The following is a 57671-nucleotide window of genomic DNA, read 5'->3' as shown; positions in this document are numbered from 1 at the left end:
ATACCACCCTCTATTACTCCACACTAAAAACTTACTGGATCGTTTTCCTTCGAAAAATCTCCGCTTGTCAGGTAGTTGAAAAGACGCTCTCCCGTAGACTGTGGTGTAAAGAAGAATTCTTTTGGGTACTTTCGACCCATAATTGAATAAACGAGCATATCTCTTAACGTTCGAGTAACGTACCTTGGCCCCAAACGCACTAGCATTTTGCAATAATCACTGCCCAGAACTGGCTGACCAAACCAATGATTCACCGATATTGAGGGTGTGCAAGACCTTAGGTAATGCCACCACCCCTTTGGAATGAACATCATATCCCCAGGAGAAACCGTAACCCTGTACACTCTCGCCTTCATAAACTGGGGAAAATCAGAAGGTAAGAAGCTCTCACAATCTATGCGACTGTTTACAATATTATCTACATATGGATACACATAGGGCGTATCTTCAAACGGCACTAAGTAAACTGTCTTGAACCCATGTACCTGTAAAAATAAATTATCTTTTAGATCGGAATGAAGTCCTGAGCAGGTTCCTTTCGACCCAATCCAAAACCTCGTATCAGAACCACCAGAATACTGATCAGTTATTTTTCCAAATAAAAAAAATGAATCAATATCATCAAAAAGCTCATTCGAGCGGACATACCCTAAATAGCAAGGCTTAGCGTGTTCATCATGCGCCAGGTCGACAAAACTTTCGAAACTCATTATTCTCTCGTAACGTTCATGTCCGCCATCTAATTCTCCGCCTGTGGCAGGTAAGTTAGTCAAAGCCTTGACTTCTTTATCCCCGATGCGCTCTTTGAGGGAATCAAAATTCCATTTAACTCCCGCCCAGTTTTCAGCAAGACCATTTATGACGACGGGAACACCTAAGTCTATGAATTTAGTCAACACCGTTTTATCCGAGGTGTGTACCACTTCCAAGCATCTTATATTCATGCGCTAGCTAAACCTCCGACCGTTTCTCCACCGTCAACTACAAAGTTATGACCAGTGGCAAACTTTGCATTTGGCGATGATAAAAAAAGCGCTAGATCAGCAATTTCTTGCGGTTCACCCAGCCGCCTAAGTGGGATCTTGTCAGCACAAGCTGAAATCTGCTCTTCTGTATACTCTGACCTCTGCATCGGCGTTAATATATAACCTGGACTTATTGCATTCACTCTAATCTGTGGCGCCAACTCTAGAGCGAGGCATTTGGTCATTTCGATAACGCCGGCCTTGCTTATGTTGTAGCTTATGTAGTTTGGCATGGCAACCATTCCGCTCACTGATGCGGTATTTATGATTACAGAATCAGTACTTTGACTCAGCATAACCAAAGCACACTCTTGGGCCATAAAAAAAGCAGCTTTAATATTGACCTCCATTACCGCATCCCAACTAGCAGAGGTTACCGCGAGAGCAGGCTCACGGAGGCTCACACCAGCATTATTCAACAGCACGTCCATGCCGTTGAACTGTCCAAGAATTTCTGTTAACGCCAACCTTCGGTCAGACTCTACCGTAATGTCAGCAGTCACAAAAACCTCTATATCCCTAAACTCGGTTCGCCTTACATCTTCAGGTATTAAAACCTTATCAATTATCGCTACGCGACAGCCCGCTTTTGCGAACGTCTTGGCCATTGCTAGACCGATACCCGAAGCCCCCCCGGTCACAACCACTCTTTTGTTGAGATCTGGTTTATTCATAAAAGCCTCTTAATCCTATTTGATGTTTTCATCCATGAAAGAACACCATGTTTTCTGAAAATGCTTCACTCCTAATTCATGCTCACCCGCAACAGCATTGATTGAGAATTGACTAGACTTAGTATTGACTTGCAAGTCCCTGCAAACGACAAAATCCTCTTCCATATCATTAAAAATATCACGCTTCAAAACTTCCGCATCAACTGGGAAGTTTTTCTGCTGAAATGCTGTCTGAAAAACAGGAATCTCAATAATCGTGCGAGTCGCACTTATCGGCTTGAAGATAAATAACGACATATGGTTTCGAGCGGGCTGAACCGTTAGAAGTGGAAAAATATAACCTTGACGTGAGACACCACCAGGCTCCCATAGGTACTTTGAATGTTCAGTCGGAGGCGTGTCTCTGTATGGCATGGGAATCTGAATATGGGGCCCACACGGGATTGTCCTAACACCACTAAAGTCAAACGCGCCCAGAGTCTTAGGATGAACGTACGCAAAATGATAGTCCTCGACGTAGTTCTCTACTAGGATCTTCCAGTTCACATTCTCGTCAAACGTAAAATGAGCGACTTGTCGCATCTCCTCGTAAGCAAATTCATAGCCTTCTAAGTACTCGGTATAGCCCTCAAGCCAATGGTTAAGAGGTTCTGCATTTTCAACCCCGCTGGCAAATACCAACCCCCTCCATACTTCTACGGAAGCGGATTTCAAATGAAGGCCCTCAATGTCCAGATGCTCAAACCATTGTTTCTTAGGGATATGATTCACAGCGCCACTCTCCGTAAAGCTCCAAGAGTGGTAAGGGCAGACTATCCCCTTACAAGTTCCACTGCCGCTTAGCATTCGAGCGCCACGATGTGGGCAGACATTATGAAAGGAGCGAAGGCTGCCGTCGGAGGCCCTTAAAATCAAAATTGGCTCGGTGCCCAGCGTGGCCGTGACATAGCTACCGGGTGCCAGTAATTGGCTCTCATGACAAACATACTGCCAAGTCTTATTGAAAATATTTTTAATTTCTTTGTCGAAAGTACACGGATCGCTATAGTGCGAACCTGAAATTTGGCATCTGAATAATTCCATTTCGCCGCCTATTAGTTTAGAACAATTAACTCACCAGAAGCTTCCCACTCTCGAATTTTTCTATAATCAGTCTCCAGCTGAGACAAATCTTTATGTAGCAGATAGATATGCCCAACCTTTGACGGCAAATCCACCGTTTTCTTAACACAGTCGCCCACACTAGGAGTTCGAGCTATCACATAAAAGGACGGCAGCGTCGCCAGAAGTTTTCTGCAATTATTTTCTTTGACAACACCCGATCGCCCCATGATCAAATTTACAACACGTGGTATTTTTTTCATACGATAGGGTGCGTCTATATTTTTTACAAACCACGATGGATCAAGGTACTTTTTCAAGGTCATGGTCATATGACTATCACCAATGGCTTTGATTATAGGTTCAGAAATTATCCCGCCCTGCATCCGTGCGCCTGTTTCAACCAGGACTGGTCCACAGGCAGTAAATATGATTTCCGTATGACTAGGCCCCTCTTCAATCCCCAACGCCGTCAGCACTTTTTTCGTATAACCAATAAGCTTCTCTTGAATTTCGCCTTCGTAAGGGATCATCGTTTCATAATCGTATAGGTTGCCCCTACCCCGCACATTCAACCTTTTTTCTCGCCACATCTCGGTAATTCGATGCTTGCCTTCGATGCTAACCGCATTTACAACATACTGCTCACCTTCCAAAAACTCTTGAATAAGAACAGCCTCATTCACAATTCCGATCACATTCTTTTTTCCGAGAATAGCGCCGAATGCGTCTAAGGCTTCGTGCTCATCGAAACAAACGCTGACATCCTCACTTCCCATAGCGTCGACCGGTTTGATGACGACCGGCAGCGTATTTATTCTTCTGAACCCATCTAATAGTTCAGGCTCGGTGGACACCATGTATTGCTTTGCGCTATCTAATCCATGTTCGGAAATCGCCTTCGCCATCAGGTATTTATTTCGACGTCTCAGGCTACTCTCAGGATCATTTCCTTTCAGCCCCAAAGAAGACGACAGCAAGTCTGCTAACTCAACCCCCGGCTCACTTCCTGAGATTACAAACTCAGGATTGTATTTCCTAACCACCTGAACCAAATCCAAATAATTTACTTCAGCCGCTCGAAGCAATACGTCAAATATTGCAGGATCGAAGCTTTTGACATAGCTACTTGAGATTTCCTCTCTTGCTTGAACATGAACTAAGAACCAACCTAACTCCTTGAGAGCTCTTGCCAGTTCGGCGCCGGTGCTATGGCCGTCTACGATACAAGCTACGCGTGAATTAGACATTTATTAGATACCCTATAAATTAAGGACTAATCATTAGGCTACGCCGCCCCGAGCTCAAGTATTCACTCAGCCTAGCGGCAACCAGCATTACTCCCTCTGCATAAGAGAGATAGAGTCAAAGGCAGCAGCCTTATTATTCACGCTACTTTTCAGAAAAATTATCGAATAAACGACAATCAGTCCATCGGGCAGCATAAGTGTGCTCACGCCCAGCCAATCTGATTCGGCACGACTAGATATTCGACATCACAGCAACTGCTGCACGAAGATTAATCGTGTGTTCGGGGTACGACGAAATTAATAATGCACCGTACATCTAGCGTCAACCTGATTTCTCCAGACTCATTCGAACTCAAACAAAATGTTTAATCCTTGGACACGCCGACTTGAGACCGCACAGCCGAACCAAAAAACATCTAAGCGTTTGATATAACGAACGAAATTACCTCACACAGAGGACATCTAAGAGGCGACTCATCGAACCACCCTCCGCAGAACGGCCGTGACAATTTCAGAACATTCCCACTCTGAATGGTGCTGACACGAAGACCTAAGCTGAAGATGCTATGGAACGGGTTACCGCTAAAAAGCTCGTGCAGGAACAACAGGACCGAGCAGGAAGCGGGTTCCCACCCGCCGTACTCTCACACCACAATGCCCACGGTTCCGACACGGTGTTTCCTTGAGTGGACGCTTGCTCTGGCCGAGCTGGAAGTTGCTCGCCAAGCCTCACTGCACAGTGGCAAACGTGTAGATCTCCCAGGGTGATTAGCGCGACCTTCCTGCTATGCCTGTCTGATTTACGTCGCAGCGTTCCGTGCAAGTATTGGGCTTCGACGATTTGGGCCGCCCCACCCCGCTGTGCCGCCTCTATCCGCTTCCTGTTCGTCAGGCCAGCAGTTTGCCTCGGGCTTCCTTCAGATTCGCAGTCACCCGCGACACTCTTGCCTCTGGCTAACACTTCCCCTTGCCGGGTGTGTAGAGGACTTTCACCTCCAAGTCACCCCGCTCGGCCACCGTAGCCAAGCGGGTTGCGCTTACGCGCAACGCGCCATGCCTGGCGCACCCATAAAAAAACCCCGGCACATGGCCGGGGTTTTCGTGTAACAGGCGACTGTATCAGCGTGCGTAGGTCATCAGCACGTCCGCAGCGGTCTGGCTGTCCACACCCATCATCACGCTCAGGGCGGTAACGGTGAGGATGGAGAAGCCGAACACCTTGCGGGCCCACTTGCTGTCGTCCTCGGCCTTGTAACCACCCCAGGCCATGTACAGCCAGTACAGGCCCATGGCAGCTGCCACGGCCAGGTAGCCGAGGCCGGCGTAACCGCCGAGGGTGAGCATCAGGGTAGCGAGCACGAAGGCCAGCACGTACAGCACGATCTGCTTCTTGGCCGCAAGAATACCGCGTGCCACCGGCAGGACCGGAATGTTGGCGGCGCTGTAATCCTTGAAGCGGAAGATTGCGATTGCGAAGCTGTGCGGCATCTGCCACAGGCTGAACATCACCAACAGGGTCACTGCCGCCAGGTCGAAGCTATTGCTGACGGCGCAGTAGCCGATCACTGGAGGCATGGCACCGGACAGGCTGCCAACCAAAGTGCCGTGCACCGATTTGCGCTTCAGCCAGAGGCTGTAGAAACCGACGTAGACGATGAACCCGATCAGCGCACAGAACGCCGACAGCGGGTTGGCCTGGACATACAGCAGGCTGAAGCCCGCCACCCCGAGGAGGGTGGCGTAGACCAGCGCGAGGGTCAGCGACATGCCGCCCTGGACCATGACGCGGTTCTTGGTACGTTCCATCTTGATATCGATGTCGCGGTCGATGCAGTTGTTGAACACACAACCGGACGCAACCACCAGGGACGTACCTATGACCACCGCCAGGAACAGGGCGAAGTCTACATGGCCCTTCGAGGCAAGGAAGAAACCGCCTGCCACGGAAAGCACGTTACCGAAAATGATCCCCGGTTTGGTGATTTGGATAAAGTGCTTAACGGACATGCAGTCTTACCTCACTTGGCCATCATTTCGTAGTGGATGCTGAACATGATCCACAGCGACAGGCCGACCAGCAGTGCAATCACCATGGTGGTGAACAGGAACGTCGACACGTTGGAACGCTGCTCTTTCGAGCGGTCCATGTGCAGGAAGTACACGAGGTGCACTACCACCTGGATGACGGCCATGGCCACCACGATCAGGACGGTCAGGTTCTTCGGCAGGCTCGGGTACATCACCAGGCCGAACGGGATCGCGGTCAGGATGATCGACAGTACAAAGCCGATCATGTAGGACTTCACGCTGCCGTGGTTACCTTCGTGATGAGTGTCGTGTGCGTTAGCCATTACAGAACCCCCAGCAGGTAAACGACGGTGAATACGCAGATCCAGACCACGTCCAGGAAGTGCCAGAACAGGCTCAGGCAGCTCATGCGGGTCTTGGCGGTCGGCGTGATGCCGTGCTTGTTGATCTGGTACATCATGATTGCCATCCAGATCAGGCCGGCGGTCACGTGCAGGCCGTGGGTACCTACCAGGGCGAAGAAGCCCGACAGGAAGCCACTGCGCTGCGGGCCGTAGCCCTCAGCGATCAGGTGATGGAACTCGTAGATTTCCATCGCGATGAACGCAGCACCGAACAGGAAGGTCACTGCCAACCAGCCCAGCACGCCTGCTTTCTTGCCGTCGAACATCTTCAGCATGGCGAAGCCGAAGGTGATCGAGGACAGCAGCAGGAACAGCGTTTCTACAGCTACGAAATCGAGCTGGAAGATGTCATGACCCGACGGGCCGCCGGCAAAACTGCCGGACAGCACCGCGTAGGTGGCGAAGAGCGACGCAAACAGGATGCAGTCGGTCATCAGGTACAGCCAGAAACCGAGTACGGTCATCTGGCCCGAGTCGTGGTGGTGATCGTCGTGCCCATGGTCGTGACCATGAGCAGCGCCGTGGATTACTTGACTGGACATTGATTACACCCGCTCAAACGATTCGACACGTGCGCCGGCAGGCAGAGCACCTGCTTTGGCCAGCGCTTTCATGCGCTCGCCTTCGATGCGCGCCACTTCTTCGGCCGGAACCATGTAGCCCTGGTCGTCACGCGCAGCGTGGCGAACGAAGACAGCGATGGTCGCAACCAGGCTCGCGCCCACCAGCCACCAGATGTGCCAGATGAAGGCGAAGCCGAAGACGGTCAGGAACAGGCCCATGAACAAGCCGGTAGCAGTGTTGCTCGGCATGTGGATCGGCTCGTACTTGCCCGGTGCCTTGTAGGCAACACCGGCTTCTTTGGCTTCGTGCCAGCAGTCCAGGCCAACTTTCTCAGGCATGTGGGCGAAGTTGTAGAACGGAGGTGGCGACGAAGTCGACCATTCCAGGGTACGGCCGCCCCATGGGTCGCCGGTCACGTCCAGGTTCTGGTTGCGGTCGCGGACCGAAACGTAGATCTGGATCAGCTGGCAAGCGATACCGAACAGGATCAGCACGGCGCCGACGACGGCAACGTACAGGTAGGGTTCCCACAGCGGGTTGTCGGAGTGGTTCAGACGACGGGTCATGCCCATGAAGCCCAGGGCATACAGCGGCATGAACGCAACGTAGAAGCCCGAGATCCAGAACCAGAAGGCAGCTTTGCCCCACTTCTCGTTCAGGGTGAAGCCGAAGGCTTTCGGGAACCAGAAGGCGAAGCCGGCAATGTAGCCGAATACCGCACCACCGATGATCACGTTGTGGAAGTGAGCGATAACGAACAGGCTGTTGTGCAGCACGAAGTCAGCACCTGGAACAGCCAGCAGAACGCCGGTCATGCCACCAATGGAGAAGGTGATCATGAAGCCCAGGGTCCACATCATCGGTGCGGTGAAGCGCACACGGCCCTGGTACATGGTGAACAGCCAGTTGAACAGCTTCACACCCGTCGGAATGGAGATCAGCATCGTCGCCAGGCCGAAGAAGGTGTTGACGCTGGCGCCGGCACCCATGGTGAAGAAGTGGTGCAGCCATACGGCAAAGCCCAGGATGGCGATCGCGCCCGATGCATAGATCATCGAGTGGTGGCCGAACAGACGCTTGCCGGAGAAGGTCGAAGTCACTTCCGAGAACACGCCGAAGGCCGGCAGGATCAGGATGTAAACCTCAGGGTGACCCCACGCCCAGAACAGGTTGACGTACATCATCGGGTTCCCACCAAGCTCGTTGGTGAAAATGTGGAAGTCCAGATAACGGTCAACAGTCAGCAGTGCGAGTGCAGCGGTCAGGATCGGGAAGGAAGCGACGATCAGCACGTTGGCCCAGGTGCAGGTCCAGGTGAAGATCGGCATGTCCATCAGTTTCATGCCTGGTGCGCGCATCTTCATCACGGTGACGAGGAAGTTCACACCGGTTAGCGTCGTACCCAATCCGGATAGCTGTAGCGCCCAGATGTAGTAGTCGACACCCACCCCAGGGCTGTACTGAATGCCCGCGAGCGGCGGATAGGCAACCCAGCCGGTCTTGGCGAATTCACCAACGCCCAGCGAGATGTTGACCAGCAGCACGCCTGCCAGCAGCAGGTAGAAGCTCAGGGAGTTCAGGAACGGGAAGGCAACGTCACGTGCACCGATCTGCAGAGGAACCGCAAGGTTCATCAGGCCGGTGAAGAACGGCATCGCCATGAAGATGATCATGATCACACCGTGAGCGGTGAAGATCTGGTCATAGTGTTCAGGCGGCAGGTAGCCTTCGGAGCCGCCGGTAGCAGCAGCCAGCTGGGTACGCATCATGATGGCGTCGGCAAAGCCGCGCAGCAGCATGACCATCGCGACGATGATGTACATCACCCCGATTTTCTTGTGGTCGACCGTGGTCAGCCACTCGGTCCACAAGTAGGTCCACTTGCGGAAATAGGTGATAAGGCCGACGACAGCGATACCGCCGAGCGCGATCATGGCAAGCGTCACCATGACTATCGGCTCGTGATAGGGTATCGCCTCCAGGCTTAATTTACCGAACATCTCTTACTCCTCTGCACCGGCAGCTGGTTGCGTACTCGATTCCACACCCGTGGTGGTGGCCAGATCTTTGCTGCCTGCTTCTTCGTGGACCGGCTTGCCGCGGTTCATGCCTTCGTACTTGTCGACGATGGTCTGGAACAGCTCCGCTGGCGCCTCGCTGTACAGCGCGACTGGGTTGTATTCGCTAGGTTTGGCCAGTGCTTCGTACTCGGCCTTGCCCAGTTTCAGAGGCGACTGCTTCACTTCGGCGACCCACTTGTCGAAGTCTTCCTGGGAAGTGGCAGTAGCCTTGAATTTCATGCCGGTGAAGCCAGCACCGCTGTAGTTGGCGCTGATACCGTCAAACACGCCGTTTTCGTTGGCGATCAGGTGCAACTTGGTGGTCATGCCGGCCATGGCGTAGATCTGGCCGCCCAGGCCCGGGATGAAGAACGAGTTCATCACGGCGTCGGAGGTGACGCGGAAGTTGACCGGGGTGTTAGCCGGGAAGTTGATCTTGTTGACCGTCGCGATGCCCTGCTCCGGGTAGATGAACAGCCACTTCCAGTCCAGTGCGACCACGTCGATCTGGATCGGCTTCACGTCCGAATCCAGCGGACGGTATGGGTCCAGCTTGTGGGTGGACTTGTAGGTGACATAACCCAGGGCAATGATGATCAGGATCGGGATGATCCACACCGCAGCCTCGATCTTGGTCGAGTGCGACCAGTCCGGGGTGTAGGTGGCAGCCTTGTTGGAAGCACGGTACTTCCAGGCGAAGGCCACGGTCATGATGATGACCGGGATCACCACCAGCAACATCAGGCCGGTAGCGATGAGGATGAGGTTCTTTTGCTCAATGCCGACCTGACCTTTCGGGTCGAGCAGGGTCCAGTTGCACCCGCTGAGTAAAAGCATGCCTAAAAAGGGCAATATGCCAAACAGTCTGGGGTAACGCTTTTTACTCATCTCACGACCTCTAGATCAGCTTGCTTCAATGCAATTTGTGTTTTGGTAGCCAACACTTCGTCCTGCCAAGTGAGGCATTTCGCGCCCGAATACGCTCCTGCCTGGGGTCCGACTGCAGGACCTTGGCTCAAGCGTGTTAGCGGTGCTTATGGTTTCGTAGGCAACAGGCCTGTACTTCAGACCAAGTCCATTTGGTGCGGGAAAACGCGGAGGGGTATCCGCCCGGTATCGCCGCTGGGCGAAACTTGACGAAGTCAGCAAAAGAAAGCGCTGGGGCTTCCTTCAATCCTGCGACTCGCAAGCAGTGCCGAACGGAAATTGGGGGCGATTGTAGTGAGGTCGCCAACCCTTGACTATGACTTATTGAGCAACAGTCTTTTACAGAATACGTAACAATACTGGTCAAAAATTCAACTTCGCGACAGTTTGTCGCACCCCGCTTGATAGGCCTCAAACCCGCATTGCGCAAGGCTTTGTGGTTGATCTGGATCAAGCGGTAGGCGACTTTTCCCTCTTCTCTGTGGGTGCAAAAGACCACAGCAAATTCGGGACTTATGTCTAAGGCTGGCGCCGATTGCGGTAGATGCCCAGCGGAACCAGGATGGCGGTCAGCACGAACGCCATCAGTGCCCATTGCGCCAGGGACAAACCGAGGATCGGCGGGTATGGCGTGCTGCAGAAACCGTCGACCTGGAATGCGAGCGGCCAGAGCTTGGCCAGCGGCAGGTCGTCGACGATCGGCTGCAGGGTATCGATACCGCAACTGACCATGGGGTTGGCGAGTATATACACATGGTTGCCGGCCGCAACGATTCCGCCAATTGCGCTCAGCACCACCAGCCCTTCGAACAACGTCAGGCTGCGCCGCCCGGGCATCGCGGCGGCGATGAAGGCAAACACGGCGATGAACAGCAGGGCATAACGTTGCAGGATGCACAGTGGGCAGGGGGCTTCGCCGAGCACCACCTGCATGTACAAAGCGCCACCGATCAGGGCGAGACAGATCACCCCCAGCAGCACCAGAAAGCGCCGTTCCCGATTCAGGCGCGATGTTTGTTCGTTCATTGCCGGTTCCTTCGATGGATAGGGGCAGCGTGGTCCACCTGCCTGGCGCAAGTCTACACGCAGGTCTGACCGTTAGCGTGTCGAGGAAGCGGCAAGACAGCACTGCGAGGGCTATCCGGAGTGGGCTTGAGACCGGCAGGCGTGACATCGGTTCAACGCCGGCCGGTAAAAAAGCGGCTGCCCGGGCGCCGCGCAGGGGCGAGCCCCTCGACACCCGGGAGTGAAGGATACAGTGATTAAAGGACGATTAACGATGAAAGATGGCTGGCGCGGTTCATCTTTCCTTTATATGCAAAGCAGCCCAGAAACCACAGGTACGCCAGCGTACCTGTGGGGGCAGGCTTGCCGGCGATGGGGTCCGAACAGTCAGCACATCACTCCAGAGCTGTCGCCGGCCCGAAGAACTCGTAGCGGCTCTGCTGCTGGGGCACACCCAGCTCTTTAAGGTAACGCTTGATCACCGCCATGAAGCTCTTGGGCCCGAGGAAGTACGCATCCACGTCACGCTCACCCGGCATCCATTCACCCAAAAGCTCCTGGCTCAACAGCCCCACCGCATTGGCGTCGTGCGAACCATCATCCTCGGCATAGCAATAAAAGCGCTTGAGCTGCGGGTGACGCTCGGCCAACCCATCGACCCAGTCACGGAACGCATGCACCCCTGCATTGCGCGCACAGTGGATGAAATGCACCGGTCGCTTGGTTTCAAGGGCCGCCTCGAGCATGGCCAGGGTCGGTGTGATGCCGACACCACCGCTGATCAGCACCAGCGGCCTGTCACTGGCGGCAAGGGTGAAGTCACCAGACGGCGGGAACAGTTGCACGGTACTGCCGACCATCATTTCATGATGCAGGTAGTTGGACACCTTGCCGCCCGCCTCACGCTTGACGCTGATGCGGTATTGCTTGCCATCGCACAAGGCCGACAGCGAATAGTTGCGACGGTGCTCGGCGCCGTCGATGAACAGCTGCAAGCCGATGTACTGGCCCGGTTCAGCCTTGAGCACCGGTTTGCCGTCGACAGGAGCGAAGTAGAACGAAACGATCTCGCTGCTTTCCTGCTCGCGGCGTACCAGGCGGAATTCGCGGGTACCGCGCCAGCCACCGGCAGCCTCTTCCTTCTGTTTGTAGAGGCCTTCCTCGGCGCCAATGAGGATCTCGGCCAACTGCCCATAGGCCGCGCCCCAGGCAGCGATCACCTCTGCAGTGGCGATCGCCTTGCCGAGCACCTCCTCGATGGCACGCAGCAGGCAGCTGCCGACGATCGGATAATGCTCCGGCAGGATCTGCAAGGCGACATGCTTGTTGATGATCTGGCCGACCAGGCCGCCGAGCTGTTCCAGCTGGTCGATGTGCCGGGCGTACATCAGCACGCCGTTGGCCAGGGCGCGCGGCTGGTCGCCACTGGCCTGATGCGCCTGGTTGAACAGTGGGCGCACTTGCGGATACTCGCTGAGCATCAATTTGTAGAAGTGGGTGGTCAGCGCCTCTCCACCGGTTTCCAGCAGCGGGACAGTGGCTTTGATGATTGCACGTTGGTCGGCATTGAGCATTGCAACAACTCCTGAGCCAGAGGCTTCGAATGGTTGCATGTGCAGTATCAGTATTCGTGCCAACCTTAAATATCAATAAAATCAGTATGTTGGCTAAGTACATGTCAAAACGACCAGGCACGGCGTATAGTCATTTGGACCAATAGGAGTCCTTATGACTGCAAAGCCGCTGCTCACCGCCCTGCTCCCCTTGGTCAGCGACCTGTCCCGTGACCTGCCCGACCAGGAACGCTACCGCCGCCTGCTACAAGCCATGCGCGGCTTGCTGCCCTGCGATGCCGCTGCACTGCTGCGGCTCGATGGCGAATGGCTGGTGCCACTGGCTGTCGACGGTTTGTCTGCCGATACCCTGGGCCGGCGCTTCAAAGTCAGCGAGCATCCGCGCTTCCAGGTTTTGCTCAGCCGCGCCGAGCCCACCCGCTTTCCCAGCGACTCCCAGTTGCCCGACCCCTATGACGGCCTGGTCAATGCCCACGACGTCGACCTTCACGTGCATGACTGCATGGGCTGCCCGCTGATGGTCGACGAGCGCCCATGGGGCCTGGTAACCCTCGATGCCCTCACCCCGGGCCAGTTCCAAAGCCTGGAGCTCGATGCCCTGCAGGCCTTCGCCAGCCTGGCAGCCGCCACGGTCACGGTGGCCGAACGCATCGAGCACCTGGCACTGCGCGCCGAGGATGAGCACCAGCGCGCCGAAATCTATCGCCAGGCCAGCGGCCAGGACAAAGAGCTGATTGGCCAAAGCCCGGCGCACAAGCGCCTGCTGGATGAAATACGCCTGGTTGGCGGTAGCGACTTGACCGTGCTGATCACCGGCGAAACTGGCGTGGGCAAGGAACTGGTGGCCCAGGCCCTGCACCAGGCCAGCCACCGTGCCAACAAGCCCCTGATCAGCCTCAACTGCGCCGCGCTGCCCGACACGCTGGTGGAAAGCGAACTGTTCGGCCATGTGCGCGGGGCCTTTACCGGCGCCCACGGTGAGCGTCGCGGCAAGTTCGAACTGGCCAACGGCGGCACGCTGTTTCTCGACGAAGTGGGCGAACTGCCGCTGGCGGTGCAGGCAAAGCTGCTGCGGGTATTGCAAAGCGGGCAACTGCAGCGCCTGGGCTCAGACCGCGAACACACAGTGGATGTGCGCCTGATCGCAGCAACCAATCGCGACCTTGCCGCCGAGGTGCGCAACGGCAACTACCGCGCCGACTTCTATCACCGCCTGAGCGTGTACCCGCTGCAGGTTCCGCCGCTACGCGAGCGTGGGCGCGATGTGCTGCTATTGGCGGGCTACTTCCTCGAACAGAATCGATCACGTCTGGGCCTGAACAGCCTGCGCCTGAGCAACGAAGCGCAATCGGCGCTTCTGGCTTACGACTGGCCCGGCAACGTGCGCGAACTGGAACACCTGATCGGTCGCTCAGCCCTCAAGGCGCTGGGCCAGCACCCGGACCGGCCACGCATCCTTACCCTGCAAGCCAGTGACCTGGACCTGCGTACCGTGGCGGGCGGGGTACAGGCACCCTCCCCTGCGCCCCTGCCGGCGCCGTCGCTGGCCGAAGGTGGCTTGCGCAAAGCTGTCGACGGCTACCAACGCCAGATCATCGATGCCTGCCTGCAGCGCCATCAGGACAACTGGGCCGCCGCCGCCCGCGAACTGGGCCTGGATCGCGCCAATTTAAACCGCTTGGCTCGGCGCCTGGGCCTGCGCTAGACGCGTTTCCTACCAAAGGATTAACCCAGAAAGCCTCTGGTTGCTTTCCGTTGGGCTGCTATATCTCCCTTACCACCGGTAACAGGGCCGTTATGCGACCGGGCTGCGTGCTACTGCACAAGCGGTTGCGCCAGCAGGATCGCCAACGGTGTCCCTGTGTGCCGCACACCAGCAGGGAGCATCCATGGACAACATCGTCGTCGCCGACAAGCAAACCACCGTCGCCACCCAGAATGCCTGGGGCAATATCACGCTCAACAGCCCAGGCGTGGTGCAAATGCCCGTTGCGCCTGACCAGGTGGCAACCGTGACCCGTCGGGGTCAGGACCTGATCGTCACACTCAAGTCAGGGGAAAAGGTTACCGTCGGCAACTTCTTTGCCGTGGACCAGGCGGGTGTCGGCAGTGACATGGTCTTCGTCGGCGAAGATGGCACCCTGTGGCACGCCAACTACGATGCCGAAGCCTTCAGCGGTTTCACCTTCGAGGAAGTCGCCTCGCTCGATGAACTGGTCGCAGGCATCGGCGGCGCTGGCAGCGAAACCCCGACCTGGGCGATTGCCGGGCTGAGCCTGCTGGGCGTTGGCGGCGCAGCCGCCGCCGCAGGCAGCGGTGGTGGAGGCGGTAGCAGCGGCGACGGCTCTGCGCCAGGCGACACCACGCCACCCGCCACGCCCATAGACCTGCTGGTTTCGCCCGATGGCCTGCGCCTGACTGGCCGCGGCGAGGTCGGTGCCACGGTGAATGTACGCGATGGCGCCGGCAACCTGATCGGCAGCGGCACGGTGGGCGCCGACGGTACGTTCGACATCAGCTTGAACTCGCCCCAGGTCAATGGCGAAAGCCTCAATGTCACCCTGACCGGTCCGTCGGGCAACACATCGCAGGCCGGCAACGTGGTCGCGCCAGACACCACCGTGCCGCAGGCCGCCACGGAATTGGCGATCAATGCGCAAGGCACGGCCGTGACCGGTCGTGGCGAAGCCGGCAGTACTGTGCAAGTCCGGGATGGCGCAGGCAATGTAATTGGCACCGGCACCGTAGGCGCCGACGGCACCTTCAACATCCCCCTGAGCCCGCCCCAGATCAACGGCGAAAACCTGGGGGTCACACTCACCGATGCTGCGGGCAATGCCTCGCAGCCCGCAGCACTGACCGCGCCGGACGCGACGGCGCCTGCATCCCCCTCCGAATTGGCCGTCAACCCGCAAGGCACTACCGTTACCGGCCGCGCCGAGCCAGGGGCCACCGTGCAAGTGCGAGCCCCCGACGGTACCTTGCTCGGCACCGCGGTAGCGGGTGCCGACGGGCTGTTCAGCGTTGCCCTGCAACCCCCGCAAACCGATGGCCAGGCGCTGCAAGTCAGCGCCCGGGACGCCGCCGGCAATACCTCGCCAGCCACCGCCATCAACGCACCGGATGATGGTGTTGGCAACCCGCCCGACACCACAGCCCCCAATGCCCCCACCAACCTGGTGATCGGCTTGGCGGGCCGGCAACTCAGCGGCCGCGGCGAAGCCGGCACAACCGTGCAGGTGCGCGATGCACAAGGCAACATTCTGGCCACCGGCGCGGTCGGCGCAGACGGCACCTTCCAGCTCACCCTGACACCACCGGTGAACGACGGCAGCCCCCTGCAAGTGGTGCTTACCGATGCAGCCGGCAACGTGTCCCAGCCGGGCACTGTGACCTCGGCGGACCTGCAGCCACCCGCACAACCGTCCGACCTGGCCTTGGCTGACGGCGTGACCCTGACCGGCCGTGGCGAGCCTGGCGCTACCGTGCAGGTCCGCGACGCCAACGGCGCGGTGATCGGCACCGGCCAGGTTGGCCCTGACGGCAATTTCAGTCTCACCCTCTCACCCGCCCAGGCCAACGGCCAGGCGCTGGACGTACGCCTGGTCGATGCGGCGGGCAACGGCTCAGCGCCGCTTCAATTCGATGCACCGGACGTGACCCCGCCTGCTGAAGTCAGCACGATCGTCGTGGGCAATGGTGGCCTGACCCTGAGCGGCCGTGGCGAAGCCGGCGCCACCGTAGAGGTGCGCGATGCCAATGGCAACTTGATCGGTACCGCCGTGGTCGGCGCCAACGGCACCTTCCTGATCGACCTCGACCCGGCCGCACAACCCGGCGCGCAACTGAGCCTGGTGCAGACCGACCCTAGCGGCAATGCGTCCGAAGCGCTGCCGTTCGAGGTACCGCTGACACCGGCACCGGACAGCCCCAGCGACCTGGTGATCGCCGCCGATGGCACCACCCTCACCGGCAATGCCCCGGCCGGCAGCCGTGTCGAAGTGCGCGACGCCACCGGCGCGCTGGTCGGCAGCGTCGTGGTCGGCGCCGAAGGCACCTTCACCGTTGTACTCGCCCCGGCACAAGCCAACGGCGGGCTGCTTGACGTGAGTGCCATCGATGGCAGCGGGGCGTCCTCCTTGCCTGCGCAGGTCACGGCGCCCGATATCACAGCGCCAGCGATCCCGAGCGAACTGGCTGTCAGCCCTGAGGGCAGCGTCGTTACCGGGCGCGCCGAACCGGGCAGCACCGTGCGTGTACTCGCCGCCGATGGCATCACGGTACTGGGCAGCGCCGTGGTCGGTGCGACCGGCGCCTTCAGCATCACCCTCGACCCGCCCCAGGTGGATGGCGAGCAGCTGCAAGTCACCGCCACCGATGCCACAGGCAACGCCTCGACAGCAGGCAACGTCACAGCTCCGGACATTGACACCGGTGGCGGCGATACCACGCCACCGGCGCCGGCCAGCAACCTGGCCATCAGCGCCGATGGCCGTATGGTCTCAGGCCGTGGCGAAGCTGGCGCAACGGTAGAGGTACGGGATGATCAGGGCCAGGTGATAGGTACCGCTACTGTGCTGCCAGACGGCACCTTCACCCTGCAACTGACCTCGCCAGTGATTGACGGCTCGTCACTGCAGGTGACCCTGACTGATGCTGCGGGCAATACCTCGCCCCCAAGCCCACTGACAGCCCCAGACCTGGTGGCTCCGGAACAACCCACCGGTCTGACCCTGAGCGCGGGGGAAACCTTGGTCGGCAGCGCCGAACCCGGCGCCCGTATAGAAGTGCGCGACGCTGACGGCATCCTCATCGGCAGCGGTATCGCCGGGCCTGACGGCAGTTTCAGCCTCACCCTCGACCCGTTGCAAGCCAATGGCGAAGCCTTGGCCATCAGCGTCATCGATGCCGCAGGCAACAGCTCTGCGCCCCTGGGCTTCACCGCCCCGGACATCACTGCCCCGGCAATCATCACCGGCGTGGTGGTGGGGGCTGGCAGCCAAGTGATAGCAGGTCGGGGTGAAGCCGGCGCCACGGTGCAAGTGCGCGACGCCGACGGTAATGTGATCGGCACCGGTACGGTGGCCTCCAATGGCACCTTCCTGGTTGAGCTGGACGCCCCGCTGAACGCGGGCGAAACCATCGTGCTGCTGCAGAGCGATGCAGCCGGTAACCCATCGGCCGACCTGAACGTCATCGTGCCGCAGACGCCGGTACCAGAAAGCCCGGCCGGGCTGGTAGTGGCCGCCGATGGTTCCTCCGTCAGCGGCACCGCTCCGGCAGGCAGCCTGGTGGAGGTGCGCGACGCCCAAGGCAATGTGCTGGGCAGCGTGCAAGTGGGCAATGATGGCAACTTCACCGTCGGCCTCGACCCCGCTCAGGCCAATGGTGAGCTGCTCGATGTGGTGGCCCTGGACGCCGACGGCAACAGCTCACTGCCGACCCAGGTCGGTGCACCGGATATCACCCCGCCAAACCCGGCCAGTGACCTGCAACTGAGCGCCGATGGCGCTACCCTCACTGGCCGCGGTGAGCCTGGGGCCAACGTGCAAGTCAGCGATGCCCAGGGCACGGTGCTGGGCACTGCCGTGGTCGGCGCGAACGGCGTCTTCACCCTCACACTGACACCGGCCCAGTCCGATGGCCAGATGCTCGACGTGGTACTGCGTGACGCTGCGGGCAACACCTCGACCGCAACCCTGACCGCGCCGGACCTGGACGGGCCTCTGCAGCCTTCCGGGCTGGCCGTCGACAGCGCTGGCCTGCACCTGACCGGCCAGGGCCAGAGTGGCTCGATCGTCACGGTACGTGCGGCGGACGGTACCGTGCTGGGCACCGCGACAGTCGGCGCCGACGGGCGCTTCGATGTCACTCTCGACCCGCCACAGCGCAACGGCGAAAGCCTCACCGTGGAGGCCACCGACAATCTCGGCAACAGTGCCGGCCCGGTCGACTTCACCGCCCCCGACAGCACCCCACCGCAAGTTGTCGGCAACCCGAGCATCGACGACAGCGGCACCACCGTTACCGGCACTGGCGAACCAGGTGCCACGGTGATCGTGCGCAGCCCCGACGGCGCGGTGCTGGGCAGCGTCGAGGTGGCCGGCGACGGCACCTTCGAACTCACCCTGGCCCCTCCACAGACCAATGGCCAGGCCTTGACCGTTGAACAACGCGACCCGACCGGTAACGTGTCAGCAGCGGTCGACCTGCCTGCTCCGGACAACGAGGCGCCCGACACCCCCATCGGCCTGGCCCTTTCCGCCGATGGCACCGTGGTTACCGGTAGCGGCGAACCCGGCGCGCAAGTGCGCGTCACCGGCACTGGCGGCGCAGTATTGGGCACCGCCGTGGTGGAGGCCGACGGTAGCTTCCGGGTAACCATCGACCCACCGCAACTCAACGGTCAGACGCTGTCCGTCACCCAGGCGGACGCGGCGGGCAACACTTCCGCTGCCGACACTGTCACTGCCGACGACCTCGAAGCACCGCAACCAGCACAAGGCCTGGGGCTGAACGCAGATGGCAGTGTGCTGAGCGGGCAAGGTGAGCCAGGCGCCACCGTAGAAGTGCGCGATGCCGGCGGGCAACTGCTGGGCGATGCCCAAGTGCAGCCCGACGGCAGCTTCACCGTGACCCTCGCCCCACCCCAGACCAACGGCGAAGTACTGTCGGTGGTGCTTGTCGACGGCGAGGGCAATACATCGCCATCTGCCACCTTAACCGCTGACGATACAACCGGCCCCGCCGCCCCTACCGGTCTGCAAGTCAGTGCCGATGGCACAGCGCTGCAAGGCAACGGCGAGGTGGGCTCCACCGTAGAAGTGCGCAATGCCAACGGCGACCTGCTGGGCACGGTCGTGGTCCCGGTGGGTGGCAACTTCAGCGTGCCGCTGTCACCGGCCCAACTGGATGGCCAGAGCCTCGACGTCACCCTCACAGATGCCGCCGGCAACACCTCCACCGCAGCCCAGGCCACTGCGCCGGACCTTACACCCCCTGCACTGCCGACCGATGTCAGCGTCAGCCCGGATGGCACCACTGTGACCGGCAACGCCCCCGGGGCCAGCTCGGTCACGGTGACCGACCCCAATGGCACTGTCGTCACCGTTGCAGTGAACGGCGATGGCAGCTTCAGCGTGCCGCTGGATACCCCGCTCACCAATGGCGAGACCCTGACCGTGGTGGTCAGCGACGCAGCCGGCAACGACTCTGGCGCATCGAGCGTCACCGCGCCGGATACCACCCCGCCCGCTGCGGCGACCGACATCACGGTCAGCCCGGATGGCGGCTTTATCGGTGGTACGGCCGAACCCGGCACCACCATCATCGTTCGCGACGGCACCACTGACCTGGGCACCGCAACCGCCGGGCCGGACGGCACCTTCGTTGTCGAAGTCGACCCACCCCTGGTTTCCGGCGACACCGTGCAGGTAGTGGTCCGAGACGACGGTGGCAACGAGACCACGGTCGACGTGGCCGGGCCAGACGGCACCGAAGTCGCTACACCAACCGCCCTGACCATCAGTGCCGACGGCTTCCTCCTGACGGGCGAAGGCACCGTGGGCTCGCTTATCACCGTGACCTCCGGCGGCACCACACTGGGCACCGCGACGGTCGGCAGCGACGGCATCTTCCGAGTGTTCTTCAGCGACGCCCAGCTCAATGCCCAGACCCTGCAGGTCAGCGCACGCCTTACAGCCGGCGGTAAACCCTCGGTACCGGCCACCATCGTTGCAGAGGACAGCACCGCGCCGGATGCCCCCACCCAGCTTGCCCTCGACCGCAGTGGCAGCACCCTTATCGGCAAGGGCGAGGTGGGCGCGACCGTACGCGTGGTGGATGCCCAAGGTACCGAGCTGGGCACTGCCACCGTTGGCAGTAACGGGTTGTTCAGCGTCAGCCTGACCCCCCCGCAAGCCAATGGCCAGAACCTTACCGTTACCCAGAGCGACGCCGCGGGCAATACCTCGCTCGCCGCAACCTTGCAGGCGCCTGATCTGCAAGCGCCTGATGCTGCCACCGGCCTGAGCCTGAACAGCGCGGCAACCGTAGTCAGCGGCCAGGGTGAGGCGGGCGCGACGGTGACCGTACGCGATGCCAGTGGCGCGATACTGGCCACAGGTACCGTCAACCAGAGCGGCCAGTTCCAGGTCACCCTGCCAAATGCACAGACCACCGGCAGCGCCTTGCAGGTCACCCTTAGCGATGCCGCTGGCAATGTGTCTGGCCCGGCGAGCCTGGCAACACCGGACCGCACGCCCCCGGCTGCGGTCGACAACCCGGTGCTCAGCGCCGACGGCAAACAGCTGTCAGGCAGTGGTGAAGCCGGCGCCACCGTGCAGGTGCGCAACGCTGCCGGCACCGTGGTCGGCACCGCGACCGTGGGCGCCGATGGCCGGTTTACGGTCACCTTCGATACCCCACAGGCAACCGGCCAGGCCATCGGCGTGAGCCAGGTGGATGCAGCGGGTAACACTTCCCCTGCTGTCACCCTCAGTACAGCCGACCTCACCCCACCAGCCCCACTGACCAATGTGGTGCTCAACAACAATGGCCTGACCCTCACCGGCCTGGGTGAAGCGGGTGCCAGCGTGACCGTGCGCGGCCCCGATGGCACCATCATTGGCACAGGCGTGGTGGCCGCCAACGGCAGCTTCACCCTCACCCTGACCAGTGCGCAACTTGACGCCCAGAACTTGAGCGTGACCCAGACCGACGCAGGCAACAACACCTCGCCTCCTGTTGCAGTGACTGCGCCGGACCTCACCCCACCAGCGGCGCCAGCCGACCTCGCCCTGGCCAGTACCGGCCTGCAGTTGAGCGGCAGCGCCGAAGCAGGCAGCACGGTCACTGTGCGTGATGCCGCAGGCAATATCCTGGGCACCGCCGTGGCCAGCAGCAATGGCACCTTCCAGGTCACCCTGAGCAGCGCCCAGACCAACGGCCAGACCTTGCAGGTTACCGCCACAGATGCCGCAGGCAACGTGTCGCCTGCGGCACCTTACACCGCTGCCGATACCACACCGCCCACCGCCGTCGCCAACCTGGCCGTCGCTGCCGACGGCGCCAGCCTTACAGGTACTGGCGAAGCCGGCGCCACGGTCACCGTGCGTGCGCCCGACGGCACCTCGCTGGGGACCGCCACGGTCGGCAGCGATGGCCGTTTCACCGTAGCGCTCAGCCCTGCAGCCACAGCCGGCGAAAGCCTCAGCGTGACCCAGGCCGATGCCGCGCAGAATGCCTCGCCGGCACAGACTGTGACCGCGCCGGGCAACCTGGCACCGGACATTCCGGACAACCTGACGCTCTCAGCCGATGGCCTGGTGGTTACCGGCAATGCATCCCCAGGTAGCACCGTCAATGTGTATGGGCCTGACGGCGTGCTGTTGGGCACTGCGCCAGTGGGCAATGACGGCAGTTTCACGGTCAACCTCGACAGCGCCCAGGCCAACGGCGAAGTCTTGCAGGTCAATGCCGTGGGCACCGATGGCAGTGCTTCGCTGCCTGCGACCCTGCAGGCACCGGACACCACCGCCCCGCAACCGCTGACCAACCTGGTGCTGAGCAGCGACGGCCTGACGCTCACCGGCCGCGGTGAACCGGGCGCCACAGTGGCCGTGATCGGCGAAGGCGGTGTCGACCTGGGCACTGCCGTGGTCGATGCCAGTGGCAACTTCAGCATTGACCTGAGCACCGCACAGATCAATGGCGAACAACTCAGTGCACAGCAGACCGACGCCGCGGGCAACGAGTCCGACAGTGTCAGCCTGACTGCGCCCGACCGTGTGGCACCTGATGCTGCCGGCAACCTGGCATTTGCCGGCGGCGGCAGCCTGCTCAACGGTACCGGCGAGGCCGGCAGCACCGTCAAAGTGCTGGCTGCCGATGGCAGCACACTGGGCAGCGCAGTGGTCCGCGCCGACGGTACCTTCCAGGTCACCCTCAGCGCACCACAGGCCAACGGCCAGCAGGTGCAGGTAATACTGACCGATGCCGCCGGCAACCAGTCCGACCCCAGCGCCATCATTGCAGCCGATACCACCCCACCGGCCGCCCCCACTGAGCTTGCGATTTCCAGCGACGGGGTTACCCTGACCGGCCGCGGCGAGCCCGGCGCGCAGGTCAGCGTCAGCAACGCGCAGGGCGACGAAATCGGTACGGCAGTGGTCGATGCCAGCGGTAACTTCACCGTCACCCTCAACCCGGCGCTGGGCAACGCCGAACTGCTCAGCCTCAGCCAGGCCGACGCAGCCGGTAACGTGTCGGCAGTCGCCACGTTGCAAACGCCTGACTTCACGCCGCCGGCCATCCTCACCGAGGTTGACATCAATGCCGATGGCAGTGTGGTCACCGGCCTTGGCGAACCAGGCGCTACCGTCACAGTGACCAATGCCGCAGGCGTACTGCTCGGTACGGCCATTGTGCTCGCCGATGGCAGCTTCTCGGTGGAACTGGCGCCAGCCCAGATCAACCAGCAAGTGCTGTCGGTACAACAGGCCGACCCACCCGGCAACATCAGCGCGCCGGTCACGATCGATGCACCCGACCTCACGCCACCGGCACCGGCAACCGAACTGCGCCTCAATGCTGCCGGCGATCAGCTCAGCGGCGTCGGCGAAGCAGGCACCACGGTAAGGGTGTACCTGGGCACCACTGAAATCGGCACCGACACGGTGGGTGCCGACGGCACCTTCGTGGTCGATCTCAGCTCGCCGCAGCTCAATGGCCAAAGCCTTCAGGTAACCCTGACAGACGAAAGCGAAAACGTATCGCCCAACAGCTCGGTCACCGCGGTCGATACCACGCCGCCGGCCGCGGTTGTCGCGTCGCTCAACGACAGCGGCACCCAGCTGATCGGTAGCGGCGAAGCGGGGGCACGCATTACGGTGATGAACGACCGTGGCGACATGGTCGGCCAAGGCGTGATCGACCCTGACGGCACCTTCGTGCTTGACCTGACAACCCCACAGATCGACGGCCAGGTACTGACCGTCGTCGCTCAAGACGTCACCGGCAACCCCTCCGCGCCATTCGAAGTGACCGCACCGGACTTGGTGCCACCAGCGCAACCTGCCGACTTGGCGCTGGACCCGACGGGCACGCTGCTGATCGGTAGTGCCGAACCCGGCAGTACCATCACCGTGCGTGGCCCGGACAACATCATTGTCGGCACCGTCCAGGCCACCGAAGACGGCACCTTCAGCGTGACGTTGAGCCCGGCGCAGAACAACGGCCAATTGCTGACCGTGGTCGCCACCGATGAGGCGGGCAACGCCTCGCTGCCAGCCACCTACCAGGCTGCCGACACGTCACCACCTGCTCTGGTCACCAACCTGGCAATCAATACCGACTACGACGTGCTGACCGGGCGCGGTGAGCCTAACGCCACAGTGACTGTCAGCCTGGCAGGCAATGTGATTGGCACCGGCGTGGTCGATGCCAACGGTAACTTCTCCATCGAACTCGAACCCGCACCTGGCTCGGTCGCGACATTGGCTGTGACCCAAAGCGACGGTACCAATACCTCGGCAGTGCAGACCTACATCACCCCGCTTATCCCACCACCAGCGCCCCCCACCAATGTGGTGCTGAACGCCGATGGCCTGACCCTCACGGGTAACGCCACCAGCGGGGCGTCCATCCGTGTCTATGACGATGAGGGCAATTTGATCGGCACGGGTGCAGCGGACCTCAACGGCGACTTCAGTCTCCAGCTCGACAGCGCCCAGTTGAATGGGCAATCGCTCTCGGTCACTGCCGTGGCTCTGGTGGGCGGTGAATCGCAGCCGGTATTCGTGCAGGCAACCGACACCACGCCGCCGGCCAACCCGGTGGTCACGGCGCTGTCCGCCAATGGCCTGGTGCTTACCGGGACCGGTGAAGCCAATGCCACGGTCACCGTGCGTGATGCCAGTGGCAATGTGCTCGGCACCGGCGTGGTCAACGCTGGCGGCGTGTTCAGCATCAACCTGGCCAGCGCGCAGCTCAACGGCCAGGTACTCGGTGTGACGCAGGTCGACGTTGCACAGAATACCTCGGGCAGTACCAGCTATACCGCACCGGACACACAGGCGCCGACTGCACCGACCAGCCTTGCCGTGACCGGCGCAGGCACCGTACTGACCGGCGTCGGCGAGCCCGGCGCGACAGTCACCGTTACCGGCCCGGGCGGTCCGTTGGGCAGCGCCGTGGTACAACCCGACGGCAGCTTTACCGTCACCCTCACCAGCACGCAGAACGACGGGCAGTTGCTTACCGTGCGTCAGTCCGATGCCGCCGGCAACCAGTCCGGCAGCGCCAGCATCACAGCACCGGACACCACGCCACCCGCCGCGCCAGTGGCCGCCATCAACGCCAACGGCACCACGGTAAGCGGCTCTGGCCAGATCGGCAGCACCGTCACCGTGCGCAACACTGCAGGCACCGTGCTGGGCACCGCCATAGTGGGCAGCAACGGCCTGTTCGTGGTCAGCCTGGCGGCGGCGCAAATCGACAACCAGGCCCTGACTGTCACCTTGACCGATGCCACCGGCAACACCTCGACCGGCACCGCACTGACCGCTCCAGACCTCACCCCGCCAGCGCTCGCCAGCAACCTGGTGATCAGCGCCGACGGCAGCACCCTGACCGGCAGCGGCGAGCCTGGCGCCACGGTCACGGTGCGCAGCTCCACCGGCACGGTCCTGCAAACCGGCACGGTGCAGCCCGACGGCACCTTCTCCGTAACCCTGACCCCTGCCCAGGACAACGGTCAGACACTGTCGGTATCGCTCACCGACCCACGCAACAACGTCTCCGGCAACGTCAACATCACTGCGCCGGACGTCGACGCCAACGCACCGGTGATCGCCAGCGACAACCTGGCCACCGCCACCGTCAACCTGGCACCGGTTGTCGCCACGCAGACCTACACCGACAGTTTCACCACACTGCTGGCGGGCTTCAGCAAGACCTACACCTGGACCGTCGACGCCGGCACCACGGCGGACCCGACCCTGACGCTGACCACCAGCAGTGCCCTGGCCCTGCTCGACAACGCCACCTTCACCCTGCAGGTAAAAGACGCGTCCGGGGCCTGGGTGACTTTGGCTACCGGTAACAGCCTGGGCCTGCTAGACCTGATTCTGCTTCCCTTGGGCCAGGGGGTGCAGGTCGACATCGGCGAACTGCAGGCCGGTGAATACCGCCTGACCGTAGGCAGCGGCGGCATCGGCCTGGTGACCAACGTCACCACCACGCTGGACATCGAAACCTCCAGCCTGACCGAGTTCACCGGCACCGGTACCCCCACTACCGGCAACGTCATCACCGACCCCGGTGTCGACGGCACCACCGACGCCCGTGGCCCGGACAGCAGCGCCGTGCTGCAGGTGCTCAAGAACGGCAGCTACGTCACCGCCGGCAGCGCCACCGAAGTGCAAGGCCTGTATGGCACCCTGGTGATCCGCGCCGATGGCAGCTACACCTACACGCCGAACGGCACCCCGTCCAGCGTCGGCAAAGTAGACGTGTTCAGCTATCAACTGGTGCACGGCAACGGCCTGACCGATGTCGCCAACCTCTATGTGCGGATCGACAGCCCGCAAGCCACGGAGGTCTGGAGCGACAGCAACCTCAGCGCGCCCGCCACGGTGGTCGATGCCGTCAACGACATCGACAGCACCAACATCAGCCTGGCAAACCGGGTGGACACCGGCAGCGCCACACTGGGGACGCTGTCCCTGCCGCTGATCGGCTCGCGGCAGGCGGTCTATGACACCAGCGTTGCCGCCGATACCACCGCCAACCTGCAAGTGGTGCTCAACTCCGCCAACCTGCTAGGCCTGCTCAACGGCACCACCATCGCCCTTTACAAACTCAACACGGCTACCGGCCAGTACGTGCTTGTGCAGTCTGTGCCCGGCAGTTCGCTGATCAGCCTGCTCGGCGGCGGCTCGGCCTACACCTTCCAGAACCAGGGCCCAGGTGCCTACGAGATCCGTGTCAGCGCAGGTGGCATCGGCCTGCTCAGTTCGATCACTACCAGCCTCAACACCACCACCACGTATACCAACGAGTTCGTGGTCAGCGGCTACACCCCAGTGACCGGCAACCTGTTGACCGACACCGCCGGCGGCGGTGCCGACAACCTCGGTTCGACGCTGACCGTGCTCAGCGTGCTGGTAGCGGCCAACACCTACGCCATCCCCGGTTACAACGGCGTCAGCGTGACCGGCACCTACGGCACGCTTCTGGTGAACGCTGACGGCAGCTACACCTATACCCTCAAGGAGGGCCTGACTTCGGCAGTTGTCGGCCAACAGGACACTTTCACCTACGAACTGACGCACCCCAACGGCACCACCGATACCGCAACGCTGACCATCAACCTGGACAACGCTGCCGGGCTCACCGCGACCACTTCGCTGCTGGCTGACAGTGGCGACGAGGGGGCGGCCCTCGCAAGTGTTGCCGCGGCTGCATCCACCGAGGTGATTGCCGGCACCGATGGCAATGACCAACTCGATGGCAGCCAGGGCGGGCAGATCAGCCTGCAAGGCGGCTCCGGCGACGACACCCTCGTGGTGGTGGATCAGGCCTTTGCCAGCGTCGAGGGCGGCAGTGGTACCGACACCCTGCTGTGGGGCGGCGGCGATGCCAGCATCGACTTGGGCTCCCTGGCCGGGCGTGTCCACGATATCGAAATCATCGACCTCAACGACACCAGCGGGGTGACCCTGACGCTGAACCTGGCGGATGTGGTGGCCGTCACAGAAAGCGGCAGCAGCACGCTGCTGATCAAAGGCGACGACAAGGATTCGGTGCACATGACCGATAACTGGAACCTCACCGGCAGCCAGAGCGCCGACGGCATCGACTATAACCAATACACGGCCCAGGAGGATCCGAGCCACCACCTGTGGGTGCAAAACGGCATTCATGTCGTCTGAGGCCGCAGTAACCCGCCGGGCGCCATGCCCGGCGGCAAGGACGATCAGCAGTAAGGGAATTATGTGAAGCGAAGCAGTCCGCTGTCACCGCTGTTGCCGGGAGCCGTCGCGCTCCTGGTACTGATTTCAAACCCGGTTGCCCAGGCAGCCGATGACATAGACCCCTCGCTGCGTACCATCGGGCCGTCACTGCTACGCGATGCCCCCGATGCCATCCCTGCCCGCCCACCGGCAGGCCAGGCCGCCAACAATGGGGACCGGCTCGGCCTGGCCGAGGCGGTGCTGGCCGCTGCGCAGTGGCACCCCAGCATCGCTGAAGCCATCGGCAACCTGTACAAGCAAGGCGAAGGCATCAACGTGGCTCGCGCCGGTTACTACCCACAGGTTTCCGGCGGTATCCGCACCGGCTATGACAGCGGGTATGGCGGCGACCGCAGCAGCCAGGCGCTGAACCTGTCGCTCAAGCAGATGCTCTACGATTTCGGCAAGGTCGACAGCGCTGTCGACGCGGCCCACGCTGCTGCCGCCCGCGCCCAGGCCAACATCCTGCTGGTGGTCGACGACCTGGCCCGCGATACCGCCTACGCCTGGATCGAAACCCGCCGTTACGAGCAGCTCATGGTGATTGCCCGCGAGCAGATCAAAGGCGTTGGCGATATAGCCGGCATGGCGCGCCAGCGCAGCGACATGGGCGCCAGCACGCGCTCCGACGTGGTCCAGGCCGAGTCCCGGGTGGAAGGTGCCCGCGCCACCCTGGAGGAGTATCAGGCCCAGTACGAACGGTGGCGCTCGACCCTCGCCGCCCTGCTCGGCCGCGTCGCACCGCCGGCCCTGGCCGAAGAAACGCCCCCCGAACTCAACCAGGCCTGCAAGCGCCCACCGCAAGCCGACGACCGCCTGCCTGCAGTGCTCATGGCCCTGGCCCTGCGCGCGCAATCCAAAGCCGAACTGGCACAAGCCAAGGCCGAGGCCTACCCGACACTGTCGCTGCAGCCGCAGGTCAACCACTACCTGGACAACGACTACGACCGCGACAACAACCGCCTCGACCGAACCCAGGCGGGCATCTACCTGAACCTGGAAGTGCCGATCTACCAAGGCGGCGCCATCAGCGCCCGCAGCCGCGCGGCCGGGCATGCCCTGACCGCCGCTGACTCCGCCGAAGACGCCGCACGCCTGCAGGCCCGCCGTGGGCTGGCCGAAGCCATGGCGCAAACCTCGGGGCTGGGCCGCCGGCTGAGTTCGCTCAAGGCCCGCCAGGCCAGCATCAAAGAGGCACGCATGCTCTACGGCCGGCAATACCTGGACCTGGGCACGCGCCCGCTGCTCGACCTGCTCAATGCCGAGCAGGAAATCTACCAGTCGCGCTTCGAACTGGCCGGCACCCGTTCCGACCTGCTGCGCCTGGATGTCGACTGCCTGTACAACACCGGCGCCCTGCGCATGGCCTTGGGCCTTGAAGGGCGCAACCTGCAAGGGGTGGAGATCGAGCCATGAACGATACCGTCAACCTGAGCCAAGCCACGCAGCAGCAAAACCCGGAGCAGGCTATCGTCCATCGGCCGGACCTTGGCCCGTGGCTTGAAGTCATGCTGCAGGTCGCCCACCACTACCGGCTGGATGTATCCCCCCAGCGCATTCGCCTGGCGGCCGTGGAAGATGCCCGGCCGCTGGATGAAATCCTGCGGCACATGGCGCGCCAGGCCGGCCTGTCGCTGCGCTTCGTGCGTTTCGATGCCAAAGCCCTGCGGCAATGGCGTACACCACTGGTGCTGGAGCTCGACGATGGCCAACTGGCTGTGGTCGAAGCCGTGACCGAGGACAACGAGCTGGCCGTGGTGTTCGCCGGCGACCAGAGCCTCACCTCGCGCCTGCCCCGCGAAGCGCTCGAAGGGCGCATCAACCGCGTGGCACTGATGCGCCCGGCACGGCCGTTGCGCGATGTCCGTACCGACGACTACACCGCCCCGTACGACCGCCACTGGTTCGCCCGCATCGTCCTGCGCGACCTGCGTCCGTATGGGCAGGTGATGGTCGCCTCGCTGGTGGCCAACGTGTTGGCCCTGGCTGGCGTGCTGTTCTCGATGCAGGTGTATGACCGGGTGATCCCCGCCGAATCGCTGCCCACGCTGTACGTGCTGTTCGGCGGTGTGGTGCTGGCGCTGGTGTTCGACTTCAGCATGCGCCTGCTGCGCCTGAAGGTTACCGACCTGCTCGGCAAGCGCGCCGACCTGCGCGTGTCAGATCTGGTCTACGGCCATGCCCTGCGCCTGCGCAACTCGGCGCGGCCGAAGTCCACCGGCTCGTTCATTTCGCAGTTGCGCGAGCTGGAGTCGATCCGCGACCTGATCACCTCCAGCACCGCCACCGCGCTGGCCGACCTACCGTTCTTCCTGTTGTTCCTGTTCGTGTTCTGGCTGATCGGCGGCGTGCTGGTGTTCATCCCGCTGGTGGCTCTGCTGGCCATGCTCCTGCCTGGCTTGCTGGCGCAGCGCCGGCTGGCACGCCTGGCCAATGCCTCGATGCGCGAGTCGTCACTGCGCAACGCCATGCTGGTGGAAAGCGTCCAGGGCCTGGACGAAATCAAGGCACTGCAGGCCGAAGCGCGCTTCGAGCGCCAGTGGAACCAGTACAACGCAGCCTGCGCACACACCAACCTGCGTCTACGCACCCTGACCAACGGCCTGGTGACCTGGACCCAGAACGTGCAAGGCGCGGTGTTTGCCGTGGTCATCGTCATAGGCGCGCCAATGGTGATTGCCGGCGACCTCACCACCGGTAGTCTGGTAGCCGCCTCGATGCTTTCCTCGCGGATGATGGCGCCGCTGGCGCAGCTCACCCATGTGCTGACCCGCTGGCAGCAAGCCAAGGTGGCACTACAGGGCCTGGACAAACTGATGCAGTCACCGGTCGACCACCCCGAAGGCGAAGCCCGTGTGCACCTGCCGGCCATCCGCGGCGAGTACCGGCTGCGCCAGGCCAACTTCCGCTACGACCCCGAGGCACCACCGGTGCTCAACATCGGCCAACTGGACATCCGGCCGGGCGAACGCATCGCCGTGCTGGGGCGCAACGGCGCCGGCAAGTCGACCCTGCTGCAGGCGCTGGGCGGTGCCATGGACCTGGTGCAAGGCGAGGTCACGCTCGACGGCATTGCCCTGGCCCACCTGGACCCGGCCGACCTGCGCCGTGACGTCGGCTTGCTGGCGCAGTATGCGCGGCTGTTCCACGGCACCCTGCGCGAAAACCTCACCCTCGGTGCCGGCCAGGCCAGTGACCAGGAACTGGTGGCCGCGCTGGCCGCCACGGGCGCTCTGGACTTCGTGCGCCGGCTGCCCAAAGGCATGGACCACCTGATTCTGGAAGGTGGCCTGGGCCTGTCCGGCGGGCAACGCCAGGCACTGGTGCTGGCACGCCTGCTGGTGCGCCAGCCGCAGGTACTGCTGCTGGATGAGCCCACCGCCTCGCTGGACGACACGACCGAACGCAAACTGCTCGATAACCTCGACCGCTTCTGCCAAGGCCGTACCCTGGTGATCGCCACTCACCGTTTGAGCGTACTGCAACGGGTCGAGCGGATCATCGTGCTCGACGGCGGGCGCATCGTCATCGACGACAGCCGTGACGCCGCCCTGGCCAAACTGCAAGGAGCGCAGGCATGAGCAACCATGAACTCCCCGCGTCCTACCTGGATGGCCAGGATGACCAGGCCGTGCTGCGCGCAGGCCGCGTCATCACCGTGTGCGCGCTGATGCTCGCCGCGTTCCTGGCCTGGGCCGCCTGGTTCGAGGTCACCGAAGTCTCCACCGGCACCGGCAAAGTGATCCCCAGCTCACGCGAGCAGGTGATCCAGTCGTTCGAAGGCGGCATCGTCGCCGAGATGAATGTGGCCGAAGGCGACCTGGTCGAGCGCGGCCAGGTGCTGGCCCAGCTCGATCCGACCAAGACTGCCTCCAGCGTCGGTGAAAGCGAGGCCAAGTACCGTGCTGCCACGGCCAGCGTTGCGCGCTTGCGCGCCGAGGTCACCGGCAAGCCGCTGGCCTTCCCCGACAGCTTGCGCGATTCGCCGGACCTGATCGACGCCGAAACCGCGCTGTACCAGACCCGCCGCCGCGGCCTGGAACAGACCCTGGCGGGCATCGAGGACTCGCTGCGGCTGGTGCGCAGCGAACTGCAGATCACCGAAAACCTGGCCAAGATGGGCGCCTCCAGCCGGGTCGAGGTGATCCGCCTCAACCGCCAGCGCTCGGAGCTCGAGCTCAAGGCCAACGAAGCGCGCTCCGATTACCTGGTACGCGCCCGCGAAGAGCTGGCCAAGGCCAGCGCCGAAGCCGACAGCCTCTCGGAAGTGGTCCGCGGGCGCAGCGATTCGCTGTCACGCCTGACCTTGCGCTCGCCGGTGCGCGGCATCGTCAAGGACATCGAGGTCAACACCCTGGGCGGGGTGGTACAGCCCGGTGGGCAGGTGATGAAGATCGTGCCGATGGATGAACGCTTGCTGATCGAGACGCGCATCGCCCCCCGGGACATCGCCTTCATCCACCCCGACCAGGCGGCCAAGGTGAAGATCAGTGCCTATGACTATTCGGTGTATGGCGGGCTGGAGGGCAAGGTGGTGGGCATCTCGCCGGATACCCTGCAGGATGAGGTGAAACCGGAAATCTATTACTACCGGGTGTTTATCCGTACCGAGCAGGACAGCCTGCAGAACAAGGCCGGCAAGCGCTTTGCGATCGTGCCGGGGATGATTGCCACGGTGGATATCCGCACGGGCGAAAAAACCATTCTCGATTACCTGAGCAAGCCGCTTAACCGGGCCAAGGAGGCCTTGCGCGAGCGCTAAGGGCCGCTGCGCGGCCATCGCCGGCAAGCCGGCTCCCACAGAAACTGCACAAGCCGTTGGCGCACTGGTGACCCTGTAGGAGCCGGCTTGCCGGCGATAGGGCCAGCAAAGGCTGCCGTCAAGTTAAAGCCCAGCCCGAACAGGCCGATAACCGGTTATCCCCTGTCTTCCATGAAGGTCACCATGGCCACGCAAAATGCCCGCGCGGACGCGTTGTCCCTGCTGCTGTTCACCCTGCGCAGCGGCAAACTGATGGCAATCAACCTGCTCAAGGTCAGCGAGATCATCCCTTGCCCACCGCTGACCAGGTTGCCCGAATCGCACCCCCACGTGAAAGGCGTGGCGACCCTGCGCGGCAACCCGCTGTCGGTGATCGACCTGTCGCGGGCCATCGGTGAACGCCCGCTGGCCGACCCGGACGGTGGCTGCCTGATCGTCACCGAGATCAGCCGCTCGCGCCAGGGCCTGCATGTGCAGGCAGTGAGCCGCATCATCCACTGCCTGAGCACCGACATCAGGCCGCCACCCTATGGCTCGGGCACCCGCTCGTTCATCACCGGCGTGACCCGTGTCGACAATACCTTGGTGCAGGTGCTGGACATCGAAAAGGTGATCCATGCTATCGCCCCACCGGAGCCGGAGCCCGCACCGGGCAAGCTGAACGAAGAAGACGCCAGCCTGTTGGCCGCCGCCAACATCCTGGTGGTGGACGATAGCCAGGTGGCGCTGCAACAGTCGGTGCACACCCTGCGTAACCTGGGCATCGACTGCCACACCGCACGCAGCGCCAAGGATGCAATCAACGTGCTGCTGGAGCTGCAGGGCACTGCGCAGGAGATCAACATCATCGTCTCCGACATCGAGATGTCAGAGATGGACGGCTATGCCTTCACCCGTACCCTGCGCGAAACCCCGGACTTCCAGCACCTCTACGTGCTGCTGCACACCTCGCTGGACAGCGCGATGAGTGCCGAGAAGGCCAGGTTGGCGGGGGCCAATGCCATCCTGACCAAGTTCTCCTCACCGGAGCTGACTGATTGCCTGGTGGTGGCGGCACGCACGGTAGTGTTTGCCGAGCGATGATGGCCGTGCTGTCATATTCAGCGACAAACTCCCTGGCCTGTTGCCAGGGATGACTCGGTCATACTTCCCCCCCTCGAACGTTTCACGGTATTGCGTATGAAGTTTTTCAGCTCTCTCCTGATCGCCTGCGCCCTTTTCAGCGGTGTTGCCCAGGCCTCCAGCAGCCAGGCCTGGAACGAACAACGCCAGCAGATGCTCAAGGCCTGCCTGGCCGCCAGCCAGTTCAAGGATGCCCACGCCCGCGGCAAGCCCGCAGAGTTCGATGACCAGGTCGGCTTCAGTGCCCTGGTCATCGAAGGGGTGTATCCACAAAAGCACATGCAGCAACGCACCGGCTCCGAGCTGTGCTTGTACGACCGCCAGCACCAGCGGGCCTTCGTCAGCGAATGGAACCCAGACGCCACGTGAACGACTCTCTGCGTTTTGCCTGTACCGGCTGCGGCAAGTGCTGCACCGGCCACCATGTACCACTGACCCTGGCCGAGTCGCGCCAGTGGGCGGCATCCGGCGGCCAGGTGGTGGTGCTGATCGAAGCCTTTGTGGAGGATGGCCCGGGGATGCCGGCAGACCAGCGTGAGCATGTGCTGCGCCGCTCGCACCCGGTGCCTTGCGGTGACAGCGAGGTACGGGTTTCGGTGACCTTTGCCGCGTTCAACCCCGGGCGCTGCCGCAACCTGGACGAAAACGACCTGTGCACCATCTACGAGAGCCGGCCGCTGGTCTGCCGCATCTACCCGGTGGAAATCAACCCGCATATTCCGCTAAGGCCAGAGAACAAAGACTGCCCGCCCGAGGCTTGGGAGCAAGGGCCTGAGCTGATTCATGGCTCGTTACCGGTGGACCCGGCGCTGCTGGCACTCGTGCAAGCGTCCCGGCAGGCAGATCGTGATGACATCGCGGCCAAGGTCGCCGTGTGCCAGGCCCTGGGCATGACCATCAGCGCGCTCAAGGGCAATGGTTTCACGGCCTACCTTCCAGACATGGGGGCCTTGGCGGCGGCGCTGGCGGATGTACCGCCACCGCACCATGCGCCGTGGGCGCTGCACGTGCAGGACGCGGCCCTGCTGGCCAGCCTGCAGGCGCAAGGCTTGCAGGCTGGCGACACGCCTTCGCAGTACTACGCCTTCATCGGTTTCTAGCAAAGCCAGCACCAAATCCCGGCGATCTCCCTGTGGGAGCCGGGCTTGCCGGCGATGGGCCGCAAAGCGGCCCCACAACCGCTCAAGCGCTGCGGTTCATGCCCATTTCCATGTCGTTGATCAGTGCTTTGGCCATGGCACTGAGAATGCGTGCCGCACTGCCTGCGATCATGTTGCCCTCCAGCTCGTAGCGATGGTCTTCGGCTTCGGTGTCGAGGTAGAGCTGGCTGGTTTTGCAGAGGCAGTCCATCAGCGCAGCAGCGTGAGACCTGGCGTCTTCGGGGGAGAGGTCGGCGATGATTGTGATGTAAGGAATCGGGAATGAGTCCGGTGGATCGGGAACGATTTTTTTCATGATGACTTTCCTGAAGATGCTATTGGAAAGCGACCACCTTGTTCTTCTCACGGATTGGGTGGCAGCCGTACGCGAGGTGAGAAGACCGCGTCCAGGAACCGCGGCCCGGACCGAAGCCCGCACACGCACGGCTGCCATGAAAAATGGCATCCTGGATACAGCTGCGGCTTCTCACGGCCGCTCGCCGTTGTGGCGAACCGTGAAGTTATCGCTGAAACAGTTCCCCGCCTATCAGACGCCATCCGACAGAGGGCGTAGGATAATTCGTCATGGCTGCGCTCTTGAAGCATCTGGTTTCAGATTCAGAATCTTCTTACGGATCAAGGGGAGCAGAGGTATGAATCGGTCAGGGTCGCGGTAGGGCTGCCAACTGCCCCCAACCTGTCAGCGCTGTCAGCCAGCTGTCACGCTGCCGACCCGGTCACAGCGCTATAAGCTTCAATAACCGCCCCCTCCTCTTGGCCAAGGTGCCCGCGCCGATGCGACGTCCTACCCGCCCTCTCCTGCTGGCCGCCACCGCCCTGCTCGCCCTTGCAGCACTGGGCATCTGGTATGGCCAGCGCCAGGAGGCGCCGGTTGCGCGCGCCCAAAGCGCCATTCCAGTGCGCGTGGTCAGCGTCGCCCAGCAGGACGTGCCGCGCTACGCCAGCGCCATCGGCTCAGTGCTGTCATTGCACAGCGTAGAAATAAAACCGCAGGTCGAAGGGGTGCTGACCCGGGTACTGGTCAAAGAGGGCCAGTGGGTCAAGCAAGGCGACCTGCTGGCCACCCTGGACGACCGCAGCATCCGCGCCAGCCTCGACCAGGCCCGCGCCCAGCTCGGCCAGAGCCAGGCGCAAATCCAGGTGGCCGGCGTCGACCTCAAGCGTTATCGCCTGCTCAGCAGCGATGACGGCGTGTCCAAGCAGACCCTCGACCAGCAACAGGCGCTGGTCAATCAGCTGCAGGCCACCGTAAAAGGCAACCAGGCTGCCATCGCCAATGCCGAAGTCCAGCTCTCCTACACGCAGATTCGCTCCCCTGTCACCGGGCGTGTCGGCATCCGCAACATCGACCCCGGCAACCTGGTGCGCGCCAGCGATACCCAGGGCCTGTTCAGCGTGACCCAGATCGACCCCATCGCGGTCGAGTTCTCCCTGCCACAACAGATGCTGCCAACCCTGCAGGGCCTGCTGAAGGCGCCCACGCCCGCATTGGTGCAGGCCTACATGGACGCCGATGGCGAAAGCAACCTGCTGGGTGAAGGCCACCTGGCCCTGATTGACAACCAGATTTCGACCAACACCGGCACGGTGCGGGTCAAGGCCGAGTTCGACAACAAGGACGGCCGGCTGTGGCCGGGGCAACTGGTGACCATCCGTTTGCGCACTGCCATGGAAGAAAACGCCCTGGTGGTGCCGCCGCCGGTGGTGCAGCGCGGCGTCGATGGCCACTTCGTCTATCGCCTGGACGGTGACAAGGTCACCAGTGTGCCGGTCAAGGTGCTGTACCAGGACAGTGGGCTGAACATCATTGCCGGGGTCAAACCGGGCGAGCGTCTGGTGCTCGATGGCCAGTCGCGGCTCAAGCCCGGCTCGCGCGTGGAGGTCACCCCCAACGCACCGCCGCCGTCGGAAATGGCCGGCCGCCGGAGCCAGCCATGAATAGCCGCAACAGCGTGTCGGCCTGGTGCATCGACCACCCCATCGCCACGCTGCTGCTGGCTTTCGCGCTGGTGCTGTTGGGTGTCATCGCCTTTACCCGATTGCCCGTGGCGCCCTTGCCGGAAGCCGACTTCCCGACCATCCAGGTCTCCGCGCAACTGCCTGGGGCCAGCCCGGAAACCATGGCCTCTTCGGTGGCCACGCCGCTGGAGGTGCAGTTCAGCGCCATCCCCGGCATGGCCCAGATGACCAGCAGCAGCGCACTGGGCTCGACCACCCTGATCCTGCAGTTCACCCTGGACAAGAACATCGACACCGCCGCCCAGGAGGTCCAGGCGGCCATCAACACGGCTACCTCACGCCTGCCCCAGGACCTGCCCAACCCGCCGACCTGGCGCAAGGTCAACCCGGCAGACAGCCCGGTGCTGGTGCTCACCGTCAGCTCCGCACAGATGCCCGGCAACGACCTCAGCGACTATGCCGAAACCCTGCTGGCACGCCAGCTGAGCCAGATCGAAGGGGTCGGCCTGATCAACATCACCGGCCAGTTGCGCCCGGCCATCCGTGTGCAGGCGCAGCCGGAAAAGCTCGCCGCCACGGGCCTTACGCTCGCCGACCTGCGCCAGGCCATCCAGCAGACCAGCCTGAACCTGGCAAAAGGCGCCCTGTATGGCGAGCACAGCGTGTCGACCATCGCCGCCAACGACCAACTGTTCCACCCCGAGGACTACGCCAGGCTGATTGTCTCTTACCGCGACGGCGCCCCCGTGCACCTGCAGGACGTGGCCAAGGTGATCAACGGCGCCGAGAATGCCTACGTCAAAGCCTGGTCCGGCAACCAGCCGGGCCTGAACCTTGTGGTGTTCCGCCAGCCTGGCGCCAACATCGTCGACACCGTGGACCGCGTGCTCGGTGCCCTGCCCAAGCTGCAGGAGATGCTGCCGGCCTCGGTCGAGGTGTCGGTGCTGCAGGACCGTACCCAGACCATCCGCGCGTCGCTGCATGAGGTGGAACTGACCCTGATCATCGCCGTGGCCCTGGTGATCGGGGTGATGGCGCTGTTCCTGCGCCAATGGTCGGCCACCCTGGTGGTGTCCAGTGTGCTGGGCGTATCGCTGATCGCCACCTGCGCGCTGATGTACGTGTTCGGTTTCAGCCTCAATAACCTGACCCTGGTGGCCATCGTCATTGCTGTCGGCTTTGTGGTGGACGACGCGATCGTGGTGGTGGAAAACATCCACCGCCATCTGGAAGCCGGCGAAGACAGCCGCACGGCGGCGCTCAAAGGGGCAGGCGAAATCGGCTTCACCGTGGTGTCGATCAGCTTCTCGCTGGTTGCCGCGTTCATTCCGCTGCTGTTCATGGGCGGCGTGGTGGGCCGGCTGTTCAAGGAGTTCGCCCTGACCGCGACAGCAACCATTCTGATTTCGGTGGTGGTGTCGCTGACCCTGGCGCCGACCCTGTGCGCGCTGTTCATGCGTCGCCCGCCCACGGAACATCACGGCGGCTTCGGGGACCGGCTGCTGAAGTGGTACGAAAAGGGCCTGGACCGGGCGCTGGCCCATCAGCGCCTGACCCTCGGCGTGTTCGGCCTGACCCTGGCCCTGGCGGTGGCGGGTTACGTGGCCATCCCCAAGGGTTTCTTCCCCCTGCAGGACACCGGTTTCATTCTCGGCACCACTGAAGCAGCAGCGGATGTGTCATACCCGTCGATGATCGACAAGCACCTGGCACTGGCGAAAATCATCGAAGCCGACCCCGCCGTGAGGGCCTTCTCCCATTCGGTAGGGGTTACCGGCAGCAACCAGACCATCGCCAACGGCCGTTTCTGGATCGCCCTCAAGCCCCGCGGCGAGCGCGATGTTTCGGCCAGCGAGCTGATCGACCGGCTGCGCCCGCAACTCGCGCAGGTGCCAGGCGTGGTGCTGTACATGCGGGCCGGCCAGGACATCAACCTCAGCTCCGGCCCGTCACGTACCCAGTACCAGTACGTGCTCAAAAGCAACGACGGCGTCGCCCTCAACCTGTGGACCCAACGCCTGACCGAGCGCCTGCGCGAAAACCCGGCGTTGCGCGACCTGTCCAACGACCTGCAACTGGGCGCCAGCGTTACCCGCATCGACATCGACCGCCAGGCTGCGGCCCGTTTCGGCCTGACCACCACCGACGTCGACCAGGCGCTGTACGATGCGTTCGGCCAGCGGCAGATCAGCGAATTCCAGACCGAGACCAACCAGTACAAGGTGATCCTGGAACTGGACGCGCAACAGCGCGGCAAGGCCGAAAGCCTGAATTTCTTCTACCTGCGCTCGCCCCTGAGCAACGAAATGGTGCCGCTGTCAGCCTTGGCGCATGTCGCCGCGCCCAGCACCGGGCCGCTGTCGATCAGCCATGATGGCCTGTTCCCGGCCGCCAACCTGTCGTTCAACCTGGCCCCCGGCGTGGCCTTGGGCGATGCGGTGGCGATCCTGGAACGCACCCAGCGCGAACTGGGCATGCCCGACTCGATCAGCGGCAACTTCCAGGGCGCGGCGCAGGCCTTCCAGAGTTCGCTGTCGAGCCAGCCGTGGCTGATCCTCGCCGCACTGGTGGCGGTGTACATCATCCTTGGGGTGCTCTACGAGAGCCTGGTGCACCCGCTGACCATCATCTCGACCCTGCCTTCGGCGGGCCTGGGCGCGTTGCTACTGCTGTGGGCCATGGGCCAGGACTTCAGCATCATGGGCCTGATCGGCGTGGTGCTGCTGATCGGCATCGTCAAGAAGAACGGCATCCTGCTCATCGATTTCGCCCTGGAAGCCCAGCGCCGCCATGGCCTGACGCCCGAGCAGGCGATTCACCAGGCCTGCCTGACGCGCTTTCGGCCGATCATCATGACCACCCTGGCCGCCCTGCTCGGCGCGGTGCCGCTGATGTTCGGCTTTGGCGCCGGTGCCGAGTTGCGCCAGCCGCTGGGTATCGCTGTGGTCGGCGGCCTGCTGGTCAGCCAGGCCCTGACGCTGTTCACCACCCCGGTCATATACTTGGCCCTGGAGCGCCTGTTCCATCGCCGCCAGGCCGCCAGTGCGGTCGTGCCGAGTACCCACTGAGACAAGACCATGCGTGTGCTGATCATCGAAGACGAAGAGAAAACCGCTGACTACCTGCATCGCGGCCTGAGCGAGCAAGGCTTTACTGTCGACCTGGCACGGGACGGCATCGACGGCCTGCACCTGGCGCTTGAAGGTGACTATGCGGTGATCGTGCTCGATGTGATGCTGCCGGGCCTGGATGGCTATGGCGTGCTGCGTGCCTTGCGTGCGCGCAAGCAGACGCCGGTGATCATGCTCACCGCCCGCGAGCGTGTCGAGGACCGCATCCACGGCCTGCGCGAAGGTGCCGACGATTACCTTGGCAAGCCGTTCTCCTTCCTTGAACTGGTCGCCCGCCTGCAGGCCCTGACCCGGCGCAGTGGCAGCCACGAGCCGCTGCAGGTGCAGGTCGGCGACCTGTGGATCGACCTGATGGCGCGCAAGGCCAGCCGCGGCGGCCAACGCCTGGACCTGACCGCCAAGGAGTTCTCGCTGCTCAGCGTGCTGGCCAGGCGCCAGGGCGAAATCCTCTCCAAGACCGCCATCGCCGAGCTGGTCTGGGACATCAACTTCGACAGCGATGCCAATGTCGTCGAAGTGGCCATCAAGCGCCTGCGCGCCAAGCTCGACGGGCCATTCGACAACAAGCTGCTGCATACCATCCGAGGCATGGGCTATGTCCTGGAAAACCGTGCCGGTTAACTCCATCGCACTGCGCCTGTCGGCGCTGTTCATCCTGGTGGCGATGGGCGTGTTCCTGTTGATCGGTTCGGCACTGTACCGCCAGGTCGACCACAGCCTGGACATGCTGCCGGCGGCCGAACTGGACGCCCGCTTCAGCGTGCTGGAATCCACCCTCAACCGCTTCGGCACACCGGAGCATTGGGCAAAGATCAGCAACAAGCTCAACCTGCTCAGCGAGGAAGACAAACGCATCCGCTTCTGGGTGGTCGGCAGCGACCCGGCGTTCGAATATGGCCACCCCAGCGAAAGGGTACGCGCATTCGCCGAGGGCCCAGAAGGGATGCGCGACCTGCGCCTGCCTGACCGGCCCTACCCTTACAAGGTGCTGGTCAGCGAGTTGCCGGCCCTGGCCGCTCGCCCGCCACTGCGCTTTCTGATCGCCATCGATACCGAGACCTTCTGGCAGGCCCAGCACAGCCTGCTGGTGGCCATCGTCGGGCTGGCGGTGCTCGGAGTGCTGCTGGCCTCGGTGCTCGGCTACTGGGTGGCGCGCATTGGCCTGCGCCCGCTGCTGGCGCTGTCCAACGAGGCGCAGGCCTTGGCCCCCCCGCGCCTGGATGGCCGCCTGCAAACTGTCAACCTGGCCCCGGAACTGGCGCAATTCGCCGGTGCTTTCAACGCGGCGCTCGACCGGGTCAGCCAGGCCTATTCGCAGCTGGAAGCGTTCAACGCCGACGTTGCCCACGAACTGCGCTCGCCGCTGACCAACCTGATCGGCCAGACCCAGGTCGCCCTCACCCGGGGGCGCAGCGCCGAACACTACTTCGAGGTGCTGCAATCGAACCTGGAAGAACTTGAACGCCTGCGCAGCATCATCAACGACATGCTGTTCCTCGCCAGCGCCGACCAGGGCAGCAAGGCCACCGCCCTGACCCAGGTATCGCTGGCCGACGAAGTGGCCACCACCCTCGATTACCTCGACTACATCCTCGAAGACGCCCAGGTCAGCGTCACTGTCAGCGGCGATGCCCAGGCCCCCATCGAAAAAGCCCAGCTGCGCCGGGCGTTGATCAACCTGCTGAACAATGCCGTGCAGCACACCGCGCCGCACCAGGTGATCGGCGTGCATATCGATGCCGGGCCGGAGCAGGTCAGCATTGCCGTGAGCAACCCCGGGCCGGCTATCGATGACGATCACCTGCCACTGCTGTTCGAGCGGTTCTACCGGGTGGATGCGGCGCGCAGCAACAGTGGCGGGGGCAACCATGGGTTGGGGCTGGCCATCGTCAAGGCGATTGCGCTGATGCATGGGGGTGAGGTTTTTGCGCGCAGCGAGGCAGGTGCCAACACCTTCGGCATTCGCCTGCCAAACGCTCAACTGCAGGGTTTTGCGGCCAAGGTCTAATGGTTTTCGCAGGGATAGTTACCTTTTGCGCAACAGTGCTTATCGCGCCAGGTGCTGTTTCCAAGGCAATGAAGAGACTAACTTTAGCCCTGTCTCCATTAGCACTTGCACCGCAAGAAGGTAGTTTCAACATGTCCAACAGTATGGGTATTGCCAGCGTTTTCGTTCTGTCTTCCCTGTTGTTGTCGCCCCTGGCCATGGCCGAAGAATCCCCGGCTTTCGTCGCCCGTAATGCAGAGCTTGCAGCTGTTCACCAGGAAGCCCGCGAGGCCGTAGCGCACAAGGCCGACGCAGGCAAAGATGCAGAACAGACAGCTTCCAAGGTTTCCCTCGACGCCAATGCCGAGAGCTGATCGCGCAACGATGCCGCTCCCGTTTCCCCCCGGCTACACCATGGGCACCGCCGGTGCCGATATGTTAGCCTTTTAAAGCCGCTGCCGATCAGCGGCTTTTTTTATGTGCTTTGACGATCAGCCCGGCCGTTATTTCTCTAACAAGAAAGTTGCACATTCAAAAATAAAAACTGCCCCACCGTCAGATCAAAGGAGCTAGTACCGGTGCCTTCCGCGTTTCGTTTTACCCCGCTGTTCATTGCATTGACTGCAACGATGCCTTTCGCCGCCCAGGCAGATGAAGACAAGGCTGATGGCTTCATCGAAGGCTCGTCCTTCAACCTGCATTTTCGTAACGCCTACTTCAACCGCGACAACCACAACAGCGGCGTGCGCGACACCCGCGAGTGGGGCCAAGGCGCAGTTGCCCGCTTCGAGTCGGGCTACACGCCAGGCGTAATCGGCTTTGGCCTCGATGCGCACGCCATGCTGGGCTTGAAGCTCGATGGCGGTGGCGGCCATGCCGGCACCAGCATCCTGCCCGAACACGTGAAGGACAACGGCGAACTGGGCGCAGCCCCGCACTCGTTCTCCACCGCAGGCGCGGCGGTCAAGCTCAAGGCCTTCGACACCGAACTCAAGGCCGGTGACCTGTTCCTTACCAACCCGGTAATCGCCGGCGGCGAAACCCGCATGCTGCCGCAGACCTTCCGTGGCGTCAGCCTGACCAACACCAGCATCGACGGCCTACTGCTCGAAGGTGGCCAGGTCAGCTTCACCAAGCCGTACAACCAGAGCGGCCACCGCCGTATCGACACCTACTACGGCTCGCTGGATGAGCACGACAAAAGCAAGCATCTGAACTGGGCTGGTGCGTCGTGGAGCGGCACCGAGAACATCACTGCCAACCTTTACGCCGCCGAGCTGAAGGATATCTGGAACCAGTACTACGCAGATTTCGACTACACCTACGTGGTCAACGACCTGGTCAGCCTCAACCCGGGCGTGCACTTCTACCACACCCAGGACACCGGCCAGGCGTTGCTGGGCAAGATCGACAACAACACCTACAGCGTGCACTTCACCGTCAACGCCGGCTACCACAGCGTTACCGCCGCCTACCAGCGGGTCAATGGCGACACGCCGTTCGACTACATCAACCTGGGCGACAGCGTGTACCTGGACAACTCGCGCATGTACTCGGACTTCAACGCACCCAACGAGCGTTCGTGGAAGCTGCAGTACGGCTATGACTTCGCCGGGCTCGGCATGCCAGGGCTGAGCACCACCGTGTCGTACTCGCGTGGCGAGGCGGACCTGACCAAGGCTGACCAGAACAACACCCACTACGACTACTACCGCGCCGATGGCAAGAACGCCCAGCACTGGGAACGTGACCTGGACGTGAAGTACGTGTTCCAGGAAGGCGACTTCAAGGACCTGTCGGTGCTGGTGCGCTATGCCATACACCGCGGCGGCCAGGGGTATGCGTCGATCGACAGCAACAGCGATAACGACGAATTGCGAGTGATCGTCGATTATCCGTTGAACGTGTTCTGACCTGAGACCGCAAGTCAGCCCCACACGGTGTGTGCAGACCGGTAGGAGCTGGCTTGCCGGCAATGGGCTGCACAGCAGCCCAATGCATGATTCCGTCGGACAAATCTTGTCCGACAATCATCACTTCCCTAGAATGTCGCCCGCCGCAACCGGCCCTGCCTCAGCAGTAGCGCGCATGCCCACTCGATTACCGCGTCTCGCACTCTACAGGTCGCACCCCGAGCTGATCCTCAATCTGGGCAGTTGCATCGCCGTGCTCGCTATCGTGGGCATCGTCAGTTATCTGTTGGGGCGCGAGCGCGAGAGTGTCGAGCAATCGGCCATCCGCTCCTCCAGCAATATCGTCCAGCTGATCGAAAGCGACATCCTGCGCAACGTCGAACTTTACGACCAGTCCCTGCGCGGGCTGATCTGGGCCGTGCAGCATCCCGAACTGCTGCAGGTCGCCCCCAACCTGCGCCAGCAGATCCTTTTCAACCAGACGTTTGCGGCCCCGGTGCGCGGCGATATTCTCTGGCTCGATGCCAATGGCGACGTCGTGGGCGACTCCACCAGCGTCACCCCGCGCCAGGCCAATTTCGCCGACACCTTCGACTTCCGGGCCCATCGCCGCGACCCTGGCCTGGGCTTGTTGATCAGCCCACCGTTCAAGGCACGGCTCGGCGACCTCGACTGGTGCATCAGTTTCAGCCGGCGCATCTCCGCAGCCGATGGCAGCTTTGCCGGGGTAGCCGCCGGGGCACTGCGCCTCTCCTATTTCAGTGAACTGTTCCAGCGCCTTGATATCGGCCATGAAAGCAGCATCAACCTGCTCAACGTCGACGGCCAGTTGCTCGCCCGCCAGCCGCGCCGCGATCAGGACCCGTTGGTCGGCACCAGCTTCGCCGACCGCCCCAACTTCAAACGCATCCTGGGCGAGCGCAGCGGCAGCTTTACAGCCCGCTCCAGCATCTATGGCACCCAGCGCATGTACACCTTCGCCCGGGTCGCCGACCTGCCGTTGATCATACTGGTGGTGCATTCTGCCGATGAGGTGTTCCAGTCATGGCGCCGCACGGCGTTGGTGGTCAGTATTGCCACAGGCGTGCTGTGCATCGGCATTCTCTGGCTCACCCTGTTGCTGGGCCGCGAATTGCGCCGCAGGCATGAGGCGGAACAGGGTCTGGCCAGACTGGCAGCAACGGATAGCCTGACGGGCCTGGCCAACCGTCGCCGGCTGGATCAGGTGTTACGCCAGGAGTGGGCGCGCGCCCAGCGCAACCGTAAGCCGTTGGCCGTGCTGATGGTGGATGTGGATCACTTCAAGGCATTCAACCAACGCCATGGTCACGCAGGAGGCGATCACGCCTTACGTGAAGTGGCCAAGACGATCGAACAGTGCATACGACGCCCGGCAGACCTGGCGGCGCGGTATGGGGGGAGGAGTTTCAGGTGGTTTTGCCGGAAACCGAACTGGCCGGTGCCCGTTTGCTGGCAGAGAGGATCCGGTCGCATGTCGAGGCGTTGGCACCTTTTGCCGATGATGTACACGCGGTGACGGTGAGCATCGGCATCAGCGTACACACCCCCGGCACCCAACAAGACCTCGCGACCATGCTGGGTGCCGCGGATGAGGCGCTCTACCGGGCCAAGGCCAAAGGCCGAAACCGGGTAGAGGGCCCTGCGGATTAGGAGCGGGCGCGTGCGGCGTTGCGCAGTGCCTTCACTTGGTCGTGGTTACGCTGTACGCCCTGCAGTTGCTTTTCCACGAGCATATAGCTCGAATCACTGACGGAGCGGCCCAGCTTGACCAGCTTCTCACGCGCTTCCTTGTAGGCTTTGAGGGCGTGGTCTTCACCGCGCTCTACTTCGTTGAGCACAGCCTCTTCATCCTTACCGGTAACCATCGACTTGAGGTTTACCCAGCCGCGGTGCAGGTCGCCGCTGACGCTGGTGGAGGTTTCCGGGTCGCCACCCAGGCGGCGCACTTCACTCTGCAGTTCGCCTGCTGCATTGGCGCATTCGCCAGCGCGCTGGACGAAGAACGCTTTGAGCTCCGGGTTTTTCACATCATCGGCCGACTCCTTGAACCCTTTCTCGCCGTCCTTGCTGTACTCGATCAGGTTGTTGAGCACGTCGATTACGTCTTTGTTGAGGTCGCTCATGGCTGAAACTCCTTGGCAGGTAATAGTCATGTAAACAGGAGCAGCCTTCGTGCCAAGCTTTCCATTGAATAAAATTACTTTAAAAACAATAGGTTAAAAAAATAACGCCTCGCTGGAAAACGGCGTTATGCATGATTGCCGCTTGGGCGCTCGTGCAGATTGCAGTATGGTCGGCGCACTTCCATTGCCAGGCACTGCCGATGAAACCGGAAACCCTTGAACTGCTGGTAATCCGCACCATGCCCTTCGGCAAATACCAAGGGCGGATCATCGCCGACCTGCCGGGTGACTACCTGGCATGGTTCGCGCGCAAGGGGTTTCCGGCGGGTGAGCTGGGTGGGTTGCTGGCGTTGATGCACGAGGTCGATCACAACGGCCTGGGGGATCTGCTGGTGCCGTTGCGGCAAAAGCATCGGCGCTGAGCCTGTTGCGGACTATCGCCGGCAAGCCGGCTTCCCCAGGTACACCCACGGCCTTGAGAGCCGTGGGGCACCTGGGGAAGCCTACTTGCCCGCGATGAGGCCAGCGATGATCGAACGCCCTAGCCCTTGGCCGGCGCCACGACCATTTCCACCCGCTCGCTCTTCTTGATCAGCGCATACACCACCGCCGTCAGCAGGCTACCCGCGACAATGGCCAGCAGGTACAGCAGCGCATGGTTGATCGCATTGGGAATCAGCAGCACGAACAGCCCGCCATGGGGCGCCATCAGCTTGCAACCGAAATACATCGACAGCGCGCCGGTCAATGCGCCGCCGGCGATACTTGCCGGGATGACCCGCAGCGGGTCTTTGGCGGCGAACGGGATGGCGCCTTCGGAAATGAAGCACAAACCCAGCACCAGAGCGGCCTTGCCGGCCTCGCGCTCGCTCTGGGCGAACTTGCGCCGGGCCAGGAACGTGGCGATACCGAGGCCGATCGGCGGCACCATGCCGGCCGCCATGGTCGCCGCCATCGGCGCGTAGCTCGAGGATGCCAGCAGCCCTACCGAAAAGGCATAGGCCGCTTTGTTGATCGGCCCGCCCAGGTCGATGCACATCATGCCGCCGAGCAGCAGCCCGAGGAGGATGGCGTTGGTGGTGCCCATGCTGTCGAGAAACTGGGTCAGGCCTTCGAGCATGGCGGCCACCGGTTGGCCGACCACGTAGATCATCACCAGGCCTGTGAACAGGCTCGCCAGCAGCGGAATGATCAGGATCGGTTTGAGCGCATCGAGGCTGCTCGGCAGGCGTGCCCAACGCGCAATGGCTTTGGCGCTGTAACCGGCGAGGAAGCCGGCGACGATACCGCCGATGAAACCGGCCCCCAGGGTGCTGGCCAGCAGGCCGCCGATCATGCCGGGCGCCAGGCCCGGGCGGTCGGCGATGGACCAGGCGATATACCCCGCCAGCAACGGCACCATCAGCTTGAATGCGGCCTCGCCGCCGATCTGCATCAATGCAGCCGGCAGGGTGCCCGGTTCTTTGTAGGCTTCGATGCCGAAAACGAACGACAGGGCAATCAGCAAGCCGCCTGCCACCACCATCGGCAGCATGAAAGAAACACCGGTCAGCAAGTGTTTATAAACACCGGTTTTCTCGGCCTTGCCGGCACTTGAAGCGGCTGCAGCGTCACCTGCGCTTTCCACCTTGGCCTCGGCCAGGGCCTTGTCCAGCGTGGCGCGGGCTTGCTTGAGGGCGATGCCGGTACCGCAACGGTAGATCCGCTTGCCGGCAAAACGGGCCGTGGGCACTTCGATATCGGCGGCCAGCAGCACCACGTCGGCTTCGGCGATGGCCTGGGCCGACAGCGGGTTGCGCGCGCCGACCGAGCCTTGGGTTTCTACCGTCAGTTGATAGCCAAGCTGTTGCGCGGCCTGCTGCAACGCTTCGGCTGCCATGAACGTGTGCGCCACGCCAGTCGGGCAGGCGGTTACCGCGACGAGCTTGGCCGCAGCAGTGGCCAGGGGCTGTTCGGCTTGATGAGTATCGGCCTGTACCTGGGCATTTGCGGCCGCCTCGTCGAGGAAACCTTCACGGTCGGCCAGCGCTTGCGCCGGTGTGCTCTGGAACAAACGCTTGCCCGCGAAGCGGGCCAGGTCAACCGGCCCAGTGCTGACAACCAGCACCCAGTCGGCATCAGCGATCTGCGCGGCGCTCAGCTGGCGGTCGGGATGCTCGGCATCCTGCACTTCCACGCAGGTTTTCCAGCCGCGGCGCTGGGCGGCAGCGGCCAGCAGGCGCGCGCTCAGCACGCTGGACACCTGGCCGTTGGGGCAGGCGGTGACAATGGCAATGTTCATCGGCGAGCCTCTTGTTGTTCTGTCAGTTGCACGGCGGCCTCCAGGCGCGCCAGTTGCTCGCGGTCACGGATGCCGAAACCGACCTGGGTCACGGCCTGGGCGGCGATGGCCGTGGCCCGGCGCAGGGTCTGCGCAGGCGCTTCAGCCAGCAGCAGGCCGTGCACCATGCCCGCCACCAGCGAGTCGCCCGCGCCCACCGTGCTGGCAACCTGCACCTGCGGTGGCTGGGCGTGCAGCGCGTGGCCAGCTGTAAACCAGCTGACGCCCTGCTCCCCCGCCGACACCACCACGTGCTCGATACCCGTGGCCAGCAGTCGTTGGGCGGCAGCCTGCTGTTCGGCGGCGCTGTGCACGTCAAGGCCAAGCACTTCGCCCAGCTCTTCGGTGTTCGGCTTGACCAGCCAGGGGGCGCTCTGCAGGCCTGCGCGCAGGGCCGCACCGCTGCTGTCCAGGGCAACCTTCAGGCCTTGGCCCTTGAGCTGTTCGAGCAACCGGGCGAACCAGTCAGGGCTGATACCGCGTGGCAGGCTCCCAGCCACCACCACGGCGTCATGCCCGGGGGCCACCTGTTCAAGCAGGCGCATCAGGGCCTCACATGCGGCCTCATCGACCTGGGGGCCTTGGCCATTGATGTCGGTCACCCGGCCATCAGCCTCGACCAGTTTGAGGTTGCTGCGCGTCTCACCCGGTACACGCACGAAGCAATCGGCAAAGCCGCGCCATTCGATCAACGCCTCGAACGGTTGCAGGTTGCCCTGGCCAAGGAAACCACCGACAGTCACGCTGTGCCCCAGGTCGGCCAGTACCTGGGCCACGTTCAGCCCTTTGCCGGCGGCATGGCTGTGCTGGTCCTGGGCACGGTTGACGTGCCCGGGGCGCAGGGCATCGAGGCTGACGGTGATGTCCAGCGCCGGGTTCAGGGTCAGGGTAAGGATCTTGGCCATTCAGTAACGCTCCACCAGCGCGCGAACCGCTGCGGCGCTGTCTTGTTGCAGGGCCTCGCGCGCCAGGGCGCGGGCCGTCTGATGATCGGCCTGGCGAACCAGGGCCTTGACTTCGGCAACGCTGCGGGCGGCCACGCTCAGTTCGTCCACGTCCAGGCCCAGCAGCACCGCCACCGCCTGCGGGTCGGCGGCCAGTTCACCGCACACCCCTACCCACTTGCCCTCGGCATGGGCAGCGCGCACGGTCATGTCGATCAGGCTCAGCACGGCCGGGTGCAGGCCGTCGGCCTGGGCCGACAGGCTGGGGTGGCCACGGTCGATGGCCAAGGTGTACTGGGTCAGGTCGTTGGTGCCGATACTGAAAAAGTCCACTTCGCGGGCCAATTGTGGCGCCAGCAAAGCGGCGGACGGCACTTCGACCATGATGCCCAGTTGCAGGTCGGCTACCGGAATTTCCTCGCGCAGGCGCTCGACCATCGCCCTCGCCTCCCGCCACTCATGCACCTGGCCGACCATCGGGAACATGATGCGCAACGGGCGCTGATCCGCGGCGCGCAGCAGGGCCCGGAGCTGGTCTTCCATGATCTGCGGGCGCTGCAAGGTCAGGCGCACGCCCCGCACACCGAGGAAGGGGTTTTCCTCGGCAGCGATCGGCCAGTAGGGCAACGGTTTGTCACCGCCCACATCGAGGGTGCGCACTACCAGTGGCCGCCCGCCCAGCCCATCGAGCACACGGCGGTATTCGGCTTCCTGGGTGGCGACATCCGGCACCTGCGAGTGGGCCATGAAGATCAGCTCGGTGCGCAGCAGGCCGATACCTTCGGCGCCCTGCTCCACCACCTTGTCGATGCCGCCGCTCTGGCCGATGTTGGCGAATACTTCGACGGCATGGCCATCGCGGGTTACCGCTGGCTCATGACGGTTGGCCCAGGCTGCTTGCAGGCGCTGCTCGCGCAGGTCACGCTCGGCCAGCGCACGTTGCAGCTCATCGGCTGGCGGGGCGACGCTGACTACGCCGCGCTGGCCATCGAGCAACAGCGGCGTACCTGGTTCAAGCAGCAGAATCGCCGCCCCCGCGCCGACCACCGCCGGGATGCCCAAGGCCCGCGCAACGATCGCGCTGTGAGCGGTTGCGCCGCCATGGGCGGTGACGATACCGGCAACCCGCGCCGGGTCCAGGCGGGCCACATCAGAAGGGCCGACTTCGCCCATCACCAGCACGTAAGGTTGCTCAGGCTCGGCCTGCGTCTGCACACCGCACAACTGCGCCAGCACCCGGCGGCCGATATCGCGCAGGTCGGCAGCACGCTCGGCGAGCAGCGCATCATGCAGCGCCTCTTGTTGGCGGGCCGCCGCTTCGATCACGGCCATCCACGCGGCGGCGGCGCTTTCACCCTGGGCCAGACGCAGTTCGACATCGTCGGCCAGTGCAGGGTCGGCGAGCATTTCCTGATGGGTGACGAAGATCTCGCCGACGGCCTTGTCGCTGCGCTGCACCAAGGCCTGCAGCTCGGCGTTCACCGCCTCCATTGCCCGGCGCAGCTTGACCCGCTCCTGCGCTGGCGATTCGCCACGCAGCGGATAATCGATGTCACGCTCGACGCAGACATGGGCGGGCCCACTGGCAATGCCGGGGGCTGCAGCCACGGCCTGTATACGGCTACCGGCAGCCGGCGCCTGCAAGACCTCGACGGGCGCTGGGTTCACCGCAGCCGCAGTTTTCGGCAATGGCTCAACGTCCTCACCCAAGCCCTGCTCGATTGCCGCCAGCAGTACCGGCAAGGCATCACCGGCAATGGACGGCTCGGCCAGCAGCTCCAGTTCCTGACCACGGCGTGCGCCAAGGCTGAGCAGCTTGCTCAGGCTCTTGACCGAAACCGCAGGTTGCGCGCTGTCCAGCACACGCAGGCGGATTTCGCCCTCAAAACCCTTGGCCAACTGCGCCAGGATTTTTGCCGGGCGGGCGTGCAGGCCATGTGGGTTGGCCAGCACGAAACGAGCGCTGGGCCAGTCGGGAGCGGTCTCACCACCCAGCACCTCAAGTACCGCGCGGCTGCTGGTGGCCTGGTAAAGCGTTTGCCCGCGCCCCTCGATCAGTACCTCGCACAGGCGCTCGAGCAGCGCCTGGTGGGCAGCGCCGAGGCTGGCCAGGCAAAACAGGCCATTGAGTGGCTGGTCGCGGTAGCGCAGCGGCTGCTGCGGGGTGACGAAGGCCAAGCCTGGCTGACGTACCTGCCGCTCGCTGTGCAGCCACCAGAGCCCCTCGCCCAGGGGCAAGGGCTCGGCCTGCTGCAGCACCGCGGCAAAACCATTGTCGACACACCCGGCACGCTGCAACAGGCGGGCACCGCGCCAGGCCAACTCGTCGAAGTCTTCGGCGGGCAGGTTCAAGCTGACCAGTTGCGCATCCAGCGCCAGCGCCTGGGGTGCGCCCTGCAGCAGCTTGAGCAGCGCTTCGGCGGAACTGGCACGGCGCAGGGCTTCGGCCAGGTCGGTCTCGCCCAGGGCACGGGTCAGCAACTGCAGCAAACGCAAGTGCTCGTCGGAGCGTGCGGCAATGCCGATGGCCAGGTAGACGATCTGGCCGTCCCCCCAGTCCACGCCTTCAGGAAACTGCAGCAAACGCACGCCAGTGGCATACACCAGGTCGCGGGTCTGCGGCGTGCCGTGGGGGATGGCGATGCCTTGGCCGAGGAATGTAGAACCTTGCGCTTCGCGCGCCTGCAGGCCCTGCAGGTACCCTTCGGCGACCAGGCCGTCAGCGACCAGTCGATCCGCCAGCAGGCGCAGAGCCTGGCCTTTGTCGACGGCCGTCTGGCCCATGGCTATCTGCTCTTTGGCGAGCTCGAGCATGACCTTCTCCTTTTGCAGCCCCTGCGCGCACTTTTGCACCGGGTACTGAGGTATTGTTGTGAAATTCACGTATTCAGCCAGTCAACGGCCTTGCACGAGCGGCAGGGAAGGCAGAAAAATTAATAGCTGAAACGTTTAATCTGACCAAGCGGCCACGTTACTCGATAATCTTCCGGGGAAAAAGCCCCATCCTGTCGGACAATTGCGACAATGGTCGTCTGCGCGTGGTGGCCGGCCCGGGTCAAACTGCCCGGTCTGGTTGTACGGCCCGCCCCGGTAATAACAAGGAAAATTCGGTGAAACTCAGCGATATCGCCCGTCTGGCTGGTGTGTCCGTGACCACTGCCAGCTACGTCATCAATGGCAAGGCCGAACAGCAGCGCATCAGCAACAGCACCGTCGAGCGGGTGCGTGCGGTGGTCGAGGCCCACGGCTTCACGCCCAACCCCCAGGCTGCGGGCCTGCGCAGCCGGCATACCCGCACCTTGGGCTTCATTCTGCCGGACCTGGAAAACCCCAGCTACGCGCGCATTGCCAAGCAGCTGGAGCAAGGCGCCCGCGCCCGTGGCTATCAACTGCTGATCGCCAGCAGCGATGACAGGCCCGACAGTGAGCGCCAACTGCAGCAGCTGTTCCGGGCCCGGCGTTGCGATGCCCTGTTCGTCGCCAGTTGCCTGCCCCCCGAAGATGACAGCTACCGCGAACTGCAGGACAAGGGCCTGCCGGTTATCGCCATCGACCGGCGCCTGAACCCGGCACACTTTTGTTCGGTCATCAGCGATGATCGCGATGCCAGCCGCCAGTTGGCCGATAGCCTGCTGGCCACGGCACCGCGCAGCATCGCACTGATCGGCGCGCGCCCGGAGCTGTCGGTCAGCCAGGCCCGCGCAGGCGGCTTCGACGAAGCCATGCAGGGTTTTGCCGGGGACGTGCGCCGTTATCAAGGCGAGGCATTCAGCCGCGAATGCGGCCAGCGCTTGATGCAGCAGTTGATCGACGAGCTGGGCGGCCTGCCGGATGCCTTGGTCACGACGTCCTACGTGCTGCTGCAAGGCGTGTTCGACACCCTGCAGGCGCGCCCGGCCGATTCGCGCCTGCTGCACCTGGGCACCTTCGGTGACAACCAGTTGCTCGATTTTCTGCCGCTGCCGGTCAACGCCATGGCCCAGCAACATGGCCTGATCGCCGCCACCGCCCTGGAACTTGCCTTGGCGGCCATCGAGGACAAACGCTACGAACCCGGCGTGCATGCCATCGGTCGAACCTTCAAGCAACGTATTACTGTGGCCTGAACATGCGCCTGATCGACACTCACACCCACCTGGACTTCCCCGACTTCGATGCCGACCGCACGCGCCTGCTGGCTGACGCGGCAGGGCGTGGGGTGGAGCGCATGGTAGTGCTGGGGGTTTATCAGGCCAATTTCCAGCGGGTGTGGGAGCTGGCCTGCAGCGATGAGCGCGTGCGCGCAGCGCTTGGGCTGCATCCGATCTACCTGGAGCAGCACCGCCCCGAGCACCTGGTGCAGTTGCGCCAATGGCTTGAACGCCTGCAGGGCGATCCGCGGCTGTGCGCCGTGGGCGAGTTTGGCCTGGACTACTACGTCGAAACCCTGGACAAGGCGCGCCAGCAAGCGCTGTTCGAAGCACAATTGCAGATGGCCTGTGACTTCGAACTGCCCGCCCTGCTCCACGTGCGCCGCAGCCATGCCCAGGTGATTGCCACACTCAAGCGCTACAAACCGGCGCGGGCCGGGATCATCCACGCGTTCGCGGGCAGTTATGAAGAGGCGCGCGAGTACATCAAGCTTGGTTTCCGGCTCGGGCTGGGTGGTGCCGGGACCTGGCCGCAGGCAGTGCGCTTGCGCAAGACCCTGCCGCGCCTGCCGCTGGAAAGCATCGTGCTGGAAACCGACGCCCCGGACATGGCCCCGGCGATGTTTGCCGGTGAGCGAAACAGCCCGGAGCATCTACCGGAGATTGCCGGGGCATTGGCTGAGGTGATGGGCATTGATGTGCACGTGTTGGCCGAGGCCAGCAGCAAGAATGCCTGTGAGTTGTTTGGCTGGTAGTACTGGCTAAACCCTGAACGCCCCGATCAACCGTTTCAACTCTACCACCTGCTCCGACAATGCCCGGCTGGCATCCTCGGCCTGGCAAGCCCCCACCGAGGTGTCCTGTGCCGCCTGGTTGATCGCCACGATGTTCTGGTCGATGTCATGGGCCACCGCCGTCTGCTGCTCTACCGCCGCCGCTATCTGCTGGTTCTGCTCGACAATGCCGCCAACCGCGCCAAGGATGTTGCCCAGCGCCTGCTGCACCTGGCGTGCCTCCTCGACCGTGCCCGCCGCCATCTGATGGCTACTGCCCATGGCGCGAACCGCTGCCCCGACACCGTCCTGCAAACGCTGGATCATCTGCGCTATCTGCGCGGTGGAATCCTGGGTGCGCTTGGCCAAGGTACGCACTTCATCAGCGACCACGGCAAACCCCCGGCCTTGCTCACCGGCCCGAGCTGCCTCGATTGCAGCGTTGAGTGCCAGCAGGTTGGTCTGCTCGGCGATACTGCGGATCACCTCCAGGACTTGGCTGATCGCCTGGCTGTCGTCGGCCAGCTGATTGATCGCCAGCACCGTCTGGTCGATTTCGGCTGCCAGCCGGCCAATGCTGCCCTGCTGCTCTTGCACCAACGTGCGGCCATTGGCACTTTCGTGGTTGACCTGCTGCGCACCATCGGCGGCCAATGCAGCGCTGCGCGCCACTTCCTGCGCAGTGGCGCTCATCTGGTTCATCGCCGTGGCGACCTGCTCGATCTGTTCACGCTGGCCGCTGACTGACTGGCTGCTGCGTGCCGATACCGCCAGTACCTGCCCGGCCTGCGCTTCGACCGCCACAACGGTGTGGCCGACCTGCTCGATCAGGCAACGGATACGGCGCACGGTTTCGCTGAAACCCTGGGCCAGTTCGCCCAGTTCGTCGCGGCTGTTGGCCTTGAAACTGACCGTCATGTCACCGGCCGCCACCTTGTCCATCGCGCCGCCCAGCTTGCGCAGGGTCGTGCGGATCGATACATAGAAGCCCCCGTAGAGGTAAAGGATCAGCGCGAAAACGCCCGCCAGTACGGCCCCCAAGGCGACCATGCGCAGGCGCTGCTGGCCAAGACGCTCCTGCAACTGCAGGTGCAGATGCCCAAGGACTTGTTCGTTCAGTTGGTAGGTGTGAGCCATCAGCTCACTCACCTGTCGATAGAAGGCGGGCCAGGGCGCATCAAGGGTTTCAGCGACCACCACACGCTCCTCGAACAACGCGGCGGCTTGCTTGACGGAAAGCTTGCTGGCCTGTGCCGCGGCGATCATGTCGGCAGGGACGCCGGGGTCACTGGCCAGGGCTTCATCCACCCGCATGCCATAGTCCGCCGCCAAACGCTCCAGGCGTTGCAGCAGGTCTTCGAAGCGGACGCTGCCGGATGAGTCGATGAACCCTCGGCCAAGCGCGATGGCGCCCATCGTCCTGCCCTCGCCCAAGGCCAGGGTCACCTGGGCGGTGGCAGTGCCGAGCAGTTCGCTCAACTGGCGCACCGAAACCTGGCTGTCCTGGCTGAGGCCGGACTGGCTGGCCACCAGTTTGCTCAGCACCTGTGCTTGAGCCAGCAGCTTGTCGAACAGGGCGACCTTGGCCTGCAAGGACGTTTCGGCCTGGGCGCTGGCAAAAGCGCCAGCCAGCTCGTCCAGCTTGGCCTGGGGAACCGACTCATGGCCCTGCAGGGCCTGCACCTGTGCCTGGACCTTGTCCTGCAACGCAGCGATGCGTGACTCCAGGTCGCCGGCCTGGCCCGACTGCCCGAGCACGGCATTGATCTGCATGAGGTTGCCGAGGGCTTCCAGGTCGGTGCGCAATGCCAAGCTGCCGCTAAGCGGGGTAATACCCTGCAATTGGGCACGGGTTGCCTGAAACTGCTGATAGGCGTCGCGCACCAGGTAGCTGCTGGTGGCGAGCATGGGCAGGAAGAACAGGGCGCTGATGAGGCTGAACTTCTGGCCGAAGCTCAGCCGGTTCATCAGTGCGATTGCCGGGTAGAGCAGACGCTTCACGGGGCACCTCCTTGGATTCTTGTTGTTCTGCGAGGGGTAGCACTAGGCCACCTGTATAGCGCAGATCGAACCGGAGGTTTGTAACTTAAGGTTAACCGGCGCTCAGACCAGCACCGTCCACAGCGCAAAGCCCGCATACCACAGCACCGCACAGCGCAACAGCAGCTCCCACAGGCTATCGAGCCGAGCCAGACCGCGCTGGCTGTCCTCTTGTTCGGGAATGTCATCGGCAACCCGCCCGACCCTGGCCACCAGGTGCCCGGCGCTGATGTGCCAGTTAAGCAGTTCGTGCAGCATCACGCGGGTCACTGCGACGAAATTGCCGACGAGGGCGAAACTCAGGGCCAACACGCGTACCGCAAGCCAGTCCATGATGTGCCGCAGCTGCTCGGCCCGGGCCTTGAGCGCCGGTTGGCAACTGTTATCGCCTGTCAGCGCCAGCAGGCGATAGGCCAGCGCCGCCCCGGGGCCGAGCACGAAGTACCAGAAGATCACGGCGAAGAAACTCTGATAGGCCTGCCACAACAGGTAGCCTTGCACGCGCACCAGCAAAGCCTGGGGTTCATCAGCCACCAGGCCCAGGTCGCGCTCGGCCACATGCAGCGCGGCCTGGTCGTCGCCGCGCCGCCAGGCATCGCGAAACGGCCCAAGGGCGGCCTTGGCATCGCCGCGGCCGAGGCTGTAGATCAGCACCAGCAGGTGCACCGGCAGGGCCAGCAAACCATAGGCCACCGGGTCGAGCACGTGCAGCAGCAACACCAGCACCGCCACGGGTGCAAGCACCAGGATGGCCAGGCTCCACCAGGGGTGCATCTTCCCGCTGCGCTCCAGGCGCACCAGCTCGCCCAGGAAGAAGCCATCGCGCTGTACCTGATGGCGCAGGGCGGAGAACTTCTCGACCCACAACGCCAGTATCAACACCAGAAAACTCATGCCTTGTCCTCGTTGTGCTGCACGGCTGCGCGGTAACGCTGCCAGTCGAATGCCGGGCCAGGGTCGGTCTTGCGCTGCGGGGCAATGTCGCTATGGCCCTGGATCCGGCCCAGGTCGATAACCGGCCAGGCCGCCTGAATCTGCCGGGTGAGTTGCTCCAGCACACGGTACTGGGCATCGCTGTACGGCAGGTCGTCGGTACCTTCCAGCTCGATACCGATGGAAAAGTCGTTACAGCCTTCTCGCCCGTCAAAACATGACACGCCGGCATGCCAGGCACGGTCCAGCAACGACACGAACTGGGTCACCGCACCGTCGCGCTCCACGAACAGGTGCGCCGATACGGTCAGGTGGCTGATGCTGGCAAAGTAGGGATGTTCGCTGGGGTCCAGGCGGTTCTGGAAGAACTGTTGGACTTTGCCGCTGCCGAAGCAGGCCGGCGGCAGGCTGATGTTGTGGATCACCAGCAGGGAAATCGATTCGCCCTCGGGTCGCGCGTTGAAGTTCGGCGAAGGGCAGTGGGTGATTCCGTTTCCGTGGAACCAGCCGGTGGCACGGTCCAATTGCATGGGGCAGTTCCTGAAGAACGCTGGGTACAGAGGCGCAGTATGCCCTGCCAGTATCGCGCTTTGCATGTGAATCTGCAGTAGCAGGTCAATGAACCTGCTGCTGGCGCAAGCTTTCCAGCACGGTCTCCAGCGCCCGCTCGAACAGCAGGCCATCGTCCAGCAGCCGCACCTCACCAAGGCGCAGTGCTTGGGCGAGG

Annotated in this window: 37 protein-coding genes and 1 pseudogene (1 of these 38 cut by a window edge); 18 read left to right on the top strand and 20 right to left on the bottom strand. The window is 62.8% G+C overall.

The features are described from left to right. Nucleotides 1-23: 23 nt before the first annotated feature. The 11 genes from ACMGGN_RS01020 to hmpA form a co-directional block, all read right to left on the bottom strand. Complete coding sequence (locus tag ACMGGN_RS01020) at nt 24-899, bottom strand: cupin-like domain-containing protein (RefSeq protein ID WP_414156393.1); 876 nt, start codon at nt 897-899, stop codon at nt 24-26. Between the two features lie 41 nt (nt 900-940). Next, nucleotides 941-1699: an SDR family NAD(P)-dependent oxidoreductase gene (locus tag ACMGGN_RS01015; RefSeq protein WP_414156392.1), complete on the bottom strand. Its 759-nt coding sequence runs from the start codon at nt 1697-1699 to the stop codon at nt 941-943. A gap of 15 nt (nt 1700-1714) precedes the next feature. Continuing rightward, on the bottom strand, nt 1715-2782 hold the full coding sequence (locus ACMGGN_RS01010; protein ID WP_414156391.1) for an aromatic ring-hydroxylating oxygenase subunit alpha: 1068 nt from the start codon (nt 2780-2782) through the stop codon (nt 1715-1717). Nucleotides 2783-2793: 11 nt separating this feature from the next. Further along, nucleotides 2794-4050 (bottom strand): ATP-grasp domain-containing protein, encoded by a 1257-nt coding sequence (locus ACMGGN_RS01005; RefSeq protein WP_414156390.1) that lies wholly within the window; start codon nt 4048-4050, stop codon nt 2794-2796. Nucleotides 4051-5169: 1119 nt separating this feature from the next. Beyond that, nucleotides 5170-6057 (bottom strand): heme o synthase, encoded by an 888-nt coding sequence (gene cyoE / locus ACMGGN_RS01000; protein WP_012316179.1) that lies wholly within the window; start codon nt 6055-6057, stop codon nt 5170-5172. A gap of 11 nt (nt 6058-6068) precedes the next feature. Beyond that, nucleotides 6069-6401 (bottom strand): cytochrome o ubiquinol oxidase subunit IV, encoded by a 333-nt coding sequence (gene cyoD, locus ACMGGN_RS00995; RefSeq protein ID WP_012316180.1) that lies wholly within the window; start codon nt 6399-6401, stop codon nt 6069-6071. Continuing rightward, nucleotides 6401-7024: a cytochrome o ubiquinol oxidase subunit III gene (gene cyoC / locus ACMGGN_RS00990; protein WP_012316181.1), complete on the bottom strand. Its 624-nt coding sequence runs from the start codon at nt 7022-7024 to the stop codon at nt 6401-6403. The genes cyoD and cyoC overlap by 1 nt, the downstream gene beginning before the upstream one ends. Before the next feature lie 3 nt (nt 7025-7027). Then, nucleotides 7028-9046, bottom strand: coding sequence for a cytochrome o ubiquinol oxidase subunit I (gene cyoB, locus ACMGGN_RS00985; protein WP_115273905.1), 2019 nt, complete (start codon nt 9044-9046; stop codon nt 7028-7030). 3 nt (nt 9047-9049) lie between these two features. Further along, a complete protein-coding gene (gene cyoA, locus ACMGGN_RS00980; RefSeq protein WP_012316183.1) occupies nt 9050-9994 on the bottom strand; it encodes a ubiquinol oxidase subunit II in 945 nt (314 codons plus the stop codon). 558 nt (nt 9995-10552) lie between these two features. Continuing rightward, nucleotides 10553-11059, bottom strand: a complete 507-nt coding sequence (locus tag ACMGGN_RS00975) for a disulfide bond formation protein B (protein ID WP_039601973.1) — start codon at nt 11057-11059, stop codon at nt 10553-10555. A gap of 374 nt (nt 11060-11433) precedes the next feature. Then, nucleotides 11434-12612, bottom strand: a complete 1179-nt coding sequence (hmpA, locus tag ACMGGN_RS00970; protein WP_414156389.1) for an NO-inducible flavohemoprotein — start codon at nt 12610-12612, stop codon at nt 11434-11436. A gap of 154 nt (nt 12613-12766) precedes the next feature. On the opposite strand from hmpA, the gene norR reads away from it, so the two are divergent. The 8 genes from norR to ACMGGN_RS00930 all read left to right on the top strand — a co-directional run bounded on the left by norR (nt 12767) and on the right by ACMGGN_RS00930 (nt 34610). Further along, nucleotides 12767-14317 (top strand): nitric oxide reductase transcriptional regulator NorR, encoded by a 1551-nt coding sequence (gene norR, locus ACMGGN_RS00965; RefSeq protein ID WP_414156388.1) that lies wholly within the window; start codon nt 12767-12769, stop codon nt 14315-14317. A gap of 184 nt (nt 14318-14501) precedes the next feature. Then, nucleotides 14502-27545, top strand: a complete 13044-nt coding sequence (locus tag ACMGGN_RS00960) for a BapA/Bap/LapF family large adhesin (RefSeq protein ID WP_414156387.1) — start codon at nt 14502-14504, stop codon at nt 27543-27545. Between the two features lie 63 nt (nt 27546-27608). Further along, nucleotides 27609-29042: a TolC family outer membrane protein gene (locus tag ACMGGN_RS00955; protein ID WP_281870067.1), complete on the top strand. Its 1434-nt coding sequence runs from the start codon at nt 27609-27611 to the stop codon at nt 29040-29042. Further along, a complete protein-coding gene (locus ACMGGN_RS00950; protein WP_115273900.1) occupies nt 29039-31207 on the top strand; it encodes a type I secretion system permease/ATPase in 2169 nt (722 codons plus the stop codon). The genes ACMGGN_RS00955 and ACMGGN_RS00950 overlap by 4 nt, the downstream gene beginning before the upstream one ends. After that, the gene (locus ACMGGN_RS00945; RefSeq protein ID WP_414156386.1) at nt 31204-32388 is read left to right on the top strand and encodes an HlyD family type I secretion periplasmic adaptor subunit; all 1185 of its coding nucleotides are present in this window, start codon (nt 31204-31206) and stop codon (nt 32386-32388) included. The genes ACMGGN_RS00950 and ACMGGN_RS00945 overlap by 4 nt, the downstream gene beginning before the upstream one ends. Before the next feature lie 183 nt (nt 32389-32571). Next, nucleotides 32572-33471 (top strand): chemotaxis protein, encoded by a 900-nt coding sequence (locus ACMGGN_RS00940; RefSeq protein ID WP_046784508.1) that lies wholly within the window; start codon nt 32572-32574, stop codon nt 33469-33471. Between the two features lie 96 nt (nt 33472-33567). Then, nucleotides 33568-33879 (top strand): hypothetical protein, encoded by a 312-nt coding sequence (locus ACMGGN_RS00935; protein ID WP_046784509.1) that lies wholly within the window; start codon nt 33568-33570, stop codon nt 33877-33879. Then, a complete protein-coding gene (locus ACMGGN_RS00930) occupies nt 33876-34610 on the top strand; it encodes a YkgJ family cysteine cluster protein (protein WP_046784510.1) in 735 nt (244 codons plus the stop codon). The genes ACMGGN_RS00935 and ACMGGN_RS00930 overlap by 4 nt, the downstream gene beginning before the upstream one ends. A gap of 82 nt (nt 34611-34692) precedes the next feature. Here the strand turns inward: ACMGGN_RS00930 and ACMGGN_RS00925 are convergent, their stop codons facing one another. Beyond that, on the bottom strand, nt 34693-34965 hold the full coding sequence (locus ACMGGN_RS00925; RefSeq protein WP_217433336.1) for a hypothetical protein: 273 nt from the start codon (nt 34963-34965) through the stop codon (nt 34693-34695). 479 nt (nt 34966-35444) lie between these two features. Between ACMGGN_RS00925 and ACMGGN_RS00920 the strand changes: the two genes are divergently transcribed. From ACMGGN_RS00920 to ACMGGN_RS00890, 7 genes and pseudogenes are all read left to right on the top strand, one after another. After that, nucleotides 35445-36608, top strand: coding sequence for an efflux RND transporter periplasmic adaptor subunit (locus ACMGGN_RS00920; RefSeq protein ID WP_414156385.1), 1164 nt, complete (start codon nt 35445-35447; stop codon nt 36606-36608). Beyond that, nucleotides 36605-39697 (top strand): multidrug efflux RND transporter permease subunit, encoded by a 3093-nt coding sequence (locus ACMGGN_RS00915; protein WP_414156384.1) that lies wholly within the window; start codon nt 36605-36607, stop codon nt 39695-39697. The genes ACMGGN_RS00920 and ACMGGN_RS00915 overlap by 4 nt, the downstream gene beginning before the upstream one ends. Nucleotides 39698-39706: 9 nt before the next feature. Continuing rightward, nucleotides 39707-40381 carry a heavy metal response regulator transcription factor gene (locus tag ACMGGN_RS00910; protein WP_012316198.1) on the top strand — a complete coding sequence of 225 codons (675 nt, stop codon included), beginning with the start codon at nt 39707-39709 and terminating at the stop codon, nt 40379-40381. Continuing rightward, complete coding sequence (locus ACMGGN_RS00905; protein WP_237859872.1) at nt 40356-41768, top strand: heavy metal sensor histidine kinase; 1413 nt, start codon at nt 40356-40358, stop codon at nt 41766-41768. Before ACMGGN_RS00910 ends, ACMGGN_RS00905 begins: the two co-directional genes overlap by 26 nt. Before the next feature lie 131 nt (nt 41769-41899). Next, nucleotides 41900-42121: a hypothetical protein gene (locus tag ACMGGN_RS00900; protein WP_115273894.1), complete on the top strand. Its 222-nt coding sequence runs from the start codon at nt 41900-41902 to the stop codon at nt 42119-42121. A gap of 204 nt (nt 42122-42325) precedes the next feature. Next, the gene (locus ACMGGN_RS00895; protein WP_414156383.1) at nt 42326-43660 is read left to right on the top strand and encodes an OprD family porin; all 1335 of its coding nucleotides are present in this window, start codon (nt 42326-42328) and stop codon (nt 43658-43660) included. Between the two features lie 175 nt (nt 43661-43835). Beyond that, nucleotides 43836-45331: pseudogene (locus ACMGGN_RS00890) on the top strand (diguanylate cyclase). Here ACMGGN_RS00890 and ACMGGN_RS00885 read toward each other — a convergent pair. Next, nucleotides 45328-45804, bottom strand: coding sequence for a ferritin-like domain-containing protein (locus tag ACMGGN_RS00885; RefSeq protein ID WP_046784517.1), 477 nt, complete (start codon nt 45802-45804; stop codon nt 45328-45330). The pseudogene ACMGGN_RS00890 and the gene ACMGGN_RS00885 sit on opposite strands and share 4 nt — an antisense overlap. 200 nt (nt 45805-46004) lie before the next feature. On the opposite strand from ACMGGN_RS00885, the gene ACMGGN_RS00880 reads away from it, so the two are divergent. Further along, nucleotides 46005-46226: a DUF3820 family protein gene (locus tag ACMGGN_RS00880; protein ID WP_012316204.1), complete on the top strand. Its 222-nt coding sequence runs from the start codon at nt 46005-46007 to the stop codon at nt 46224-46226. 119 nt (nt 46227-46345) lie between these two features. On the opposite strand, the gene ACMGGN_RS00875 is transcribed toward ACMGGN_RS00880, so the two are convergent. The 3 genes from ACMGGN_RS00875 to ptsP are packed head-to-tail and all read right to left on the bottom strand — an operon-like array spanning nt 46346 to nt 51882. Further along, complete coding sequence (locus tag ACMGGN_RS00875; RefSeq protein WP_115273890.1) at nt 46346-48085, bottom strand: PTS fructose-like transporter subunit IIB; 1740 nt, start codon at nt 48083-48085, stop codon at nt 46346-46348. Next, complete coding sequence (pfkB, locus tag ACMGGN_RS00870; protein WP_125923409.1) at nt 48082-49029, bottom strand: 1-phosphofructokinase; 948 nt, start codon at nt 49027-49029, stop codon at nt 48082-48084. Before pfkB ends, ACMGGN_RS00875 begins: the two co-directional genes overlap by 4 nt. Continuing rightward, nucleotides 49030-51882 carry a phosphoenolpyruvate--protein phosphotransferase gene (gene ptsP / locus ACMGGN_RS00865; protein WP_251962470.1) on the bottom strand — a complete coding sequence of 951 codons (2853 nt, stop codon included), beginning with the start codon at nt 51880-51882 and terminating at the stop codon, nt 49030-49032. Nucleotides 51883-52178: 296 nt separating this feature from the next. Between ptsP and cra the strand changes: the two genes are divergently transcribed. Then, complete coding sequence (gene cra, locus ACMGGN_RS00860) at nt 52179-53174, top strand: catabolite repressor/activator (protein ID WP_012316208.1); 996 nt, start codon at nt 52179-52181, stop codon at nt 53172-53174. A 2-nt stretch (nt 53175-53176) separates the two neighbouring features. Then, nucleotides 53177-53953 (top strand): TatD family hydrolase, encoded by a 777-nt coding sequence (locus ACMGGN_RS00855; protein WP_115273886.1) that lies wholly within the window; start codon nt 53177-53179, stop codon nt 53951-53953. 6 nt (nt 53954-53959) lie between these two features. Here the strand turns inward: ACMGGN_RS00855 and ACMGGN_RS00850 are convergent, their stop codons facing one another. The 4 genes from ACMGGN_RS00850 to ACMGGN_RS00835 form a co-directional block, all read right to left on the bottom strand. Further along, nucleotides 53960-55972: a methyl-accepting chemotaxis protein gene (locus ACMGGN_RS00850; RefSeq protein WP_414156382.1), complete on the bottom strand. Its 2013-nt coding sequence runs from the start codon at nt 55970-55972 to the stop codon at nt 53960-53962. Between the two features lie 102 nt (nt 55973-56074). Beyond that, nucleotides 56075-56905 carry a regulatory signaling modulator protein AmpE gene (gene ampE, locus ACMGGN_RS00845; RefSeq protein WP_414156381.1) on the bottom strand — a complete coding sequence of 277 codons (831 nt, stop codon included), beginning with the start codon at nt 56903-56905 and terminating at the stop codon, nt 56075-56077. Beyond that, entirely contained in the window at nt 56902-57474 is a 573-nt protein-coding gene (ampD, locus tag ACMGGN_RS00840; RefSeq protein WP_046784524.1) for a 1,6-anhydro-N-acetylmuramyl-L-alanine amidase AmpD, read from the bottom strand. Before ampD ends, ampE begins: the two co-directional genes overlap by 4 nt. Before the next feature lie 85 nt (nt 57475-57559). Next, on the bottom strand, nt 57560-57671 hold the end of the coding sequence (locus tag ACMGGN_RS00835; protein ID WP_414156380.1) for a DUF1631 domain-containing protein. It continues 2054 nt past the right edge of the window; only the last 112 of its 2166 coding nucleotides appear in the window; its start codon lies beyond the right edge, outside the window; it ends in the stop codon at nt 57560-57562.

Origin of the sequence: Pseudomonas sp. BNK-30 (assembly GCF_047456185.1) — a bacterium.
Lineage (GTDB): Bacteria > Pseudomonadota > Gammaproteobacteria > Pseudomonadales > Pseudomonadaceae > Aquipseudomonas > Aquipseudomonas putida_E.
Note: the sequence above shows the minus strand (reverse complement) of the source record. Positions and strands in the feature narration are given on the sequence as shown.

Coding starts and splice junctions, on each gene's coding strand:
- ACMGGN_RS01015 (WP_414156392.1), bottom strand. CDS start 1,699: ATGAATAAACCAGATCTCAACAAAAGAGTGGTTGTGACCGGGGGGGCT.
- ACMGGN_RS01010 (WP_414156391.1), bottom strand. CDS start 2,782: ATGGAATTATTCAGATGCCAAATTTCAGGTTCGCACTATAGCGATCCG.
- ACMGGN_RS01005 (WP_414156390.1), bottom strand. CDS start 4,050: ATGTCTAATTCACGCGTAGCTTGTATCGTAGACGGCCATAGCACCGGC.
- cyoE (WP_012316179.1), bottom strand. CDS start 6,057: ATGTCCGTTAAGCACTTTATCCAAATCACCAAACCGGGGATCATTTTC.
- cyoD (WP_012316180.1), bottom strand. CDS start 6,401: ATGGCTAACGCACACGACACTCATCACGAAGGTAACCACGGCAGCGTG.
- cyoC (WP_012316181.1), bottom strand. CDS start 7,024: ATGTCCAGTCAAGTAATCCACGGCGCTGCTCATGGTCACGACCATGGG.
- cyoB (WP_115273905.1), bottom strand. CDS start 9,046: ATGTTCGGTAAATTAAGCCTGGAGGCGATACCCTATCACGAGCCGATA.
- cyoA (WP_012316183.1), bottom strand. CDS start 9,994: ATGAGTAAAAAGCGTTACCCCAGACTGTTTGGCATATTGCCCTTTTTA.
- ACMGGN_RS00975 (WP_039601973.1), bottom strand. CDS start 11,059: ATGAACGAACAAACATCGCGCCTGAATCGGGAACGGCGCTTTCTGGTG.
- hmpA (WP_414156389.1), bottom strand. CDS start 12,612: ATGCTCAATGCCGACCAACGTGCAATCATCAAAGCCACTGTCCCGCTG.
- norR (WP_414156388.1), top strand. CDS start 12,767: ATGACTGCAAAGCCGCTGCTCACCGCCCTGCTCCCCTTGGTCAGCGAC.
- ACMGGN_RS00960 (WP_414156387.1), top strand. CDS start 14,502: ATGGACAACATCGTCGTCGCCGACAAGCAAACCACCGTCGCCACCCAG.
- ACMGGN_RS00950 (WP_115273900.1), top strand. CDS start 29,039: ATGAACGATACCGTCAACCTGAGCCAAGCCACGCAGCAGCAAAACCCG.
- ACMGGN_RS00945 (WP_414156386.1), top strand. CDS start 31,204: ATGAGCAACCATGAACTCCCCGCGTCCTACCTGGATGGCCAGGATGAC.
- ACMGGN_RS00940 (WP_046784508.1), top strand. CDS start 32,572: ATGGCCACGCAAAATGCCCGCGCGGACGCGTTGTCCCTGCTGCTGTTC.
- ACMGGN_RS00935 (WP_046784509.1), top strand. CDS start 33,568: ATGAAGTTTTTCAGCTCTCTCCTGATCGCCTGCGCCCTTTTCAGCGGT.
- ACMGGN_RS00925 (WP_217433336.1), bottom strand. CDS start 34,965: ATGAAAAAAATCGTTCCCGATCCACCGGACTCATTCCCGATTCCTTAC.
- ACMGGN_RS00920 (WP_414156385.1), top strand. CDS start 35,445: ATGCGACGTCCTACCCGCCCTCTCCTGCTGGCCGCCACCGCCCTGCTC.
- ACMGGN_RS00915 (WP_414156384.1), top strand. CDS start 36,605: ATGAATAGCCGCAACAGCGTGTCGGCCTGGTGCATCGACCACCCCATC.
- ACMGGN_RS00910 (WP_012316198.1), top strand. CDS start 39,707: ATGCGTGTGCTGATCATCGAAGACGAAGAGAAAACCGCTGACTACCTG.
- ACMGGN_RS00905 (WP_237859872.1), top strand. CDS start 40,356: ATGTCCTGGAAAACCGTGCCGGTTAACTCCATCGCACTGCGCCTGTCG.
- ACMGGN_RS00900 (WP_115273894.1), top strand. CDS start 41,900: ATGTCCAACAGTATGGGTATTGCCAGCGTTTTCGTTCTGTCTTCCCTG.
- ACMGGN_RS00885 (WP_046784517.1), bottom strand. CDS start 45,804: ATGAGCGACCTCAACAAAGACGTAATCGACGTGCTCAACAACCTGATC.
- ACMGGN_RS00880 (WP_012316204.1), top strand. CDS start 46,005: ATGAAACCGGAAACCCTTGAACTGCTGGTAATCCGCACCATGCCCTTC.
- ACMGGN_RS00875 (WP_115273890.1), bottom strand. CDS start 48,085: ATGAACATTGCCATTGTCACCGCCTGCCCCAACGGCCAGGTGTCCAGC.
- pfkB (WP_125923409.1), bottom strand. CDS start 49,029: ATGGCCAAGATCCTTACCCTGACCCTGAACCCGGCGCTGGACATCACC.
- ptsP (WP_251962470.1), bottom strand. CDS start 51,882: ATGCTCGAGCTCGCCAAAGAGCAGATAGCCATGGGCCAGACGGCCGTC.
- ACMGGN_RS00855 (WP_115273886.1), top strand. CDS start 53,177: ATGCGCCTGATCGACACTCACACCCACCTGGACTTCCCCGACTTCGAT.
- ampE (WP_414156381.1), bottom strand. CDS start 56,905: ATGAGTTTTCTGGTGTTGATACTGGCGTTGTGGGTCGAGAAGTTCTCC.
- ampD (WP_046784524.1), bottom strand. CDS start 57,474: ATGCAATTGGACCGTGCCACCGGCTGGTTCCACGGAAACGGAATCACC.